The sequence below is a fragment of the Vibrio breoganii genome (assembly GCF_024346795.1).
Lineage (GTDB): Bacteria > Pseudomonadota > Gammaproteobacteria > Enterobacterales > Vibrionaceae > Vibrio > Vibrio breoganii.
In genome coordinates this window covers 519,041-576,711 of sequence record NZ_AP024864.1, presented here as the reverse complement: position 1 = coordinate 576,711, position 57,671 = coordinate 519,041, and the positions used below count along the sequence as shown (strand labels likewise).

General features: G+C 46.2%; 44 protein-coding genes (1 of these 44 cut by a window edge). 25 read left to right on the top strand and 19 right to left on the bottom strand.

The features are described from left to right. The 8 genes from OCU35_RS02765 to OCU35_RS02730 form a co-directional block, all read left to right on the top strand. On the top strand, positions 1–2,357 hold the 3' portion of the coding sequence (locus OCU35_RS02765; protein ID WP_261825611.1) for a hybrid sensor histidine kinase/response regulator. Its footprint begins 1,042 nt before the window's first position; the window shows 2,357 of its 3,399 coding nt (coding positions 1,043–3,399); its start codon lies beyond the left edge, outside the window; its stop codon occupies positions 2,355–2,357. A 597-nt stretch (positions 2,358–2,954) separates the two neighbouring features. Beyond that, a complete protein-coding gene (locus OCU35_RS02760) occupies positions 2,955–4,628 on the top strand; it encodes an ABC transporter substrate-binding protein (RefSeq protein WP_017242574.1) in 1,674 nt (557 codons plus the stop codon). A gap of 147 nt (positions 4,629–4,775) precedes the next feature. Further along, positions 4,776–5,762, top strand: a complete 987-nt coding sequence (locus tag OCU35_RS02755; protein ID WP_017028376.1) for an ABC transporter permease — start codon at positions 4,776–4,778, stop codon at positions 5,760–5,762. A 1-nt stretch (position 5,763) separates the two neighbouring features. Next, a complete protein-coding gene (locus OCU35_RS02750) occupies positions 5,764–6,792 on the top strand; it encodes an ABC transporter permease (RefSeq protein WP_017028377.1) in 1,029 nt (342 codons plus the stop codon). A 2-nt stretch (positions 6,793–6,794) separates the two neighbouring features. Then, positions 6,795–7,781 (top strand): ABC transporter ATP-binding protein, encoded by a 987-nt coding sequence (locus OCU35_RS02745; RefSeq protein WP_017028378.1) that lies wholly within the window; start codon positions 6,795–6,797, stop codon positions 7,779–7,781. Between the two features lie 18 nt (positions 7,782–7,799). Beyond that, positions 7,800–8,795 (top strand): ABC transporter ATP-binding protein, encoded by a 996-nt coding sequence (locus OCU35_RS02740; protein ID WP_017028379.1) that lies wholly within the window; start codon positions 7,800–7,802, stop codon positions 8,793–8,795. Positions 8,796–8,856: 61 nt separating this feature from the next. Further along, on the top strand, positions 8,857–10,587 hold the full coding sequence (locus OCU35_RS02735; RefSeq protein WP_261825610.1) for a glycoside hydrolase family 9 protein: 1,731 nt from the start codon (positions 8,857–8,859) through the stop codon (positions 10,585–10,587). Then, positions 10,584–12,464, top strand: coding sequence for a beta-N-acetylhexosaminidase (locus OCU35_RS02730; protein ID WP_261825609.1), 1,881 nt, complete (start codon positions 10,584–10,586; stop codon positions 12,462–12,464). The genes OCU35_RS02735 and OCU35_RS02730 overlap by 4 nt, the downstream gene beginning before the upstream one ends. On the opposite strand, the gene OCU35_RS02725 is transcribed toward OCU35_RS02730, so the two are convergent. From OCU35_RS02725 to OCU35_RS02700, 6 genes are all read right to left on the bottom strand, one after another. Continuing rightward, a complete protein-coding gene (locus tag OCU35_RS02725; protein WP_017028382.1) occupies positions 12,461–13,486 on the bottom strand; it encodes an ABC transporter ATP-binding protein in 1,026 nt (341 codons plus the stop codon). The genes OCU35_RS02730 and OCU35_RS02725 overlap by 4 nt on opposite strands. Next, positions 13,486–15,111: an ABC transporter permease gene (locus OCU35_RS02720; RefSeq protein ID WP_102477505.1), complete on the bottom strand. Its 1,626-nt coding sequence runs from the start codon at positions 15,109–15,111 to the stop codon at positions 13,486–13,488. Before OCU35_RS02720 ends, OCU35_RS02725 begins: the two co-directional genes overlap by 1 nt. A 79-nt stretch (positions 15,112–15,190) precedes the next feature. Further along, entirely contained in the window at positions 15,191–16,204 is a 1,014-nt protein-coding gene (locus OCU35_RS02715) for a Fe(3+) ABC transporter substrate-binding protein (RefSeq protein WP_261825608.1), read from the bottom strand. 284 nt (positions 16,205–16,488) lie between these two features. Then, a complete protein-coding gene (locus OCU35_RS02710; protein WP_017032754.1) occupies positions 16,489–17,721 on the bottom strand; it encodes an ammonium transporter in 1,233 nt (410 codons plus the stop codon). Between the two features lie 24 nt (positions 17,722–17,745). Further along, positions 17,746–18,084 carry a P-II family nitrogen regulator gene (gene glnK, locus OCU35_RS02705; RefSeq protein ID WP_017028386.1) on the bottom strand — a complete coding sequence of 113 codons (339 nt, stop codon included), beginning with the start codon at positions 18,082–18,084 and terminating at the stop codon, positions 17,746–17,748. Positions 18,085–18,290: 206 nt separating this feature from the next. Continuing rightward, on the bottom strand, positions 18,291–18,659 hold the full coding sequence (locus OCU35_RS02700; RefSeq protein WP_261825607.1) for a YacL family protein: 369 nt from the start codon (positions 18,657–18,659) through the stop codon (positions 18,291–18,293). 147 nt (positions 18,660–18,806) lie between these two features. On the opposite strand from OCU35_RS02700, the gene OCU35_RS02695 reads away from it, so the two are divergent. The 3 genes from OCU35_RS02695 to OCU35_RS02685 all read left to right on the top strand — a co-directional run bounded on the left by OCU35_RS02695 (position 18,807) and on the right by OCU35_RS02685 (position 22,505). Next, positions 18,807–19,958, top strand: a complete 1,152-nt coding sequence (locus OCU35_RS02695) for a sugar diacid recognition domain-containing protein (RefSeq protein WP_261825606.1) — start codon at positions 18,807–18,809, stop codon at positions 19,956–19,958. A 131-nt stretch (positions 19,959–20,089) separates the two neighbouring features. After that, the gene (locus tag OCU35_RS02690) at positions 20,090–21,355 is read left to right on the top strand and encodes a GntP family permease (protein WP_017032757.1); all 1,266 of its coding nucleotides are present in this window, start codon (positions 20,090–20,092) and stop codon (positions 21,353–21,355) included. A gap of 16 nt (positions 21,356–21,371) precedes the next feature. Beyond that, on the top strand, positions 21,372–22,505 hold the full coding sequence (locus tag OCU35_RS02685; RefSeq protein ID WP_102328535.1) for a glycerate kinase: 1,134 nt from the start codon (positions 21,372–21,374) through the stop codon (positions 22,503–22,505). Between the two features lie 77 nt (positions 22,506–22,582). Here the strand turns inward: OCU35_RS02685 and acnB are convergent, their stop codons facing one another. The 4 genes from acnB to hrpB form a co-directional block, all read right to left on the bottom strand. Then, positions 22,583–25,171 (bottom strand): bifunctional aconitate hydratase 2/2-methylisocitrate dehydratase, encoded by a 2,589-nt coding sequence (gene acnB, locus OCU35_RS02680; RefSeq protein ID WP_017032759.1) that lies wholly within the window; start codon positions 25,169–25,171, stop codon positions 22,583–22,585. 240 nt (positions 25,172–25,411) lie between these two features. Beyond that, positions 25,412–27,721, bottom strand: a complete 2,310-nt coding sequence (locus OCU35_RS02675) for a patatin-like phospholipase family protein (protein WP_261825605.1) — start codon at positions 27,719–27,721, stop codon at positions 25,412–25,414. Positions 27,722–27,791: 70 nt separating this feature from the next. Next, positions 27,792–30,179, bottom strand: coding sequence for a penicillin-binding protein 1B (gene mrcB, locus OCU35_RS02670; RefSeq protein ID WP_102328536.1), 2,388 nt, complete (start codon positions 30,177–30,179; stop codon positions 27,792–27,794). 60 nt (positions 30,180–30,239) lie between these two features. Continuing rightward, complete coding sequence (gene hrpB, locus OCU35_RS02665) at positions 30,240–32,714, bottom strand: ATP-dependent helicase HrpB (protein WP_261825604.1); 2,475 nt, start codon at positions 32,712–32,714, stop codon at positions 30,240–30,242. Positions 32,715–32,770: 56 nt separating this feature from the next. Between hrpB and sfsA the strand changes: the two genes are divergently transcribed. From sfsA to panC, 7 genes are all read left to right on the top strand, one after another. Continuing rightward, the gene (sfsA, locus tag OCU35_RS02660) at positions 32,771–33,484 is read left to right on the top strand and encodes a DNA/RNA nuclease SfsA (RefSeq protein WP_102322169.1); all 714 of its coding nucleotides are present in this window, start codon (positions 32,771–32,773) and stop codon (positions 33,482–33,484) included. A gap of 140 nt (positions 33,485–33,624) precedes the next feature. Continuing rightward, positions 33,625–34,071: an RNA polymerase-binding protein DksA gene (gene dksA / locus OCU35_RS02655; protein WP_017028396.1), complete on the top strand. Its 447-nt coding sequence runs from the start codon at positions 33,625–33,627 to the stop codon at positions 34,069–34,071. Between the two features lie 66 nt (positions 34,072–34,137). Then, entirely contained in the window at positions 34,138–35,025 is an 888-nt protein-coding gene (gene gluQRS, locus OCU35_RS02650) for a tRNA glutamyl-Q(34) synthetase GluQRS (RefSeq protein ID WP_261825603.1), read from the top strand. 105 nt (positions 35,026–35,130) lie between these two features. Continuing rightward, positions 35,131–36,480, top strand: coding sequence for a polynucleotide adenylyltransferase PcnB (pcnB, locus tag OCU35_RS02645; protein WP_017028398.1), 1,350 nt, complete (start codon positions 35,131–35,133; stop codon positions 36,478–36,480). Beyond that, positions 36,477–36,965, top strand: coding sequence for a 2-amino-4-hydroxy-6-hydroxymethyldihydropteridine diphosphokinase (gene folK, locus OCU35_RS02640; protein WP_017028399.1), 489 nt, complete (start codon positions 36,477–36,479; stop codon positions 36,963–36,965). The genes pcnB and folK overlap by 4 nt, the downstream gene beginning before the upstream one ends. Before the next feature lie 27 nt (positions 36,966–36,992). Then, positions 36,993–37,787 carry a 3-methyl-2-oxobutanoate hydroxymethyltransferase gene (gene panB / locus OCU35_RS02635; protein ID WP_065210198.1) on the top strand — a complete coding sequence of 265 codons (795 nt, stop codon included), beginning with the start codon at positions 36,993–36,995 and terminating at the stop codon, positions 37,785–37,787. Between the two features lie 8 nt (positions 37,788–37,795). Beyond that, positions 37,796–38,647 (top strand): pantoate--beta-alanine ligase, encoded by an 852-nt coding sequence (panC, locus tag OCU35_RS02630; protein WP_261825602.1) that lies wholly within the window; start codon positions 37,796–37,798, stop codon positions 38,645–38,647. Between the two features lie 50 nt (positions 38,648–38,697). On the opposite strand, the gene OCU35_RS02625 is transcribed toward panC, so the two are convergent. The 3 genes from OCU35_RS02625 to OCU35_RS02615 all read right to left on the bottom strand — a co-directional run bounded on the left by OCU35_RS02625 (position 38,698) and on the right by OCU35_RS02615 (position 42,229). Beyond that, positions 38,698–39,468, bottom strand: a complete 771-nt coding sequence (locus OCU35_RS02625; RefSeq protein ID WP_017028402.1) for an ABC transporter permease — start codon at positions 39,466–39,468, stop codon at positions 38,698–38,700. After that, positions 39,468–40,391 carry an ABC transporter ATP-binding protein gene (locus OCU35_RS02620; RefSeq protein ID WP_102380742.1) on the bottom strand — a complete coding sequence of 308 codons (924 nt, stop codon included), beginning with the start codon at positions 40,389–40,391 and terminating at the stop codon, positions 39,468–39,470. The genes OCU35_RS02625 and OCU35_RS02620 overlap by 1 nt, the downstream gene beginning before the upstream one ends. A 188-nt stretch (positions 40,392–40,579) precedes the next feature. After that, positions 40,580–42,229, bottom strand: coding sequence for a SulP family inorganic anion transporter (locus OCU35_RS02615; RefSeq protein ID WP_261825601.1), 1,650 nt, complete (start codon positions 42,227–42,229; stop codon positions 40,580–40,582). Positions 42,230–42,460: 231 nt separating this feature from the next. Here OCU35_RS02615 and can point away from each other — a divergent pair, with 231 nt between their 5' ends. After that, positions 42,461–43,111 (top strand): carbonate dehydratase, encoded by a 651-nt coding sequence (can, locus tag OCU35_RS02610; RefSeq protein WP_261825600.1) that lies wholly within the window; start codon positions 42,461–42,463, stop codon positions 43,109–43,111. Positions 43,112–43,175: 64 nt separating this feature from the next. Here the strand turns inward: can and hpt are convergent, their stop codons facing one another. From hpt to ampD, 6 genes are all read right to left on the bottom strand, one after another. Beyond that, positions 43,176–43,703: a hypoxanthine phosphoribosyltransferase gene (gene hpt / locus OCU35_RS02605; protein ID WP_017028405.1), complete on the bottom strand. Its 528-nt coding sequence runs from the start codon at positions 43,701–43,703 to the stop codon at positions 43,176–43,178. A gap of 208 nt (positions 43,704–43,911) precedes the next feature. After that, on the bottom strand, positions 43,912–45,336 hold the full coding sequence (lpdA, locus tag OCU35_RS02600; protein ID WP_017028406.1) for a dihydrolipoyl dehydrogenase: 1,425 nt from the start codon (positions 45,334–45,336) through the stop codon (positions 43,912–43,914). A 201-nt stretch (positions 45,337–45,537) separates the two neighbouring features. After that, positions 45,538–47,406: a pyruvate dehydrogenase complex dihydrolipoyllysine-residue acetyltransferase gene (gene aceF / locus OCU35_RS02595; protein WP_261825599.1), complete on the bottom strand. Its 1,869-nt coding sequence runs from the start codon at positions 47,404–47,406 to the stop codon at positions 45,538–45,540. A gap of 28 nt (positions 47,407–47,434) precedes the next feature. After that, positions 47,435–50,098: a pyruvate dehydrogenase (acetyl-transferring), homodimeric type gene (gene aceE / locus OCU35_RS02590; protein ID WP_065210201.1), complete on the bottom strand. Its 2,664-nt coding sequence runs from the start codon at positions 50,096–50,098 to the stop codon at positions 47,435–47,437. 63 nt (positions 50,099–50,161) lie between these two features. Continuing rightward, a complete protein-coding gene (gene pdhR, locus OCU35_RS02585) occupies positions 50,162–50,935 on the bottom strand; it encodes a pyruvate dehydrogenase complex transcriptional repressor PdhR (RefSeq protein ID WP_065599681.1) in 774 nt (257 codons plus the stop codon). A 239-nt stretch (positions 50,936–51,174) separates the two neighbouring features. After that, on the bottom strand, positions 51,175–51,717 hold the full coding sequence (ampD, locus tag OCU35_RS02580; RefSeq protein WP_261825598.1) for a 1,6-anhydro-N-acetylmuramyl-L-alanine amidase AmpD: 543 nt from the start codon (positions 51,715–51,717) through the stop codon (positions 51,175–51,177). Positions 51,718–51,814: 97 nt separating this feature from the next. Here ampD and nadC point away from each other — a divergent pair, with 97 nt between their 5' ends. From nadC to coaE, 6 genes are all read left to right on the top strand, one after another. Further along, positions 51,815–52,702, top strand: coding sequence for a carboxylating nicotinate-nucleotide diphosphorylase (gene nadC / locus OCU35_RS02575; RefSeq protein ID WP_261825597.1), 888 nt, complete (start codon positions 51,815–51,817; stop codon positions 52,700–52,702). Between the two features lie 257 nt (positions 52,703–52,959). After that, entirely contained in the window at positions 52,960–53,364 is a 405-nt protein-coding gene (locus OCU35_RS02570) for a pilin (protein ID WP_261825596.1), read from the top strand. Continuing rightward, positions 53,361–54,908: a GspE/PulE family protein gene (locus tag OCU35_RS02565; protein ID WP_261825595.1), complete on the top strand. Its 1,548-nt coding sequence runs from the start codon at positions 53,361–53,363 to the stop codon at positions 54,906–54,908. The genes OCU35_RS02570 and OCU35_RS02565 overlap by 4 nt, the downstream gene beginning before the upstream one ends. Then, positions 54,901–56,109 (top strand): type II secretion system F family protein, encoded by a 1,209-nt coding sequence (locus OCU35_RS02560; protein WP_261825594.1) that lies wholly within the window; start codon positions 54,901–54,903, stop codon positions 56,107–56,109. Before OCU35_RS02565 ends, OCU35_RS02560 begins: the two co-directional genes overlap by 8 nt. 79 nt (positions 56,110–56,188) lie before the next feature. Beyond that, a complete protein-coding gene (locus OCU35_RS02555; RefSeq protein WP_261825593.1) occupies positions 56,189–57,067 on the top strand; it encodes a prepilin peptidase in 879 nt (292 codons plus the stop codon). Continuing rightward, complete coding sequence (gene coaE / locus OCU35_RS02550; RefSeq protein WP_065598405.1) at positions 57,067–57,666, top strand: dephospho-CoA kinase; 600 nt, start codon at positions 57,067–57,069, stop codon at positions 57,664–57,666. The genes OCU35_RS02555 and coaE overlap by 1 nt, the downstream gene beginning before the upstream one ends. Positions 57,667–57,671 lie beyond the last annotated feature (5 nt).

Here is a 57,671-nt window from a genome sequence, read left to right as displayed (position 1 = left end):
AAATCGCATTTGAGCGAGTAAATCAGCTATTTAAGCTGTTTTTTATCATTGTATTAAGCGCTGCTGTTATCGTAGTGATCACCTCTCACTACCTATCGAACTTCATAACCCACCCTCTGCTTAAGCTTACCTGGGCCGCAGAGCGAATCTCGGCTGGCGACCTTAAAGAAAATGTAGAGGGCACTGAGCGCAAGGATGAGATAGGACGACTTGCAGTCAGCTTTGAGAGGATGCAACGTTCAATTCGAGAAAAGATTGAGTTGATCAAAGAGCAGAACAAAGAACTCGAGTTCAACCTAGATACCATCGCTACACAAAATGGTGAATTGCAGCTAGCGGATAAACTAAAAGATGAGTTCTTGGCCACCACCTCTCATGAGCTAAGAACCCCGCTACACGGTATGATTGGCGTCGCCCAAGCTATGCTCAGTGAAGCCCATGGAAGCGTGCCACCATCTCAAAGATATCAACTAGAGATCATCATCAATAGTGGACACAGATTGTCCAACCTAGTGGATGACCTTTTGGATTATCATAAGATGCAATATGGCCATTTGCAGCTTGAACCTACTGCGGTTTCACTGTCGTCGGCCTCTCAATTGGTTGTGGAATTATCAAAACACTTGGTCGATAAAAAGCCCGTTCGCATCATCAATCAAATAGACAGCAGCTTGCCTATGGTCAGCGCCGATCCACAAAGACTTGAGCAAGTGCTGTACAACCTTGTAGGCAACGCAATCAAGTTCACCTCAGAAGGTAAGGTGATCTTAAATGCAGAGCAGCAAGGCGAACAGCTCAGAATACAGGTCATAGATACCGGACATGGCATCCCTAAAGAAGACCTAGACAATATCTTCGAGCCACTGACTCAAAGCAATTCTTCTGGCTACCATCAAGGTACTGGCCTTGGGTTATCTATCAGTAAGCGCTTGATTGAAATCATGCGCGGTGAACTGACTGTGACTAGCCAACCTATGCTCGGCACTACCTTTACCATGACCCTGCCACTTGCAAGCAAACAAGAGCTTGAAACCTTTAGTAGTGAGTCAGACACTGAGCACTACTCTCGTGAGGAGTTTCATCAAACCGAGTTTGATGAAGAGTCTGTTTCTTTGCCCAATAATCCAGATGGCAAGCTCGTCATGATTGCGGATGACGAACCCGTTAACCTCAAGATACTGGAGAGCTTCTTGCGAGTAGAAGGGTATAGGGTGGTGAGCGCACATAATGGCCGAGAGGTGCTCGACCTCATTGGCGAAGAAAAGCCCGATATTCTGCTGCTGGATATCATGATGCCAGAATTGAGCGGATTCCAAGTTTGTGAGTACTTACGTAATCAGTACAACTACAACGAGCTGCCAATCATCATGCTCACCGCCTTGAATCAAACAGAGGACAAAGTGAAGGGCTTTGACTGTGGCGCTAATGATTACCTAGTTAAGCCCTTTAATAAGCAAGAGCTATCAGCACGAATTCAGGTGCACATAAATGCCAGTCTCTCGGAAAGGCGCAAGCAGGAAAACGACTCATTGAGCGCTGAGCTAACCCAACGTGAAAGGGTTGAGTCTTTACTTTTGGAAACGCAAACCAAGCTTCTTGAACAGCTAGAGAGCACTCCAGAGGCGATTGTTTGTATCAATGAGAACCACAAGATCACCTTTGCCAATAAGTCTGCGACTGAGCTTCTAAAGCGTTCTATTGAGCAAATTAAGCGCTCACAAATTGAAGAGTTTATCGCGCCTAAGTACCTACAGTTTGATCAGCCTCACCGAAGCATGGATATCGATGTCTTCGTAGGTGAAACCAAGCAGGTCATTGCCAGCGATATCTTTACCTTGCCGTTGGAAACGGGCCTGCGAGGCATGATTATCTTCAATTCAGACCCAGATGATGCTAACCAACGCATCAACAACCTTGAAGTGGCGTTAGATGCCTTAGCCAGTTACGCGTTTGCTGGAGATAAATCCCAACTGGAAGAGCTCAAAGAGCTTGGCGATGAGTTTGCAGACTTGGTTGGACAGTTGGATAACAGCAAGGACAGCAAACAGCAGAATATGCGACAGCTTCTTGTAGACTGTATGTCATCCGCACTTGAATACTGGGAAAGCCATGACGGTAACACTAAATTCAATTTTGCTGAGCAAAGTGGCCTGTGGCGTGTTTATCTTGATAGAAGCACCCTGCAGACAAGAACGCTAGACAAATACCTAAGGGTAGAAACCCTGCCTAAAACGCCTCGCTGGCGTACCGTTCTCAATTCCTTAGACTTTATTCTTGCGCACTCTAATCACGATGATGCGCAGCGCGCACAGCTGCTTGAATTAAGGGAGCAGTTACAGAACTTAGTCGCACAATAATTCTCTCTTAAAGAGCTTATTACACACTGTAATGAGCTCTTTTTTTATTTCCGCCTCTTATTTTCCCTTTCTAAATAAGCCCTAAGAAAGGCAATGCACCCCGCTATAAAAAGCTCAATACAGGGCTCTCAGGTGCTGATTTATTCAAAATTGCGAGCAGAATCACAACAAACCCATAGTCATATTTTTAACTTGCGAATAAAGTAATAAATCTTTGTTTAACCAAGATCACTGAGTTATAGCAACACATTGCAATCAATGCAGTCAAAAGGACAAAGAGTAAGTAAGCACTAACAATGTACGTACTTAGCATTATTCTTTGTATAAAAAAAGAACTTAAGTGGCGCTCAATAACGACACAACATTAACGATTTTGACATCAAAACTATCTTGTTTAACGTTTTTGACGGGAATGTAAATTGACGATTTTGACTGGAGAGACAATTCTACTCTCAACCAATGGTTATCAGAGTCATACAGATGATCCGCCACAGTTAAGCAGTCACGTCGTTGGGTGGCACTGTTTAAGCAATAGGCTCAGGCAATCAAGCTTGGTTACTTACTAATAAAGAAGCAAACACAGACTAAGGATAAACTATGCTTGCTAACATAAAAAAAACAGTTCTTGCTACAGCGGTAATCGCAACTGCAGCTACTGCAATCTCAGCTCCAGCAGCAGCAAGATCGGAACTTACTATCGTACCTGATTTCTACCCTACAATGGTTCGCAACTTTAACCCCTACTTAGCAACGAACCTGCGTACTACTAGTGATTTTATCTATGAGCCACTGGTTGTTTTCAATGAGATGCACGGTAATACGCCTGTGATGCGTCTTGCTGAAAACTTCACAATGGCTGCTGACCTTAAGAGCGTTACCTTTGATATTCGCAAGGGCGTAAAATGGTCTGATGGTGAAGCCTTTAGCGCTGATGATGTGGTTTTCTCGTTCAACCTCGTGGCGTCACACGCGGCACTAGATCAAACTGGCATCAACAAATGGGTAAGCAAAGTAGAAAAGGTTAATGACCACCAGGTTCGCTTCCTTCTAACAGAAGGCAACTCAAACGTGCCTTATGAAATTGCCAAAGTCCCTGTTGTTCCAGAACATATTTGGTCAAAGGTTGAAGATCCAACGTCTTTCACCAATGAAAACCCAGTGGGTTCAGGTCCATTTACTGAAATTGATACCTTTACACCTCAGTTGTACATTCAGTGTGAAAACCCTAACTACTGGGATGCAGACAACCTAGATGTTGACTGCCTTCGTGTTCCCCAGATTGCCAACAACGATCAGCTTCTAAGTAAGATTGTGAACTCTGAGCTGGATTGGACATCGTCTTTCATTCCAGACATTGACCGCACCTACAAAGCCGCTAACCCTAATCACGGTTACTGGTACCCACCAGCAGGCACGCAAGCTCTGGTCGTTAACTTTAAGAACCCAGATCCAGCGAAAAACGAAGCACTTACTAATGTAGACTTCCGCCGCGCTATGGGTATGGCCATTGACCGTGAAACCATCATTGATATCGCGTTCTATGGCGCAGGTACTGTGAATGACTTTGGTTCAGGTCTTGGCTATGCATTCGAGGCTTGGTCTGATGAAGGCACTCACAGTCAGTTCCAGAAATTCAACTCATACCACCCAGAAGATGCACAAAAGCTACTGAAAGAAGCTGGGTTTAAGGACACTAATGGCGATGGTTTTGTTGAAACTCCATCAGGTAAGTCTTTTGAGCTGTTAATCCAATCTCCAAACGGTTGGACAGACTTTAACAACACCGTTCAACTGGCTGTAGAGCAGTTAAACGAAGTGGGTATCAAGGCGCGCGCTCGTACTCCTGAGTTTGCGGTATACAACCAAGCCATGCTTGAGGGTACTTACGATGTGGCTTACACCAACTACTTCCACGGTGCAGATCCTCACCTATATTGGAACAGCGCATACAACTCTGCTCTGCAAGAAGGCAGCGGTATGCCTCGCTTCGCAATGCACTTCTACAAAAATGAAGAGCTAGACAACCTATTGAACAGTTTCTACAAAACTGCAGATAAAGGTAAACAAATGGAGATTGCCCATGGTATTCAGCGCATCATTGCTGAACATCAGGTCACCATCCCAATCATGTCTGGTGCAAGTAACTACCAGTACAACACCACTCGATTCACAGGTTGGTGGACTGAAGACAACGCTAAGGGCCGTCCAAATGTATGGGCTGGTATTCCTGAGCGCCTACTTCACGTGCTGGATCTAAAACCTGTCGAGTAATCGACGCTCAAAGGCGCACCAAATGGTGCGCCGTTAATTCCCCTCAAAGTCAATAACAACTATGGCGCGAAAACGTCAGGGGATTCTTCGCTCAAAAAGCGAAATTTATCCGATATAAGGAATAAATCGGATACTTAAGGTGTAGGTATGGGATATTTTCTAAGACGTTTATCGTTCTATTTTATCGCGTTGCTGGTAGCAGCGACGATTAACTTCATTATACCGCGAGCAATGCCTGGTGACCCCGTTACCATGATGTTTGCGAACGCGACAGCCCAAGTGACTCCAGAGCGCATCGAGGCAATGAAACAACTGTTGGGTTTCGTTGATGGTCCTCTATGGATGCAATACATCACTTATATCAAGAGTATTCTTAGCTGGGAGCTAGGTACTTCGATCAAATTCTACCCATTGAGCGTTAATGAATTACTGGGCGGCGCCTTTGGTTGGTCTTTATTTCTAGCTGGAACCGCAGTAGTACTTTCATTCTCTATTGGCTCAATACTGGGGATCTTCGCCGCTTGGAAGCGTGGCAGTAAGTACGACACCTTTATCACCCCAGGCATGCTAGTTATTCAAGCCGTACCTCAGGTCGTTATCGCTATGTTGGCGATGTTCATCTTTGCCATTGGTCTTAAATGGTTCCCTACCGGTTACGCCTATACCGCAGGTATTACACCAGACTGGACAAGTTGGGAGTTCGTAAAGAACGTTGCCTATCATGCCGTACTGCCTTTGGTTTGTGCCTCAATCGTGCAAATTGGTGGCTTCCTCGTGAATATGCGTAACAACATGATCAACTTGCTCGCCGAAGATTACATCACCATGGCAAAGGGGAAGGGGCTTAGCGAAAACCGCGTTGTGTTTAACTACGCGGCGCGAAATGCCTTACTACCAAGTGTCACCGCCCTTTCTATGTCACTCGGGATGGCGATTGGTGGACAGTTAATTATCGAAATCATCTTCAACTACCCAGGCCTTGGCACTGTGCTGTTTAATGCCATTACTGCTCGCGATTACCAAGTGCTGCAAGGGCAACTGTTGATCATGACCCTATTCATGCTGTTCTTTAACTTGCTAGCCGACATGCTGTATGTGCTGCTAGATCCTCGCCTACGCAAGGGAGGCAAGTAACATGAAAGACATACTAAAACTGGTTCGAGGCAATACGGTGGCCATGATAGGTGTGGCGATCCTAAGTACATTTTTATTTATCGCTATTGCTGCCCCATTGATCACTCAACACGCTCCGGACAAACGTACCGGTAAGCCCCATGAGTATCCAGGCTTGATAGTGAAAGCCGCTCAAGCAAACCCGGAGGGGTGGGTTGCACAAAATCTGGCAACGGATAGCCGCACTCTACGAATGTCTAAGAAGGCAGAGCACACCTTAGGCACAACGCGTATGGGACGAGATGTCTGGGCACAGGTCGCCTATGGCGCTCGCGTATCTTTGGCTGTTGGCTTTGGTGCTGGCTTAACCGTGTGTTTTCTTGCCACCATTATCGGTGTTTCCGCTGGTTACTTTGGTGGCAAGGTTGATGAATTTCTGACGGCCGCCATGAACATCATGCTGGTTATCCCTCAATATCCATTGCTGTTTGTTGTTGCCGCATTTATTGGCGAGGCAGGACCACTAACCATAGCGCTAATTATCGGTCTCACCTCTTGGGCGTGGGGTGCTCGCGTTGTCCGAGCCCAGACCCTCGCATTGCGCGAAAAAGAGTTTGTTAAGGCGGCTGAAGTATTGGGTGAGTCCTCATTTAGAATCATCTTTGTCGAGATACTGCCAAACCTTATCTCTATCGTAGGGGCTAGTTTCATTGGCTCCGTGATGTACGCCATCATGATGGAGGCCACCATCTCCTTCTTAGGAATGGGCGACCCTAACACCATCAGCTGGGGCATTATGCTTTACAACGTACAAACCTCCTCTTCTATGCTGATTGGCGCTTGGTGGGAGTTATTGGCTCCTTGTATGGCACTGACACTATTGGTCACAGGCCTAGCTCTGCTTAACTTTGCAGTTGATGAAATTGCTAACCCACAACTTCGTTCTCACAAGGGTATGCGTCGCTGGAAGAAAATGGCCAAGTTAGACAAGAAAGAACGTAAGCCTGAACCGGTTAAGGTTCCAACCCACCCTATCATGCGCGGAGACTGATCATGACTGAACCACTAATTTCTGTGCGCAATCTTTGTGTGGATTACATTACCGATGCTGGCGATGTACGAGCGTGCAATAACGTAAGCTTTGATATCGCTCCTGGTGAAGTATTTGGCCTAGCGGGTGAATCTGGCTGTGGTAAATCCACCGTCGCCTTCTCTCTTATGCGCCTGCATAAGCCACCTGCTTTTATCTCAGGTGGAGAGGTGATCTTTAACGGCGAAGACATTCTTCAATACAGTGATGATCGTATGCAGGCGTTTCGCTGGAGTGAGATGTCTATGGTATTTCAAAGTGCCATGAACGCCCTTAACCCAGTATTGCCAATGGAAGAGCAGTTCTGTGACGTCATCATGCGACACACTAGCATGACTCGAGAGCAAGCCATTAAACGCGCAGAGGGGCTACTGGAGATCGTTGATATCCACCCTAGCCGACTCAGCGACTATCCTCACCAGTTCTCAGGCGGTATGCGTCAAAGATTGGTGATTGCGATTGCTTTGGCCTTGAACCCTAAGATGATCATTATGGATGAGCCCACTACAGCACTTGATGTAGTGGTGCAGCGAGAGATCTTGCAGAAGATCTACGCGCTAAAGGAAGAGTTTGGTTTCTCTATCTTGTTTATCACACACGACCTTTCACTGATGGTGGAGTTTTCTGATCGCATTGGCATCATGTACTCAGGTGAGCTGATTGAAGTGGCTCCTGCCAAGCAAATTCTTGAACAGCCGTTCCACCCTTATACTCGCGGCTTAGGCAGTTCTTTCCCTCCGTTGACGGGCCCTAAAACCAAATTAACGGGTATTCCTGGTAACCCATTGAACCTACTAGAAATCCCTGAAGGTTGTCGCTTTCAGGCACGTTGCTCTCAGGTTACTGAGCGATGCAAAACAGTGCCCACACAATTGCGTCAAATAGAGCATCAGCGCTTTTCAAACTGTCACCTGTTTGGTGAACCTATCGCACAACAAGAAGTCAGCTAAGGCCAATGGAGAAGTAACATGAGCAAAGCAACAGGCGAACTACTCATTGAAGGCAAGAACTTAGTTAAAGACTTTCCAGTGAGCAGCAACGCACTAAAAAACCCGATGATGCGCGCGATCAATGACGTGTCATTTAAGATGTATAAGAGCCGTGGATTATCGGTAGTCGGCGAGTCTGGATCAGGTAAATCCACCACCGCCAAGATGATTGCCAAGATGTATGCACCCAGTGGCGGCAACATCGAATATCGTGGTCGTGATATCCAAACCATCACTAAAAAGTCAGATCTCATGCGCTATCGCGAAGGCGTGCAAATGGTATGGCAAGACCCGTTTGGCTCTCTCAATCCAACCCACAACATCTTTCACCATATCGCGAGACCCCTTCTGATCCATAAGAAGGTGGCATCAGGAAATAAGAAAGAACTGCAAGAGCGCGTGTATGATCTTCTTGAGCAGGTGGGCCTCATCCCGCCGAAAGAAACAGCAGAGAAATTCCCGCATCAACTCTCTGGCGGTCAACGCCAAAGGGTAAACCTTGCGCGAAACATTGCCGTTGGTGCAGAAGTAGTGCTTGCTGATGAACCCACCTCAATGCTGGATGTGTCTATACGTGCAGGCGTGCTAAACCTGATGGAAGAGATGAAGTTTGAAAAGCAGATGTCCCTTTTGTACATCACCCACGACATTGCCACCGCACGCTACATTGCCGAAGACATCGCCGTTATGTATGTGGGTCACATGGTGGAATGGGGTGATACCGATGAAGTGATTGCCCACCCGCAACACCCGTATACGCAATTATTAGTCTCTGCAGTGCCCGATCCTGCCAAATCAATTCATGAAAAATTGGCAGGAAATAAAGGTGAGATACCGCTGTGGACCCCAGAGTCTGCTGGCTGTCCTTTTGCTGGACGCTGCCTACACGCTACCGATAAATGTAAAGATAAACTCCCTGAAGTCACTCAACTGTCCGATAACCACTTTGTTCGCTGTTACTTGCACGAGGGTTAAGGGTGGCTTCTGTTTTGGCCCCCATTATTGGGGGCTATTTTTCTATAAGGAATAACGACTTATGAAGTTGTTAATCAATCAAATCGGCTACTCCACTACTGCCGATAAACAGGGTGTCCTGCTCTCGCCTCACCCTCTACCTCTTCAAACCGTCGACAATGCCGATATCATCATTGTTGATACAAAGACTCTCCAAGAGGTAGCCCGTGTACCACTTCAGCCCGGCGCTCAGGTGGATCAATGGAATATAGGCTGGTGCTACACTTTTGACTTTAGCAAGATCAACAAGAGCGGCACCTATCTGGCTCGCTTTGAAGGCTGTGCATCGCACTCTTTTGAGATTCAACCTCAGCTATTGTTCAAGCGCACCTTCTCTGATCTTTTGCATTATTTCAAATCGCAGCGCTGTAGCGGCATCTACGAACAAGCGGATCAACAAGCCACACTATTGGGCTCAGAGCGAACTATTGATGTCTCTGGCGGTTGGTATGATGCCTCAGGAGATTTAAGTAAGTACCTAAGCCACCTATCCTACGCCAACTACCTGAACCCACAGCAAATTCCTATGCTGGTTTGGAATCTACTCTCTAGCCTAGACAAGCTAAAAACTGAGCCAAGCTGCCACCCGTTTACTCAAACCCGTCTGATGGACGAGGCGCTATTCGGCGCTGATTTTCTAGTGCGAATGCAAGATGCAGAAGGTTTCTTCTACATGACAGTGTTCGACCAATGGAGCAAAGACCCTGCCCAGCGAGACATCTGCGCCTATAAGACCCAAGCCGGTATTAAGCTTGAGAATTATCACGCAGGCTTTCGCCAAGGCGCAGGGGTTGCCATTGCAGCCCTTGCCTCTGCCGCTAGACTTGAACACTGCGGTGAGTTCAACAGCGAAATCTATTTAGAAAAAGCACAGCTTGGTTATTGGCATCTAACAGAGCATAACCAAGACTACCTAGACGACGGCACTGAGAACATTATTGATGAGTATTGCGCGCTCCTTGCTAGCGTCGAGCTGTATAAAACAACCCATGATTCTCGCTATTTAGATGAGGCTCGCCAATGGACTCAGAAGCTAAATGCACGTCAGTCTAGTGATGATTACTGTCACAACTTTTGGTCCGCCAATAGGGATGGTACTCGCCCTTATTTCCACGCAGCAGAAGCTGGGTTGCCCGTAATCACGCTATGCTGTTTTCTTGATATCGAGACAAATACAGCAATAAGAAGTCAGGTAATCGACACCATCAACGCCTCAATGCTGTTTGAGCTGAGCATCACCCAGAGAGTGGCTAATCCTTTTGGCTATCCAAGGCAGTACGTCAAGGATGTGAGCGGCGAGAAGCGTGATGCCTTCTTTATTGCTCAAGACAATGAATCAGGCTATTGGTGGCAAGGAGAAAATGCTCGTCTCGCTTCCCTTACTGCAATGGCTCATTTTGCGCTTCCTTATCTACCTCCGCACTTGATCCCTCAGGTAAAAAACTACGCACAGCAGCCCCTTAACTGGATTCTAGGCCTCAATCCCTATGATATGTGCATGCTCGATGGGCATGGGCACAACAATCCTGACTACCTCCCTGAGTTGGGTTTTTTCAATGCGAAGGGTGGGATTTGTAATGGCATTACCGCAGCCTTTGATAACCCGTTAGGCATTGGGTTCAAACCCGAAGAATACGCCGATAACTTAGAGCAAAACTGGCGCTGGGGAGAACAGTGGCTACCCCACGCGGCATGGTATCTATTAGCAATCGCCCATCAAACCAGTGATGAATTATCAGGAGACTCTCAATGAGCCTATTTCGTCTCGACCTAAAGGTCATTAATCAAACCGAGCAGCGCACACGATTTTCAATGACCCTTAGCAACCACTCTTCACAGACACTCGAAGATTGGACTCTCTACTTCTCTATTACCCGCTTTTTAGACTCGAACAGCAACACTCAAGGTAATCTCTCTCAACTCGGTAGCTTTTGCACTTTACAGTCACTGCCAACGCTACAAGCTGATGGTCAATTTACCACTGAGTTTGAGATGCCAACACCACCGTTGCAGCTACAATGTGATGGTATTTTAGAGGCGTTTATTACCGCGCCAGAACAATACGCTGTGGATGTGACGCCCCTGCAGCTCATTGAGCCAAAGTCGAACCCACAACCTATAGAAACCGTAAGCAAGGCGAGCGTGGGCATTATCCCTAAACCTCAAGAGATACAAATTGACTCTGGTGCCTTTGAATTTGCCCATAATGAGGTGATATTCACTGACTGTGACCAAGCAAAAGAAGCCGCTTTATGGTTGATTGAAGCAAAGCCTGAACTTGACTTATCCCTAAGTGAAGAAGCAAACAGAGTCGAGTTTAAGTTGCTTAAAAGCTTACCTCACCAGTCATACCAATTAGAGGTATCTAGTAACTCAGTCACTCTATTTGCCAGTGATTCTCCAGGGTTCAGCCATGGCGTTGCTTCCCTATTGCAACTGCTTGGCAATGGCATCAAAGCCACTTGCATTCAGATATCAGATAGCCCTATTTATGACTATCGAGGAATGATGCTGGATTGTTCAAGGCACTTCCATCAACTAGACCAAGTGAAATTGATCATCGATCAACTCGCCCGCTATAAGTACAACCACTTTCATTGGCATCTCACCGATGATGAAGGCTGGCGCATTGAGATCAAAGCCTTCCCTGAGCTGACCGATATTGGCGCGTGGCGAGGCAAAGATCTGCCCCTTACGGCTCAGTTCAAACACATCGATTCCAAATATGGCGGCTTCTATTCTCAGGAGCAGATTAAAGAAGTCATCACTTACGCCAAGCGTCGTGGGATCACTGTGATCCCCGAAATCGACATACCGGGCCACTGCCGAGCAGCGATCAAGGCCCTGCCCCATCTTTTGCTCGATAGGGATGACAAGTCCATCTACCGCAGTGTGCAGCACTACACCGACAACGTGCTCTCACCCGCGCTAGAGGGAACGTATGAGTTCCTCGATAAGGTGCTCAAAGAGGTGGCAGAATTGTTCCCTGCCCCTTATGTGCATATCGGCGCTGATGAAGTGCCTGAAGGGGTTTGGACAGATAGCGAAAAATGCCAGGCCGTAATGACTGAGCACGGTTATTCTGATGCCAAAGAACTGCAAGGACATCTTCTACGCTACGTAGAAAACAAACTCAGCAGCTTAGGTAAGCGAATGCTTGGCTGGGAAGAGGCGCAGTATGGCGACAAGGTTAGCCAGCAAACGGTGATCTATTCATGGCAGAGCGAAGAAGCCGCCATAAAATGTGCCCGTAAAGGCTTTGATGTGGTACTTCAGCCTGGTCAATATACCTATCTCGATATGGCCCAAGAATTTGATGCCACTGAGTCAGGGTTCTATTGGGCGAACATTACTCCGCTAAAACACGCTTATCACTATCGCCCTTTGAGTGAGATAGACGCCAATGACCCAATCCAACAAAAGGTATGGGGGATCCAAGCGGGATTATGGTGCGAACTCATTGATAGTGCCGAGCGACTGCAGTATATGGTGCACCCTAGATTGCAAGCCATCGCAGAGGTGGCGTGGACTAAAGAAACCAACAAAGACTGGAATGATTTCTTATCTCGTTTACAGCTTGATCTGGAAGGATTACAGGGCCGCGGTATTCACTACCGCAACCCTTTTTAGAAGGCCAGAAGTTGAGTTGGTGTTAAGGTAACGTCAACTCGGCTACCAATATCTAGTTGCTCTATGGAGCTAGACAGTAGCTTGTGCCCATCCACATCAATAACGTAGCGGAAGTGATCACCCATGAACTGCTGCTCTAATACCTTGGTCAGTCCCTCAGGGTTTGCGGTCAGTTGCAGATGTTGAGGCCTAAACAATATATGAGCCTGCTCATCGGTACTTTGCTGCTTGGATAGCGCTTTAACCACACCAAGGGCAGTTTGATACAGCCCTTGCTCTACTCTAAGCCCCGGTAAATAACTGCCACCACCAAGAAAATCTGCAACAAATCGACTTGAGGGGTTGTGATACAAATCACTCGCAGTGCCAAATTGCTCAATCACACCCTTGTTCATCACTGCCATTTTATCGGCAAAGGCAAAGGCCTCTTCTCGGCTATGGGTAACAAAAATAGCGGTTACGCCTGCTTGCTTGAAGATAGCGCGGATCTGAGCAATCAATTTATGACGTACTTGGGTATCGATATTTGAGAAGGGTTCATCGAGCAATAATAGATCAGGTTTATAAGCAAGAGAGCGCGCAATAGCCACACGCTGCTGCTGACCACCAGATAGCTGATGCGGATAGCGATCGCCAAGCTCCTGCAAATGAACCATCTCAAGCATTTGCAGAACACGCTCTTTTTGCACTTCTTTTGCCAGTTCTTGAATGCCAAAACAGATATTCTCGGCCACCGTTAGGTGCGGAAATAGCGCATAGTCTTGGAAGATCATCCCGATATTACGCTGCTCTGGTGCAACCCAATGCTTACCATCATCAATAACGTTACCGTTAAGTTCGATATAGCCTTTAGTGAGAGGCAATAAGCCTGATATCGCCTTAAGCAGCGTGGTTTTACCACAACCACTGGCACCCAACAAACAGACGATTTCTCCCTGTTTAACCTTCAAAGACAAAGACTCTAAAACAGTCTGATTGTCATACTTACAGGTGAGGTCTTTAATGGCTAAGGTACGGCTCATTAGTGTGGTTGCTCCAAAGAACGGTTGACGATAATTAACGGAATCAATCCAACGAGCACAAGCAGGACTGCAGGCATCGCCGCGATTTCCAGTTGCTCGTCAGAGGCAAAGTTGTATACGTAGGTGGCGAGTGTTTCAAAGTTAAATGGACGCAATAGCAATGCCGCATTCAACTCCTTCATCGACTCGATAAACACCAATAAAAAGGCGATCAGTGCTCCACGTTTCATTAGCGGAATATGCACGCGCTGTAGCATTTGCGTACTGTTACAGCCCATAGTGCGTGCGGCCATATCCAATGAGGGTGATACCTTGTTCATACTGCTCTCAATAGTGCCAATGGCGACCGCAGAGAAACGCACAACAAAAGCAAATACAATGGCAAACATAGAGCCTGAGAAGATAAGTCCAGGTCTTCCCCAATCCATCGCCTTGGCAATATCATTAATAAAATGGTCAGCCGTTAGTACCGGCACCATCACACCAATCGCAAGCACAGTTCCAGGAACAGCGTAGCCTAGAGAGGCTAAACGCACGAACACATTGCTACTGGTTGTCGCAGATAAGCGATTATAGAAGTTCAGTACCACTGCGATAATCAAGGCTATTAATGCCGCCAGCACTGACACCTGCAGACTGTTCATCGCATATTGATAAAACTGAGTCGTCCAGCTTTCTGAAAAGTAGCGATAGGCGTACTGGCAAAGCTGAAGTAACGGGAAGATAAAAGCGACAGCGACAATGGACCAACACCAGGTCACCGCTGCCCACTTTTTCCAGCCTTTCAGCTCATAACGGAAATTTTCATGGCTATTAAATTGATTTTGGAACAATTTCTGCTTACGACGACTGTATCGCTCAGCACTGATCAGCAGAATAATCACGAGCAGCATTATGGCTGAAATCTTAGCGGCTGCGCCTAGATTAGAGTAACCAAGCCAAGTATCAAATACCGCAGTGGTGAGCGTATTCACTGCAAAGTAACTGACAGTACCAAAATCACCAATGGCCTCCATTGCTACAAGGGATAGACCAACGGCAATAGAAGGACGAATAATCGGTAGCGATATACGCCAAAAGCTCTGCCATGGAGAGCACTTGAGCAATCTAGCCGATTGCAGAATGCTCACGCTCTGCTCCATGAATGCCGCGCGACACAGCAGATAAATATACGGATAGAGAACTAAAGACAACACCCAGATGGCGCCACCTAAAGTACGCATATCAGGGAACCAGTAGTCTCCTGGCCCCCAACCAGTGATGTCTCGCAAGAAAACCTGTAAAGGACCGGCAAAATCAAACCAATCCGTAAACACGTAACCGACGATATAACCAGGCATAGCCAGAGGCAGTACCATTGCCCACTGCAACACTTTTTCTGATGGAAGGCGACACATGGCCATTAGCCAAGCGCTTGGAATACCAATTAGCAGAGACAGCAACATCACTCCAAATACCAACCAGAAGGTATTTGAGACGTAGGTAGGCAACACCGTATCAAAAAGGTGGGTGAACAAGTCGTTATCACCACCGATACTGGTGTAAAAAATGGCTAAAATTGGCAAAACCAGTAGTACAGCTAAGAGTGCACTACTGGTTCGAAATACGGGATACTTTTCTTTCATCAAATAACTTGAAAAGGCGTCCTAAAGACGCCTTAATTCTAAACCTTAAAGTTTATAGGTGTTTAACCCATGCAGTGTATTACAGGTCAAACTTAGTTTCATCCAATAGCTTCACAGCAATCGCATGATTTTCAGCAATTTTCTCAAGTGCTAGTGTATCTGCTTTGAAATCACCCCATGAAGCTACTAGCTCAGAACGCTTCACGCCTTCTTTCACTGGGTACTCATAGTTAATTTCTGCGTACATTTGCTGAGCTTTGTCGCCCGTTAAGAACTCCATCAGCTTCAGAGCATTGTCACGGTTTGGAGAGTGCTTAGCCATCGCCATACCACTCACGTTTACGTGTGTGCCGTTAGATTCTTGACCAGGGAAGTTAATGTAAACGGATTCAGCCCACGCAACTTGCTTAGGATCGTTAACCATCTTGCCTAGGTAGTAGCTGTTACCTAGTGCTAGGTCACACAAGCCTTCTTTAATCGCTTTAACTTGTGCGCGGTCGTTACCTTGAGGTTTACGAGCTAGGTTTGCTTTAACGCCTTCAAGCCAAGTTTTTGCTTCCGCTTCACCGTAGTGCGCCACCATAGAAGCCACTAGAGAAACGTTGTATGGGTGCTTACCGCTACGAGTACAGATCTTGCCTTTGTACTCTGGGTTAGCTAAGTCTGTGTAATCAAAATCAGAGCCAAGTTTGCCAACGCGATCACGAGAAGAGTATACGTTACGTGCACGTAGAGTCAGTGCAAACCACTCGCCTTCAGTGTCACGGTATTGAGCAGGGACATTTTCATCAATCACCTTGCTATTAACACTCTGTACAACGTCTTTATTGCTTAGTTCAACCAAACGACTGATGTCTGTAGTCAATACTACGTCAGCTGGGCTGTACTCACCCTCTTGAACTAGTTTCTCAGCGATACCTGTATTAGAGAACTTAACGTTTACCGTGATACCCGTTTGTTTAGTAAATTCATCAAACATTGGTTCAACCAAAAATGGCTGGCGGTAAGAGTATACGTTCACTTCTTCTGAAGCTGATGCGATTGGCGCAAATACACCGCTAATAGCAGCAGTCAACACAAGTAATTTTTTCATTCTAGTTCCCTTAATTGAAAGTGAGAATAGTTATCAATGCGTTTATTATATTCAAGAACTCGTTTCAAACAATGATAAAAAACAACTAAATTGCGATTTATTTAACTTTGTTATCAATTTCTGTGATTCAGTCAGGCAAAACAAGTCTTTAACGATGGAGTGTGCTCCTCAAAACGTTCAACTTAGTAGATAAGTTCCACTAAATTACTCGAACTCACGTATTTCACACACAAAAAAAGGCCTACTCGAAAGTAGGCCTTTTGTTAAATAATTGATTTATCGAATTATTGTTTCACTGTCATGAACTCTGGGTAAGCACCGATACCACAATCGTGAACATCCATGCCTTCCATCTCTTCTTCTTCTGTTACTCGTATACCCATAGTTGCTTTCAGTACAGCCCACACAACCATGCTTGCACCGAATACCCAACCGAAGATTACTGCAGCACCTAGAAGCTGAGCAGCAAATGTTGCATCACCATTGCTTAGAGGCACAACCATCAGGCCGAAGAAACCACACACACCGTGAACAGAGATAGCACCTACTGGATCATCAATCTTGATTTTATCGAAGCCTACGATGCTGAATACTACGATTGCGCCGGCTACTGCACCAATACTCACTGCTGCAAGTGGTGATGGTGATAGAGGGTCAGCAGTAATCGCAACTAGACCTGCCAATGCACCGTTAAGAATCATAGTAAGGTCAGCCTTACCCCAAGTAGTCTTACACACTAGAAGCGCTGCGATTGCACCCGCTGCTGCAGCTGCGTTAGTGTTTAGGAAGATTTGACCTACTGCAGTTGCGTTCTCAAAGTCAGAAACCATTAGCTGAGAACCGCCATTGAAGCCGAACCAACCAAACCAAAGGATAAACGTACCTAGTGTCGCTAGAGGCATGTTTGAGCCAGGGATAGGGTGAACTGAACCGTTTTTAGCGTATTTACCCTTACGAGCACCAAGTAGAATTACACCCGATAGAGCTGCTGCTGCACCTGCCATGTGTACGATACCAGAGCCTGCAAAGTCACTAAAGCCAGCTTCTGATAGGAAACCACCGCCCCAAGTCCAGTAGCCTTCCATTGGGTAGATAAAGCCAGTAAGAACCACTGTGAATGCAAGGAAAGCCCAAAGCTTCATACGTTCAGCTACAGCACCAGAAACAACTGACATTGCCGTTGCTACGAACACTACTTGGAAGAAGAAATCAGACTCTAAAGAGTGATCTGCGCCTTCGGCTTGTGTTCCAATTAGGCTGCCAAATGATGGTAGGTAACCGCCACCGCTATTGTCTACGTACATGATGTTGTAACCCACCAGCAAGAACATAGTACAAGCGATTGCGTACAACACGATGTTTTTAGTTAAGATTTCAGTGGTATTTTTAGAGCGTACTAAGCCTGCTTCTAGCATGGCAAAGCCTGCTGCCATCCACATAACTAACGCACCTGAAATAAGAAAGAAAAAAGTGTCTAGTGCGTAACGAAGTTCCGTTACTGTAGCTGTAAGTTCCATAATAAATTCTCTTGTCCGTTATTCTTAAAGGGCTTCTGTATCCATTTCGCCTGTACGAATACGTACAGCCTGAGATAGGTCGTAGACAAAAATCTTGCCGTCACCAATCTTGCCTGTGTGTGCGGCTTTACTCACAGCCTCAACAACACGGTCAACGTTCTCAGCCTGTGTTGCGATTTCTAGCTTAACCTTTGGCAAAAAATCTACTTGATACTCTGCACCACGGTACAACTCAGTGTGACCTTTCTGACGACCAAATCCCTTGACCTCAGAAACAGTCATACCTTCAATTCCCACATCCGATAGAGCTTCACGGACATCGTCCAGTTTGAAGGGTTTTATAATTGCATTGATAAGTTTCATCGCTTTCCCTCTGCATAATTAGTTTCATCAACACTTTTATATATACAAAGGGCGTGCCAAGTTTTTAAGGCTATGAATTTAAAGGATTTAAGGAATAAACAGGAAAAGGAGAGAATTTAATTGCACCATATGAGTGCACTGCACTCACCAAAAGTGCACAAGATGTTAAAAAATGTCACAAGATTGTGCAATTAAGGGGAAAGGGCCTATCGACCCGTAATTAAGAAGCGCTGCCACTGGTGAATAAGGGTCGAGAAGTCCTCTAGGCCGCACATACCAGAGCTTTCGCTGTCATAAAAGTCCATATCTGGCTCAAACTCTTGTTCATATTGCTGCAGTAATACATTTTCTTGCACGGTCACTTCACCCGCTTCAATAATGATGCTGATCTCCGTACCGGGAAGATTAAACACGTCTGCTAGATTATTGTTCGCCTGCTCTATCAAACTAAAAACTTGGCTGATCTTTTCCCTATCATTACCAATCTCTTCATTCAGCCAACGGCCTATAATCTCATGCCCCATGCTGCATTGAACGGAGTACTTTCCAAATACGCGTCTAAATTCAAACTCCATAACTCAACCTATACTGCAATAATAACCAAGCGCTAAATGCTCGGCAGTATACCATTATCTTTTTAGAAACGAGCATCTTGACGCGTTTGCCGTTACTATCCTGCCGCCAATACCAGAAACAAATGCCTTTAAAGATGAGAGCCTGTTATGCAACTGAATGAAATGATCGCCAGACAAATTGTTGAACGAACAATGAAGATCATTCCCTACTCCATCAATGTCATGGATGATAATGGACGTATTATTGGTTCCAGCGATGCTACTCGTTTGCACCAAAAGCATGAAGGAGCCGTGCTGGCCATCACCGAGTCTCGCGTTGTAAACATCGATGAAGCGACTGCAGAGCATCTGAAAGGTGTCAAACCAGGCATTAACCTACCCATCTTCTTTCAAAACCACGTTATTGGAGCAATCGGTATTTCAGGAACACTGCAACAAGTGCATCATTTTGGTGAACTTGTGAAAATGACCGCAGAGCTTATTGTCGAACAAGCCGCACTCATGTCACAGGTCGAATGGAACAAAAGGCACCGAGAAGAATTAGTACTTCAATTGATCCGTGGCAGTACCCTAAATGACATGCAACTGCAGGCTATTGCCCAGCGTTTGGATCTCGACCTTGAACAACCTCGAATTGCCGCCGTCGTAAAGGTATTACCTATAGACAACAAAGCCCCTTCATTAGAGAACCTGCAGCAATTGGTGCACCTATTGGAATACCCAGAGCGGGACAATCTAGTTGGGATCTTATCCGTTTCACAAAATGAAGTGGTGGTATTAAAGCCTATTACACTAACAGCAAGTGGTTGGTCTAAAGAGGCTGAAACCAAGCGAGTGAACCTACTTCTTAAACGAATAAAGAAAGAAGCTAAGTTTCAAATCAAGATTGCTCTAGGGGATTACTTTCCAGGACTGGCCGGGCTCGCGCGCTCCTACGATACAGCCGAACTGACCATGCACAGCGTAGGCAATCGCTCTGGAGAGGTGTTCTTTTATCAAGACCATCGGCTTCCTGCCATCATGAGTAGCCTATTAGAAGACCCTTGGATTCGCGAACAACTGGAGCAGTCTTACCTGCAGTTGCAAAAGCACGACGGCAAAGGGCTACTTATTAAAACCCTTAAGACATATTTGAAGCAGAATTGTGATTCAGCTCTCACCTGTAATGAGCTACACATTCACCGTAACACCTTGCGTTATCGAATAGAGAAGATCAACCAAATAACTTCATTAAATATCAACAACATAGACGACCTATTTCAACTGTATATCGCTATCAATTTGTTCCATTGGAAATAGCCTTATTTGTGCAAATGCACAATTAACTGTACCCAAAACCCTCGCTTATTTGTGGCAAGCGCTAAAGACTTGTCACTCCTCCCTCTCTATATTTGCCGAAAAATTACAAATTGTTACTTGGGAAATATCACATGATTGAAGTTTCAACCCTCGGCGCACTTGCAGCACTTATTGTCGCTATCGCGCTGATCCTGAAGAAAGTTCCACCCGCCTACGGCATGATTATTGGTGCCTTAATTGGCGGTATTGTGGGTGGTGTATCACTAACAGATACCGTTGGCCTAATGATCGGTGGCGCTCAAGGCATAGTGACTGCGGTTCTGCGTATATTGGCTGCTGGTGTGTTAGCGGGTGTACTCATCGAGTCTGGCGCTGCCACCTCTATCGCCGAAACCATAGTTAAAAAAGTAGGTGAAACGCGAGCTCTACTGGCGCTAGCGGTAGCCACCATGATTTTGACGGCTGTTGGCGTATTCGTTGATGTGGCGGTGATTACTGTATCTCCAATTGCCCTAGCGATTGCTCATCGTGCAAACATCTCCAAGACAGCAATCTTGCTGGCAATGGTGGGTGGCGGTAAAGCAGGTAACGTTATGTCGCCAAACCCCAATGCAATTGCCGCCTCTGATGCGTTCAACGTTCCACTGACCTCTGTAATGGCAGCCGGCGTTATTCCTGGCCTATGTGGCATGCTATTGGCGTACTTTATCGCTAAGCGCTTAGTCAACAAGGGCAGCAAAGTTTCAGCATCTGAGATCGTCGCCGTTGATCATAGCAAGCTACCGTCATTTGGCGCTGCGATTGTTGCGCCTCTTGTCGCTATTGCTCTACTGGCACTTCGCCCTATTGCAGGCATTAACGTTGACCCTCTTATTGCACTACCTCTTGGCGGCCTTCTTGGTGCAGTGGTTATGGGGCGCTTCAAAGACTCTAACCAATTTGCGGTTGCGGGACTAAACCGCATGGCTCCAGTAGCGGTAATGCTTCTGGGTACAGGTACCCTAGCGGGCATCGTAGCTAACTCAGCATTAAAAGGTGGGCTTATCGATATCTTGACGGCGTCTGGTTTGCCTTCATACCTACTCGCGCCAATCTCTGGTGCCATGATGTCTCTTGCTACCGCTTCAACCACAGCCGGTACAGCCGTTGCGGCGAGCGTATTTAGCCACACTATTTTAGAGCTAGGTGTTCCCGCTCTTGCCGGTGCTGCAATGATTCACTCTGGTGCGACCGTTCTTGATCACATGCCACACGGCAGCTTCTTCCATGCTACCGGCGGTGCTGTGCATATGGGTATTCGTGAACGTCTAAAACTGATTCCTTACGAGTCTGCAGTAGGTCTGATGATCGCGTTTGTTTCTGTGATGATGTTCGGCGTATTTGGTCTGTTTGTTTAAGTTAAAGGGTTTCAAAATGAAAATTGTAATTGCTCCTGATTCATACAAAGAAAGCCTATCTGCAATGGGCGTAGCTCAAGCGATTGAAAACGGCTTCAAGCAAGTAATGCCAGACGCTGAATACATTAAACTACCGATGGCAGATGGCGGTGAAGGCACAGTTCAATCACTGGTTGATGCAACAAGTGGCTCTATCACTAAGCATCCTGTGATTGGCCCGCTAGGTGAGATCGTTGAAGGCTTTTACGGCATGCTAGGTGATGGCAAGACTGCGATCATCGAAATGGCAGCGGCCTCTGGTCTTGATTTAGTTGCTCCAGAGAAGCGCAATCCCTTAAAAACCACCACCTACGGTACCGGTGAGCTAATCAAGGCGGTATTAGATAAAGGTGTTGAGCATATTATTATTGGTATTGGTGGCAGCGCGACCAATGATGGTGGCCTAGGAATGGCTCAAGCTCTTGGCATCCGCATGCTAGATACTGAAGGCAACGAGCTTGGTTTTGGTGGTGGTGAGCTGTCAAAACTGGCAACCATAGATCTAAACGACCTAGATTCACGCCTACAAGACGTTCGCCTTGAGATTGCTTGTGACGTTGACAACCCATTGTGTGGCCCTAAAGGTGCCTCACATGTATTCGGGCCACAAAAAGGCGCAACACCAGAAATGGTTGAACAGTTAGACGCCAACCTTGCCCACTACGCAAGCATCATGAAAGAGCAACTAGGGGCAGACGTCATCAACCTACCTGGTGCGGGTGCTGCTGGTGGACTTGGCGCGGCGCTAGTGGGGCTACTCAATGCTGAACTTCGTCCTGGCATCAACATTGTCATGGATGCGGTTAATCTAGATAGCGTGGTTGCGGATGCAGACCTTGTGATTACCGGTGAAGGCCGTATTGATAGCCAAACCATTCACGGTAAAACGCCGATTGGTGTTGCTCGCACCGCCAAAAAACATAACCTACCCGTCATCGGCATTGCCGGCTGTCTCGCTGCAGATTGTGGTGTGGTTCATGGGCACGGTATCGACGCAGTGTTTTCGGTTGTGAATCGCGCGGTAGACCTGCCAACTGCATTGGCAGAAGCGGCTGAGAATATTGAACTCACCGCTCGCAATGTTGCCGCTCTGTATGCGATGAAACGCTAAGCGTATTCGTACTAGATAGAAGCAAAAAATAAGGCCGCTTGATAGCGGCCTTATTCATATCTGCTGTAAATCAGACGTTATGCTGGTTCTTGGAAAATCACCGTGTCTGCTTTTTCAGTGTACTGTCCCATACGATGGAAGTTCAGGTATCGATAGGTATCCGCTGCCGTCGCATCAATCTGCGATGAGTACTCTAGGTATTCTTCTTTGGTCGGAATACGACCTAAGATTGCACCGACTGCCGCAAGTTCTGCTGAAGCCAAGTAAACGTTCGCACCAGTACCTAAACGGTTCGGGAAGTTACGAGTAGACGTAGACATTACCGTTGCTTTGTCCGCAACGCGCGCCTGGTTACCCATACACAGTGAACAACCAGGAGTTTCGATACGAACCCCTGCACGTCCAAAGATGCCGTAGTAGCCTTCTTCTGTCAGTTGGTCACGGTCCATCTTAGTCGGTGGTGCTACCCAAAGACGGGTATCTAGCTGGCCGTTGAATTTCTCCAATAGCTTACCTGCAGCACGGAAGTGCCCAATATTGGTCATACATGAACCAATGAATACCTCATCGATATCAGTACCTTGTACTTCTGATAGTGGACGTGCATCATCAGGATCATTGGGTGCACACAAGATTGGCTCATCGATCTCAGCCAGATCAATCTCAATCACATGCTTATACTCAGCGTCTTTATCCGCTTCCATAAGCTCTGGATTATCTACCCACTCTTGCATAGCGGTAATGCGACGCTCAATAGTACGGCGGTCACCGTAACCTTCAGCGATCATCCACTTAAGCATAACGATGTTAGAGTTCAAGTACTCTTCGATAGACTCTTGAGAGAGCTTAACCGTACAACCGGCAGCGCTTCGCTCCGCAGACGCATCAGATAGCTCAAATGCCTGCTCTACGCTTAGATGTTCAACGCCCTCAATCTCAAGAACGCGACCAGAGAATTCATTGATCTTGCCTGCTTTCTCAACCGTGAGTAGACCTTGCTTGATGCCGTAATAAGGGATGGCATGAACCAGATCACGTAGCGTGATACCTGGCTTCATTTCGCCTTTAAAGCGCACCAAGATAGATTCAGGCATATCCAGTGGCATAACGCCCGTTGCTGCAGCAAAGGCCACAAGACCAGAACCTGCAGGGAAAGAGATACCTAGAGGGAAACGAGTATGTGAATCACCGCCCGTACCGACAGTATCAGGAAGCAACATACGGTTTAGCCATGAGTGGATAACACCATCACCAGGGCGAAGCGATACACCACCACGGTTCATGATGAAATCAGGTAGCGTATGATGAGTATTTACATCAACAGGTTTTGGATACGCTGATGTGTGACAGAAAGACTGCATCACAAGGTCAGCAGAGAAGCCCAAACATGCTAGGTCTTTTAGCTCATCACGCGTCATAGGGCCGGTTGTATCTTGAGAGCCCACTGTGGTCATTTTAGGTTCGCAGTATTGTCCTGCACGTACACCTTCTACGCCACAGGCTTTACCCACCATTTTCTGCGCTAGCGTGTAGCCTTTACTCGATGCCAATGGGTCAACAGGTTTAGCAAACAAATCAGTTTCTTCTAAGCCTAGAGATGTACGAGCACGGCTAGTCAAGCCACGACCCACAATCAGAGGGATACGCCCGCCTGCACGAACTTCATCAAGGAGTACTTTGCCTAGTTCAAACGTAGAGATTACCTCGCCGTTCTTATGCACTACACCTTCATATGGGAAGATATCAATGACATCTCCCATATTCATGCTTTGCACGTCCAGTTCAATTGGCAATGCACCTGAGTCTTCCATAGTGTTATAGAAAATAGGTGCGATCTTTCCACCTAAACAGATACCGCCAGTACGCTTGTTTGGCACGTTCGGAATATCGTCACCCATAAACCACAGCACAGAGTTTGTCGCTGATTTACGAGAAGAGCCTGTTCCAACAACATCACCAACGTAAGCTAATGGAATGCCATCTTTTTGCAGCTCTTCTATTTGGCGAATAGGGCCTACATTACCTTGCTCATCTGGATGGATGCCTTCGCGCTCCATCTTAAGCATGGCTTTTGCGTGCACAGGGATATCAGGACGTGACCATGCATCTGGTGCGGGAGACAAATCATCAGTGTTCGTCTCACCGGTCACCTTGAATACTTTAACGGTGATTTTCTCAGCAACTTTATCTTTTGAGGTAAACCACTCGGCATCCGCCCACGATTGAACCACTTGCTTAGCGAATTCATTACCCGCTTTTGCTTTCTCTTCTACATCGTAGAAGGCATCGAACATAAGCAGTGTATGAGAGAGTGCTTTTGTTGCGATAGGGGCCAGTTCAGAATCGTCTAACAAGCTAACGAGCGGTTCAATGTTGTAACCACCTTGCATTGTGCCAAGTAGCTCAGCCGCCTTTTGCTTGCTCACTAGCGGTGATTCAACCTCACCCTTAGTGATAGCTGTTAGAAAGCCCGCTTTAACGTAAGCGGCTTCATCTACGCCCGGTGGAATACGGTTTTCTAGAAGGTCTAAGATGAAGGTTTCTTCACCTTGAGGTGGGTTCTTAAGTAATTCAACAAGTGCAGCCACTTGTTCTGCGTCTAGGGGCTTTGGAACCACTCCCTGTTCAGCACGCTCAGCTACGTGTTTGCGATAAGCTTCAAGCACAACATCATTCCTCTGGTTGTGGTCTGTGAGCTGAAAAAGCTACAGACATCCTTTGATCAGACACCTTGTCCTATTGTCGTAATATTTCTGCAACACTTATGCATCGCAGTGAACAAGGGCCAAAATGGTGTACCGAGAATATCAAAATTAACCTTAAATTAAAATCTCGCCATTTTGACCAACATAGCAACTTAGGATGAAATTTTTTACAAATTGTGTCTGAAAATGCCTCCAGAGGCGTTATTTAAAGGCGGTGCCCATAATCAAATACACCGCAGCCATACCATCTTCAGTTTGACCATAGCCAAGAATAATCGGCCCGACAGGTGAATCTATTCCAGCAAATAATGAGCCTGCAACGAACATAGGCGCATCGCCAATATCTTTCTCAGGACCCGTCCACACACCACCATATTCAACCGAACCGCCTAAATAAACGGGAGATTGGAACATACCGAAGTCATTCTCAAACCACTGATAGCGATAAACCAACTTAGTAAAGGCCTTGTTTTGTCCTATCAAGCTGTTTCGTGGAATACCCGAAAGATTTTGAAAGCCCCCTAAATCATAAGGATCAATGGGTACGGCTCCTGAATTGTTTGCATCAAACAAACCGAGCTCTGCCGTTGCCACCAAAGAGTGCTTTTCGAAAAAGGTGGCAGCCCCCACTAAATCAACCTTATATTCATCCACCCTTTCATCTTCTTCTGTGGTTGCCCCCTGATCTTCTACAGAGTCAAATGAGCTAATGTACTCTAGATACACAAACGAACCTCGCGTTGGAAAAGATAAGCTATCTAACGTATCGTGCAGATACCTTGCATATAGAGCCTTTCTTTCAAATTTAGAGTTACCCACCGATGGCAGCGTAGACAGTTCTGCCTCACCGTTGGTGTATCGAAAACCAACCTTAATCTCATTCCACAATGCAGGCTGCAAACCAATACCTAAATCCGCCACAAACTGCCTATAACTTACAGGGATATAGTCCGTTGTTTTTGACAGATCATCGATATCTCCAGTAATGGATGCTAAAGCAACATTACGACCTTCATCAGTGTATTTGACCGTTAATGTGTTAAATAACAGTTGGTTAGCAAAAAATGGCGCATAGAGATCCGCAGAGACTAGCTTGTCAGTACCTAATTCAACGTTGGTTCTCAGCTCTGCACCTTGCCGACTGATGTCAGTAAAGTTGATAGACGCACCCAGTCCGTATTGACTCTCTGTTGTAAAATCATCTTCAAGATAGAATCTAAAATTCAGATAATTAGGGCCCCAATCCTTTTCATCAACACTGACTACTATGGCATTTTCGTGCTCTCTTTGTTCTACGCGGTAGGTGATTTTCTCGAAGCGATCCAAGGCATAGAGACGAGTGATCCCCTCTTCAATCTCTTCTGGGGTAGGCTGTTCATCAGTGGAAAGGTCTAGACGATGGCTCAAAATCTCAGGGTTGTAATGACTCTGATTTTGCACTTCAATCGCTTCAATAGGAATCTCATCTCCCATGATCAAAAGGTCAGCCTTAAGATCTTTGCTTCTGGTATACGCTGCGTACTCTTCCTCGGTAAGCGAGTAGCGCTGTAGCTTTTCGCGATTGGCCATCGCAGCTTCATACCCCAACTCATAAGCCTCGGGCATAGCGCTAAAATCAGTCGTACCTATTTCACCTACCTTTGGTTTCAAATAGGTATCATCTGCTGTCAGTAATTCGGCTTTTTCTAACGTGCCGCGTTGCACTAAGTAGTTAGAAAGCTGCCCACCCACATCCAAAAAGCTTCTCAGCTCTTCTTTGCTTTTGTAATTACTCGAGATATCGACGGCTATAACGTAGTCCGCTCCCATATCCTTAGCGAGATCGACAGGCATGTTATTCACTACGCCACCATCGACCAACATTCTCCCGTTGACTTCATAGGGAGGCAGTGCGCCCGGCACAGACATAGACGCCATCATGGCATCCACCAGATAGCCTTTATCAATGACCACTTCTTCAAGCTCGACGATATCGGTTGCCACCGCGCGGTAGCGTATCGCCATATTATCAAAGGAATCCATTGCAGGAGGGTTGCGAGACGTTTCACGCAAGATACGCAGCATGCCCTGCCCTTGCACAACGCCTTTTGGGGTTTTGATGGTGCCCATACCAACACCTAGGTCGGTATTAATCTGGTAGCGATCTTCGTATTCTTTGTCGCGTAGGCGACGATCCGAGCGGTTTACTTGGTCGCGATAACCCGAGTTCCAGTCAACTGTCGTTAGGTAACCTTTGATTTGATCGGCACTTTGCCCGGTAGCATAGAGCCCGCCAACGTACGAACCCATACTAGTGCCGGTGATGATATCAACAGGAATTCGCATCTCTTCAAGGGCTTTAAGCACCCCTATGTGAGCAGCACCTTTTGCCCCGCCACCAGCGAGCACTACGCCAATGGTAGGTCTGGAATTTGATTTAACTTGTTTAGACTCTGCTGTGGATGCAGATTGCGCCTGTACAGTAAAAGCAAAAACTGCACATATGCCGACAAGGAATGTGTTACGAAGCAATTGATATTCCTATAAATCCGTTTACTAGAATACCTTTAAATCTAACACACTTTGTGACAAATCATTGGCCCTACCAAGGTAATATTTTTTTAAACCAAGGCTTTGCGTTAGATTCACACTCCTCGAGCGCCAAACCACTCTCATCCCAAACAGGGAGTTTGAAGTCGCTGCTGCAATCTACTGCTAGGCTACCATCGTCCAATTTACGGTATCCCAGTGTACGAATGCCTTTTGGCCAAGGCAGACTAAGCACCTCAGGCTCTCGATGTTTTAGGTAGTCGGCATACACTCGCAAAGCGCCCGAAGAGCCCGTCAAATACGCTTGTTGGTTATCATCACGTCCAACCCAAAGAGTCACCACTTCTCTGCCATCCACGCCAACAAACCAACTGTCACGCCCATCATTACTGGTGCCGGTTTTACCCGCGAGCGCATAGCGAGAATAATTAGCAGAGAGATAGCGCCCCGATCCCTCAGTTACTACCTTCTTCATCGCAAAGGTGGTAAGCCAAGCGGCTTGCTCAGGCACTACCTGCTGAGCACGAGGAAAGGATTGATAAAGAACCTCATCATCTTGATTCTTCACCACTCGCAGAGCGCTCAATGGCACTTTTCGCCCAGAATTAGTTAATGATTGATACATCTGCGCCACTTGATAAGGCGTTAACGAAAATGCCCCAAGGAACATCGAAGGCAGAGGACGAACCTCATCTTCACCTACCCCGAGTTTTTCAATGGTTTGTTGCACGTTTCTAATACCCAGCGTCATACCCAGTTGCACTGTGGGTACATTCAAGGACTGAGCCAGTGAGCGATAGAGCGGTACGTTACCTCGAAACTTTCTATCAAAGTTTCTTGGTGTCCAGTTACTTCCCTTATTTCCTTTGAGTGAGATAGGCTCATCCACTAAAGTGCTCGCCAATCGATACTTATCCGGCTGCATCAACGCATCTAAATAAACCGCAGGCTTAACCAAAGAGCCGATCTGACGAGAAGCATTCAATGCACGGTTAAATCCATCATAGCCAGTGCGCCTGCCGCCGACCATGGCGCGAATTTCACCCGTTTGTCTGTCCACGGCAATGGCTGCTGCTTCTAGTTGTTCTGGCTTGCCTTTCTCCAGCCTTGGCAGGGTTTCTGTCACGGCTTTTTCCAGCATTGACTGAGACACAGGGTCTAAGGTGGTAAATAAGCGCAGCCCTGCATGTTGCTGAAAGTCTTCACCAACATACTCATTTAGCTCGTTCTTAAGCTGTTGGAAATAAGCGGGCTGCCTGCTGGCAATCTGTGGTGTCTTTTGCAGATCCAGATCTCTGCTGACCGCTTGTTGGTACTGATCGGAATCAAGCGTCCCTTGTTCAAACAAGAGTTTAAGGATCAAATCTCTGCGATCTTTGGCGCGCTCTGGATTACGAATAGGGTTGTAATACGATGGTCCCTTTACCAATCCAACCAGCATGGCCATTTGGTCAATGCGCAGCTCTTGGATAGGTTGCCCAAAGTAGAAACGAGCCGCTAAGCCAAAGCCGTGTATTGCCTCACCGGCACTTTGTCCAAGATAGACCTCATTCAGGTACGCTTCTAGGATTCGGTCTTTGTCATAGCGATGGTCGATAATGAGAGCGATTAAGGCCTCGCGCACCTTACGTACTAGGGTCTTTTCTCTGGTCAAAAATAGATTCTTGCTTAGCTGCTGCGTCAAAGTACTGCCACCTTGCACCGCACGCCCAGCTTTAAGGTTTACCACAAAAGCGCGTGCGATTGCGGTAAGTGAGACACCATCATGCTGATAAAAGTCGCGATCTTCCGTGGTTAACAGGGCGTCAATCAAAAACTCTGGATAGTCCTGTCGTTTTACAAACAGTCGCTGCTCCGTGACATCTTTTTCCAGCATACCGAGCATCTTCGGCTCAAGGCGTAAAAAGCCCAACTGTGCTTTCTTCTCTACCGATTCAATCTTGGTAACGCTTGAGCTATCAAAATGGAGCATGACATGACGCTCAGCCTCTGGGCCATCCTGAAACTCAAACGGGCGACGAATGAGCTCTATCTTAGTGCTAGAGGCGGAATACTCCCCAGGGAATTTAGGATTGCGTACCTTACGATAATGTAAAACATCCAACTCTTTTAGCATCTGAGAGTGGGTGATCTCGGTACCTGGAGCGAGGTTTAATATACGCGCATAGACGACGGTAGGCAGGTCGAACAGCTGCCCATCAAAGCGGCGCTCTACTATCGTATTCAGATAGATCATTACAAAGGCAAGCACTGCAAACCCGGTAAGCCCAAGCTTCCAGGTAATGCCCCAAAGCTTCTTTAGCCAGGAGCGAGGAGCCTTTTTATTGGCTTTGCTGTTCTTTGAAGCAGGCTTTCTCGGGGCTGCTTTTTTTGCCGGTGTCTTTTTGGCTTGTGGCTTCTTCACCTGACGACTTTTTGGCGGAGTCCGTTTCTCTGGCACGCTATGATTCCATTTATTATTTAATGACTCAGCATTGAGGTTTATGGCCCCTATCTGAGGTTACTTAAGATGACGTTTCGTTTTACTGGTGGCTTGGTGTGAGGCAGGGTCATCTGGCCACGGGTGCTTAGGATAGCGACCCTTCATCTCTTTTTGCACCTCTTTATAGGCTCCATTCCAGAAACCGGCGAGGTCTTGAGTGACCTGCAATGGCCTTTGCGCAGGAGAGAGTAATTCAAGTGTCACCTTAACTCTACCTTGCGCCACCGTTGGCGACTGAGGCTCACCAAACATTTCTTGAAGCTTGACCGATAGCTTAGGGTTTTGCCCCTCACTGTAGTGAATCGCTTTTGTCGAACCAGAAGGCACCTTTAAAGCCTTAGGCAGTAAGGTATTAATTTCTTGGTTTAAAGGCCAGCCTAATTCAGCATTAAGAATATCCAGCATATTCAAGCGTTGTAGGGCTTTTACCGAGCGAACATTATCAAGGTAGGGTAATAACCAGCTCTCTAAGTTATTTAATAGCCCTTGCTCGCTCCAATCTGGCCACTCTTTCTCAGGAAGCCAAGCCATTGCGCAGTTAACGCGACTTCGTAGCGCCTCAGAATCCTTGCTCCAAGGCAGTATCTGCAAGCCCTTTTTAACAATGTAATTCAGTAGCCCTTTCGCCAACACCTGAGGCGATATCTCAGAGGGTGAAATAGGTTTACGCTTGATCACCAACTGACCGATTCGAGTTTGATGCTCGGCAAGCATAGCCTGCTTTTCATTACTCCATTGCACCACGTCCTCTTCTTCAAGACGATGGTAAGTCTCAAGCTCAGACAAGCTAATGCTTGCGGCGGCTAATATGCGACTGGCCGACTGACGCCCCTTTTGCAGGTTGGCAACCGCTAAGTACTCATCGCTAGATAAGCGGCTATTCTCATCCACAAACGCGCCATGACCGGAGGCAAGTTGGTACTGATTACCGCTTAAAGAGCGTCGCTGCCCGAGACGATCAGGATAAGCAAAACTTAGGCACACGCCTACCTGGTCTGTCTGTATCGAGGCAACTGAAAACTTACGATGACACCTTGATGCTAAACTCTCTACTCTTCTTTTTAGCACGCCTTGCTTAGGGTGCTTCCTCTGTGCAAACAGGGCAACTTGAAATGCGATATCATCACTATTTCTCAGCGGCTCTTCCAATACTGCTGAGGTCACCAAGGCGGTATCAAAAAGCGCATCAGGCGCGCGTGAAAGCATGGCGCCCAAACGAGGTTCTACACCTAATTGTAGAGTTCGTCTCCCTTGCTGAGTCAGGGTTAAGTCAGAAGTAAGTAAGGTTAGGCGTTGCAATAAATCACTAGCAGCATTTATCGCAGCGGGTGACGGTTGGTCAACACATTGCAGCACCGTAAGGTCGCTACTTCCCCACAGCACCGCTTCAAGCATCAGAGGTGCTAAATCAGAGCGTAATATCTCTGGCGTGGTGTGCGATGGATTTTGATTGAATTGAGATTCAGAAAAAAGCCTTACGCAAACCCCAGGCTCTGTTCGCCCTGCACGTCCTGCACGTTGGATGGCAGATGATTGTGATATCCATTTTTGTTCAAGGCGAGTAATACCACTACTCAAGTCAAAGCTCGCGCGGTTCTCAAGACCTGAATCAATAACGATCCTTACTCCCTCAATAGTCAGCGAGGTTTCTGCAATATTGGTGGTTAATACCACCTTTCTTTCGCCCTTACTGCACGGCTGTATGGCCTGCTGTTGAGCGGCAAAATCCAAGCCACCATGCAAGGGAAGTACCTTGAGTCCGTTAACCTGTGATAGCTCATTGCTCAGGGATTCCAAGCAAGCATTGATGAGGCCAACACTGGGTAAGAAAACAAGAATCGAGCCTGCCTCTTCGTTTATCGCTTTGATGCTTTGCTGACAAATATGCGCGATGAGATTTTGATTTGGCTTAAGCGGGGCGTATCGCTGTTCAATAGGGTAGCCTCGTCCTTGTGAGGTGTGAATCGCCGCATCAGGCATAATGGAGTGCAGACCAGCTTGATCGAGCGTCGCCGACATCACAATGATCTTAAGCTGTTCATTGAATACTTGCTGCACCTCAAGTGCCAAGGCTAAGCCGAGATCAGCATGGATACTCCTTTCGTGAAACTCATCAAATAGCAGAAGTTCAACGTCACTCAGCTCTGGATCAGATTGAATCATGCGAGTAAGGACGCCCTCAGTGACTATTTCAAGCCGAGTAGAAGCACTGGTTTTGCTCTCACCACGGATTCGATAACCCACTCGCTGACCGACTGGCTCGCCAAGCTGTTTTGCAATAAAAGTGGCAATACTCTTCGCCGCGAGTCTTCTTGGCTCAAGCATAATTATCTTGCCCTGCCATTGTGGGTCCAGGAGCAACTGCAATGGCAAAAAGGTCGATTTGCCTGCGCCAGGGGGCGCTTGAATAATCAGCTGAGAGTTGAGCTTAAGAGAGGCGGTAATATCCTCTAAAATTGCGCCGATAGGCAGATTGGATAGTGCTTGAGTCAAGAGAAGGGCCTATGCCATGATGTGTCCTTGGTCAATTCTACCCAAATGATTTAGAAATGGAATTTTCTCCTGCTTTACAAAGTGGCACTTTAATCAAGCGTTATAAGCGCTTTCTTGCCGACCTTTCATTAGATGACGGTTCTGAGCTCACTATCCATTGTGCTAATACTGGGGCAATGACAGGATGCGCCGAGCCGGGCAATAGGGTGTGGTTCTCTACCTCTGATAACCCTAAACGTAAATATCCCAATAGTTGGGAGTTAACAGAGACACTAGCGGGACATCGTATATGCGTTAATACCCTACGCGCCAATGCACTGGCTATTGAAGGCATAAAAGAAGGCGCTATCAAGGAACTGTCTGGCTATGAAGAGCTCAAAACCGAACAGAAATATGGCTCAGAGAATAGTCGTATTGATGTTTTATTACGCTCAACGGATAAAGCCGACTGCTATATTGAAGTAAAGAGCGTCACCTTACTTTCTAATGATGAAGGCTTGGGACAATTTCCAGATGCAGTAACGACTCGAGGACAAAAACACCTTAGAGAGTTGATCGAGATAACAGAATCAGGGCAAAGAGCCGTACTTTTGTTTATTGTTTTACATTCGGGTATTGAAAAGGTGTCCCCTGCAACCCATATTGATGAGCATTATTCAACTTTACTTAAACAAGCGCAAAAAGCCGGTGTTGAAGTACTTTGTTACAATGCAGTTCTATCGGTTGATCAGATGAAGATCTCTCACAAGTTGCCATTTTACGGGCTGTAAAATGACGAATTGTTCACAGTTATTCGTACATCTAGAAATGTAATTAACAGACTCGTTGCTAAAACAAGGACTTTTTGCTATAGATACCCGCCTTAAATTAAGCCACTTAGTGGTTTAATAAGGTTATTAGGAGATGCGGTATGCCAGAATCTAAGAAAAAAGCGCTAGGTATTCTAGCCATAGCAGGTGTTGAGCCGTACCAAGAAAAAGCTGGTGAAGAATACATGTCACCAGAGCAGATGGCTCACTTTACAAAAATTTTAGGAGCTTGGCGCGACCAATTGCGTGAAGAAGTAGAACGTACAGTTGTACACATGCAAGACGAAGCGGCAAACTTCCCAGACCCTGTAGACCGTGCGTCTCAGGAAGAAGAGTTCAGCTTAGAGTTACGTAACCGTGACCGAGAGCGTCGCTTGATCAAAAAGATCGAGAAAACTCTAAACAAGATCGAAGAAGACGAATTCGGCTTCTGTGACTCTTGTGGTGTTGAAATTGGCATTCGCCGTCTAGAAGCTCGCCCAACAGCAGACCTTTGCATTGATTGCAAAACGCTAGCTGAGCTTAAAGAAAAGCAGATGCAAGGCTAACGCCAACAAAGCAATAGTTTAAACTAAAGGGAGCCTAGGCTCCCTTTTTCAGTCATAAGTGTTTGTATGGATTACGTTGGACGTTTCGCCCCCTCCCCTTCTGGCCCTTTGCATTTCGGCTCACTAGTCGCCGCACTGGGTAGCTATTTCCAAGCTAAAAGCCAACACGGAACCTGGTTAGTCCGTATGGAAGACCTTGATCCACCAAGAGAAATGCCAGGTGCCGCTGATCTTATTCTAAAAACCCTAGAAGCCTATCATCTCTTCTGGGATGGCGAGGTCGTGTATCAAAGCCAACGACATCCCATTTATCAATCACAGATAGAAGAGTGGCTCACGCAGCAAGAAGCCTACTATTGCCAATGCACTCGCAAGCAGATAAAAGCCGATGGCGGGTATTATCTTGGTCACTGTAGAGATAAGCACCTTCAAGCTGAAGGCTGCGCGGTTCGTATTAAGGTTGATACCCCAATCACAGAATTTTACGACCTCAAGCATGGGCGAATTGCTATACCTCAAGCCATTGCCGAAGAAGACTTTATCATTAAGCGTCGTGACGGCTTATACGCGTATAACCTTGCTGTGGTGATTGACGATATTGAACAAGGTGTGACTGAAATAGTGCGTGGCGCCGATCTCATCGAACCCACGGGGCGACAAATTGGTTTGTATAACACCCTTGGAAAAACACCCATACAGTATTTGCACTTACCACTAGCGGTCACTGAAAATGGCGCCAAGCTCTCTAAGCAAAACCATGCCGAGGGTATTAGCCTAGATAACCCTATTCCGACCTTGCTTGAGGCAATGCAATTTTTAGGTTTTTCTCTGCCTGAAGGTATGGATAGCGCCAAAATTGATGAAATCATCGCCTGGGGAATTGAGCATTGGCACTTAACTCAGCTTCCAGAAGCGACTCAAATCACAACCTTGTTCTCAAATCGCGTCAGCTAGGCTATTATATGCGCGGATTTGAAGCTGATTCAGACCAAACCTTTATTGAGTGCAACACTAGTTATTGCGCTCTCGTTCCTACTAAAAAAGAAACCGACATACTCGATGACATCTGATTTCGATACCAATAACTCAGTTGGGAAAATAGACCTTACTATCTACCCAAGAGACAAACACAATATCTCAAGAGAGCATATCAGTGAGAATGCACTCAAGGTATTGTATCGATTACAAAAAGCTGGATACGATGCGTTTTTAGTAGGCGGTGGCGTTCGCGACCTTCTTTTAGATAAATCGCCCAAAGACTTTGATATCGCCACCAATGCGACCCCAGAGCAAATCAAACAACTGTTTCGTAACTGCCGCTTGATTGGCCGCCGCTTTAGACTGGCACACATCATATTTGGCCGAGACATTATTGAAGTGGCAACTTTTCGTGGCCATCATCAAGAGCCTGAGAAACAAACTGCGGTTCAATCTGATGAAGGCATGCTGCTGCGTGATAACGTTTACGGCAGCATAGACGAAGATGCTGAGCGTCGCGATTTCACTATCAACGCAATGTATTACAACATTGCCGATTACTCTATCCATGACTATGCCAATGGCATGCAGGACTTAAACGAAGGTATGGTTCGCCTTATCGGTGATGCAGAGGTTCGCTATCGCGAAGACCCTGTGCGTATGCTTCGTGCGATTCGTTTTGCGTCTAAGTTAGACATGGATATCAGCTTTGAAACTGCCAATCCAATCAACTATCTTGCGCCTTTGCTTCAGGGTATTCCTGCGGCACGTCTGTATGAAGAATCTCTCAAGTTACTTCAATCCGGCCACGGTTTAGATACCTATGACCTGCTGCGTGAGTTTGGTTTGTTTGAGCACTTGTTCCCACAAGTGGCAGAGCTATTTACCGAAGAAGAAAATTCAAAGGCTGAGCTCATGATTGAGCTGGTACTGGAATCAACAGACCAACGCATTGCTGAAGGCAAGCGGGTCAATCCAGCCTTCATGTTTGCGGCTATGTTGTGGTACCCGCTAGAAGCCTATGCTGCGCGCCTTATGGCAGAGCAAGGCATGAGCGAATACGATGCCATGATGGTTGCTGGCAACCATATTCTTGATGAACAAGTTCGCAGCACGGCAATCCCACGTCGCCATACCGCAACCATTAGAGAAGTATGGCAACTGCAGTCTCGCCTAGAGCGCCGCTCGGGTAAGAGAGCCTTCCGCCTGCTTGAGTTGAACAAATTCCGCGCCGGATTCGACTTCCTTGAGATGCGTGGCGAAGTTGAACAAGGCGATACGCAAAAACTCGCTCAGTGGTGGCATACCTTCCAGCACTCTGGTCGAAACATGCGCCAAGCTATGGTGAATGATCTTGCGAGTGGTGGTAAATCAGGTAGCGCACGTCGCCGTCGCCCTGCAAAGAAAAAGCCGAAGAAAACTAATTCATGATTAATGCGTATATTGCAGTAGGAAGCAATCTTGGTGATCCTGTCGCTCAAGCAAAACAAGCGATAGAAAGCCTTAGAGATCTTCCTCGCAGCCGTGTTATTCAGGCGTCATCGCTGTATAGCAGCACGCCTATGGGTCCTCAAAATCAGCCCGATTACATTAACGCTGTCGTTAAAATAGAAACTGAACTACAGCCTCTAGAGCTTCTCGATAACACTCAGAAGATAGAGAATGAGCAGGGGCGCGTGCGCAAAGAGGAGCGCTGGGGACCTCGAACTCTTGACCTCGATATTATCCTTTACGGCGATGAGACCATCGACCAGCCACGCTTAGTGGTACCTCACTACGGTATGCGAGAACGAGAGTTTGTGCTTTATCCTCTTCTAGAAATTGAACCTAATTTAATACTTCCCGACGGAAGTGCACTGAGCCAACTGATTGAGTCTGTAGACAGAAATGGGTTGCAAGTGTGGGACCGAAACTAAGTCCAGCTTCCCGTAAAAGGCCTAGAAATGAAAAAAGTAACCATCAATACGCTAATGAAGCTTAAAGAAGAGGGTCGTAAATTCGCCTCTTCAACCGCTTATGACGCAAGCTTTGCTCAACTATTCGAACAACAAGAGATGCCAGTCCTATTGGTCGGCGACTCTTTAGGAATGGTGCTTCAGGGCAAACCGGATACACTTCCTGTTACCGTTGAAGAGGTAGCCTATCACACGCGCTGCGTTAGAGCGGGTAGCCCAAACTGTCTACTTATGGCGGATATGCCATTCATGAGTTACGCAACGCCTCAGCAAGCCTGCTTAGAAGCGGCAAAACTGATGCAAGCGGGTGCCAACATGGTCAAACTGGAAGGCGGCTCTTGGCTAGCTGAAACAGTGCGCATGTTGACAGAACGTGCAGTACCAGTATGTGCTCACTTAGGATTAACGCCACAATCAGTGAATATCTTTGGTGGCTTCAAGGTTCAAGGTCGTGAGCAAGAGCAAGCTGACCAGATGGTGAAAGATGCACTAGAGCTTCAAGCCGCAGGTGCACAAATTATCTTATTAGAATGTATCCCGGCAGAGCTTGCAGAGCGTATCACTAACGCCTTGAACGTTCCTGTTATTGGTATTGGTACTGGTAATGTAACGGATGGCCAAATTCTCGTTATGCACGATATGTTCGGTATTTCGGCTAACTACATGCCTAAGTTCTCAAAGAACTTCCTAGCTGAAACCGGTGACATGCGCAGCGCGGTAGCAAAATACATCTCAGATGTTGAAAGCGGTGCATTCCCAGGCCCAGACCACACCATCGCCTAGGAGTTAACATGCTTACGATTGAAAACACGACTCAGCTTCGCGAGCAGATTCGTAGCTATAAGCGTGACGGCAAAACCATTGGCTTTGTGCCTACGATGGGCAACCTTCATCAAGGGCACCTCACTCTGGTTCGTAAAGCACAACAGATTGCCGATGTTGTTGTGGTCAGCATTTTTGTTAACCCAATGCAGTTTGGCAATCCTGATGACTTGCAAAACTACCCAAGAACGATGGAGCAAGACCTTGCTTTTCTGAAAGAGCTAGGTACTGACTTAGTCTTTACTCCAACGCCTGAGATCATGTATCCAAAGGGATTGGACAAGCAGACCTTTGTCGAAGTACCTCTATTATCAAGCATGCTCGAAGGCGCTTCGCGTCCAGGTCACTTTCGCGGTGTCGCCACTATCGTGACTAAGCTATTCAACCTAGTAAGCCCTGACGTTGCGTGTTTTGGAGAAAAAGACTTTCAGCAAGTGGCGGTAATTCGTCAAATGGTTGAAGACCTAGCAATGGATATCAATATTGTTCCTGTATCTACGGTACGTGAGCAAGATGGCCTTGCTATGAGTTCGCGCAATAACCGATTAACCACAGACGAGCGCAAGGTCGCGCCAGCTCTGGCGAAAATCATGCTTGAAATGGCTGATAGGATTTTACTGGATCCTACGGATGCAAAAGCTGTTATCGCATTTGGTGAGCAAGCCATTACTGAGGCTGGAATGAAGCCAGATGAGTTGTTTATTCGTGATGCTCATACACTCGAAGAGGTCACCTCCTCGACCGAAGAAGCCGTTGTACTCGTTGCAGCCTTTCTTGGCGCGGTAAGACTTATCGACAACAAGCTTGTTGAACTGAGTTAATTCAGCCCAGTCACTAAAAAGGGAGCCTAATTGGCTCCCTTTTTGTTTTGCTAGCTTCTTAATCCAATGCCTTTATCGACAAGTCGATAAGCCACAGCAAACAAGATAACCACAAATAGCGTTAGGACAGTGAACGAGCTGACGATATCCACATCAGACACACCCAAGAAACCATAACGGAATGCATTCACCATGTAGACGATTGGGTTGATCTTAGACACGCCCTGCCAGAATTCAGGCAATAAGCTGATGGAATAAAACACACCACCGAGGTAGGTCAAAGGTGTCAAGATGAAGGTAGGGATGATCGAGATATCATCAAAGGTACCGGCAAACACCGCATTGATCAGGCCACCAAGAGCAAAGACTACAGAAGTCATAAACACAGTCGCGATGATAACGCCCCAATGCTGAACCTGCAGATCAACAAAGAACAGGGATACAAAGGTCACGATGGTGCCCACTAGGAGCCCGCGAACCACGCCACCCATAACATATCCTGAGATAATCACATAGGTAGGCACCGGAGCCACTAACAACTCCTCAATGTTCTTCTGAAACTTAGAGCTAAAAAATGATGAAGCTACATTGGAGTAGGAGTTGGTAATTACGCTCATCATGATTAGGCCAGGGACAATGTATTCCATGTAGCTAAAGCCATTCATCTGTCCGATGCGAGAACCAATCAAGTTGCCGAAGATAATGAAATACAGTGTCATGGTAATCGCAGGTGGCACAAGGGTTTGTACCCAAATACGCATAAAGCGATTAATTTCTTTGCCTAGTAGACTCTTAAAAGCCGTCCAATATACGCCATACATTACTGCTGTTCCTCGGTTTGATCTCTCACGATAGTGACAAATAGCTCTTCAAGACGGTTGGCCTTATTGCGCATAGAAAGTACCTTCACGCCTGCATCCGTTAGCTGTGAAAAAACATGGTTCAGCCCCTGCTCTTTCTTTAATTCAATCTCAAGGGAGCCGTTCACTAGGTGCTGGCTCACTACATCATTCAGCGGCTGAGGCTGTACCCCTTCCTCAAGATCTAGAATAAAGGTTTCCACCTGCAATTTATTGAGCAGGCTCTTCATACTGGTGTCTTCGATCAACTCACCGCGATTAATGATGCCGATATTACGGCACAACATCTCAGCTTCTTCGAGGTAGTGAGTGGTTAGGATAATAGTGATGCCTTCTTTATTGATCTTCTGCAAGAACTCCCACATAGAGCGCCTTAACTCGATATCAACACCCGCAGTAGGCTCATCAAGAATAAGTAACTTAGGCTCATGCATCAGAGCGCGAGCTATCATTAAGCGACGCTTCATGCCCCCTGATAATGTTCTCGCTCTGTCACTGCGCTTATCCCACAATTCAAGCTGAGAGAGGTACTTCTTCGCTCTCTCTTTTGCATCGGCGCGCGATACGCCGTAGTAGCCTGCTTGCTGCAGTACAATTTGCTCAACCGTCTCGAACATGTTGAAGTTGAATTCTTGAGGTACTAAACCCAAATTCTGTTTTGCGAGTTCAAGGTCTTTGTCGATATCATGACCGAACACAGTAACCGAACCAGAGGTTTTATTGACCAAAGATGAGATAACACCAATGGTCGTGGACTTCCCTGCCCCGTTAGGGCCTAGTAGAGCATAAAAGTCGCCCTTTTTGACTTGCAGAGAAACTCCCTTTAAGGCTTCAAAGCCCCCTTTATACGTTTTACGTAAATCTTTTATATCTAATGCGAGCATGCTCTCTACCGAGTGGGTTATGTATACGCAGATGCTACTATAGATGATGCTCAAGTCATTAAATTTCAAGGTCCGGCTTGAATCTAGTTATTGTGCAGATTGCATTTAATAGATAAGTCGATGAAAAACGACTACGAATGGAAACGCGAGAATGGCAAGTGCTTACTCGCGTTTCACTATCAGTGAAATTATTGAACTGTTGCTTGATAAGCAGCTTCTAACGCATCTTCCCTGTGACTATATATGTTGCCCTCCAACACCAAATCAATCACATGAAATTTATCAAGTTGCTGTCGAGTCTGTTGGTTAGGACAAAGCAAATATACAAGGCAATTCGCTTCTTTTGCATCTTTGATTGCGTTCTCTAAAGCTAGCCCTACGGTAACATCTATCATGGGCACATCGGTAAGATCTAAGATCATAGCTTCATAATCGGAGATGCTACTGTGTTGTCGAGATATCGCCTTAGATACACTAAATATCATCGGCCCGGACAAATAGAAAAACAAAACCTTACCTTGCGCTTTTTCTAGCAAACCTCTTTGTTCATTAGTCAGTGGTACATCGTCATCATCAGCATCACTGATCGCTTTAACTTGTCTTGCTTGTTCGCGGCTCAACCGTTCAATAATGATGATATTAGAGATAAAGACTCCTAAGCCTACTGCTGCAATTAGGTCCACAAATACAGTTAGGAGCATCACTCCATACATTATCGCCATGCCTGGCAAACTGACTTTATGAGCCCGTTGAATAAAACTCCAATCAAGGATGTTAAATCCAACATAAACCGCGATTCCCGCTAATACCGCCATCGGTATAGGTTCAGTGAGATCACTGGCAACTAAAACCACGAGAGCAAGCACCAAAGCACGAACAACGCCGGATAGGGGTGAGCGAGCGCCAACCTGAATATTTGTTACTGTACCCATAGTTGCTCCGGCACCCGGTAAAGCACCAAATAAACCTGCGATTAAGTTAGCTAACCCTTGGCCTCGAAGTTCTTTATCCGAGTCATGCTCTTTACGGGTTAGTGAATCTCCAATCACAGCGGTAAGCAAAGTATCAATACAACCTAGAGTTCCTAATACCAAAGCATCAATCACCATGGTAGTAATGATGTCAGCATTGAAATGAGGTAGCACAATACTGGGCAACCCGGCAGGAATTTCACCAATACGACGAATAGACTCGCTATCAAAAATCAAGATAGACAAAATCGTGACGGCCACTAAAGCTATCAATTGAGGGGGTACATGTTGTCTGTATTTTTTGGGCAGGAAAAAGAGTATTGCCAACGTTAAGAGGCCTAAGAACAGTTCCTTGAAATCTACTTGAGCTATTAACCCAGGCAATGATTTGATTGTTCCTAAGACACCACCCATAGGAGCCGCTTGCCCTAAAATTGGCCCAAGCTGCAATATAATGAGAATAACCCCAATTCCAGACATAAACCCTGAAACCACACTATAAGGCATCAAAGTAACGTACTTACCTAACTTCAGCGTTCCTAGCAGTATTTGAAAAGCGCCAGCCATCATAACAACGGTGAAGGTCATGGCTAACCCTGTATCGGGGTACTTTGCCATCATTCCAGTCAAGACGGCGGTCATAATTACAGTCATTGGCCCAGTTGGCTCTGATATCAATGTCGATGAACCACCAAATAAAGAGGCAAATAACCCCACCATTATGGCGCCCCAAAGACCGGCTTCAGCTCCAGCACCTGACGCGACACCAAATGCTAACGCCAATGGCAGCGAAATGATCGCCGTAGTCACACCACCAAAAACATCTCCTTTGAGATGAACATCCTTAAACCGTTCAAACAACTGCATAATCATCCATAAAAGCAACCATGAAGAAACCGTATACTAACAAATGAACGAAAATAATTAACAGCTTTATTGAGCACTTGTTTGTATAACATATGATGGATTCAGTTCATTGCTATAAGTCATTGATTAATGGCGATCAATACACATCAGATGAGTGAAACGTACAGTAATTTTTGCAGATCCTACCGGTTGCACGGTGTATAGTATGTCGATGTAATAAAGGGGATTTAAATGCCAGAAATTAAACAGTTATTTGAGAATAATTCCAGATGGTCTCAATCTCGTAAAGCTGATGAGCCTGAGTACTTTACTGAATTAGCACAAGGACAGAACCCTGACTTTCTATGGATAGGATGCTCAGATAGCCGAGTTCCAGCCGAGCGTCTAACTGGGCTTTATTCTGGAGAACTATTTGTTCACCGAAATGTAGCAAACCAAGTAATACATACCGACTTAAATTGCCTATCTGTGGTTCAATATGCTGTCGATGTATTACAAGTTAAGCATATTATTATTTGTGGTCACTACGGTTGTGGAGGTGTTGATGCCTCTATCGATAACCCTAAGCTAGGTCTTATCAATAACTGGTTGCTACATATCCGCGACCTCTACCTAAAACATCGCGAGTTTCTCGACCCTCTTTCAAAAGAAGAACGTTCAAATAAGCTTTGTGAAATCAACGTTGCAGGACAAGTATACAACCTAGGAAACTCGACCATCATGCAATCCGCATGGGAACGAGGCCAAGAAGTTGAGATACATGGCGTCGTATACGGTATCGGTGATGGCAAACTAGAAGACTTAGGCGTGCGTTGCTCAAGCAAAGAAACGCTAGAAGCAAACTTCCCCGTCGCTATGGCGAAGATCCTAAAGCAGGATTAATCACGAGCCCCAATTAAACAAATACCCGCTATATGCGGGTATTTTTCTATCTAGCTTGCGTTAATTATAACGGTACCACTTTGCCAATGTATGGCAGGTTACGATATTTTTGCGCGTAGTCGATGCCTACACCAACCACAAACTCATCAGGGATCTCAAAGCCAATCCACTTCACATCTACCTTAACTTCTCGGCGAGAAGGCTTATCAAGCAGAGTCGCGATTTGAATCGAGTTAGGCTCACGGATAGATAGGATTTCACATACCTTGCTTAGCGTGTTGCCCGTATCAATGATGTCTTCCACCAGCAACACATCTTTGCCTTTGATGTCATCATCAAGGTCTTTCAAGATACGTACGTCACGAGAGCTTTCCATGGTGTTGCCATAGCTAGACGCCGTCATGAAGTCAACGCTGTGGTTTACCGTAACTGCGCGAGATAAGTCAGCCATAAACACAAACGAGCCACGTAGAAGTCCTACCATAACTAACTCTTCACTGTCTTTATAGTGCTCATTGATCGATGCACCAAGCTGTTGTACTCGCTCTTGAACCTCTTGTTCAGAGATCATCACTTCTACGGTATGTTTCATACTGTTCTCTCGTTTACTGGACTCGCATCAACTATAGCCACCTGTTGCCATACTGTCGCAAAATTTTGCGTTTGAATGGCAAGACGTGCTCAAAAAGTCGTTGCGCTTAAAATGGGCGAGCATTGTAACAAACAATGTTTGAAACCGAAAAAAACCCAGCTAAAAAGCTGGGTTTTATTTTCAAACTAATTGTTCAGCAAATTAGAAATTACTTCTTCTTCACTGCTTTCTTGTTTGGAAGGTCAGTGATAGAGCCTTCAAAGACTTCAGCCGCAAGACCAACAGACTCGTGTAGTGTTGGGTGAGCATGGATAGTCAGTGCGATATCTTCCGCATCACAACCCATCTCGATAGCTAGACCGATTTCACCAAGAAGCTCACCACCGTTAGTACCCACAACAGCACCACCGATTACGCGATGAGTATCTTTGTCGAAGATCATCTTAGTCATGCCGTCAGCACAATCTGATGCGATTGCACGACCAGAAGCAGCCCAAGGGAACGTAGACACTTCGTAGTTAATGCCTTCAGCCTTCGCTTCTTTCTCAGTCTTACCAACCCACGCCACTTCTGGCTCAGTGTAAGCAATTGAAGGAATAACTTTAGGGTCAAAGTAGTGCTTCTTACCAGAGATAACCTCTGCCGCTACGTGACCTTCATGCACACCTTTGTGCGCAAGCATTGGTTGGCCAACAACGTCACCGATAGCGTGAATGTGTGGCACATTAGTACGCATCTGCTTATCAACATTGATGAAGCCGCGCTCATCAACCTCGATACCCGCTTTTTCAGCGTCGATTAGTGCACCATTTGGCACACGACCGATAGCAACAAGAACGGCATCATAGCGCTCAGCTTCTGCTGGTGCTTTTTTACCTTCCATTGATACGTAGATACCGTCTTCTTTCGCTTCAACAGCGGTCACTTTAGTTTCAAGCATTAGCTTGAATTTGTCTTTGATACGCTTAGTGAAGACTTTAACGATGTCTTTATCTGCTGCTGGGATCACTTGATCAAACATCTCAACAACGTCAACTTTAGAACCTAGAGAGTGGTATACCGTACCCATCTCAAGACCGATGATACCACCACCCATGATAAGCAGTTTTTCTGGTACTTCATTCAGTTCTAGTGCATCCGTAGAATCCCAAATACGTGGGTCTTCATGCGGGATGAACGGCAGTTTGATTGGGCGAGAACCCGCTGCAATGATTGCGTTGTCGAAGCTAACTGTTGTTGATTCTTCGCCTTCCACTTGGATAGTGTTAGGACCAGTGAATTTACCAAAACCGTTCACAACTGTTACTTTACGCATCTTAGCCATGCCGTTAAGGCCGCCAGTCAGTTGGTCTACAACCTTCTCTTTCCAGATACGGATTTTGCTAATGTCTGTAGTTGGCTCACCAAATACAACACCGTGCTCAGCCATTGCTTTTGCTTCTTCGATAACTTTAGAAACGTGAAGAAGTGCTTTCGATGGGATACAACCCACGTTCAGACAAACACCACCTAGAGTGCTGTAGCGTTCAACAAGTACAGTTTCAAGACCTAAGTCTGCGCAGCGGAAAGCGGCAGAGTATCCAGCAGGACCTGAACCCAGTACCACAACTTGGGCTTTAATTTCTTTGCTCATTTTGACCTCTTGTAGTCATTATCCCTAACAGGCTAATTGGGTATTTGCGTCACCCCAGTTTACAAACTTGTAAACTAAGAGAAAACTAATTCCATTTAGGCTGTGAGCTATACAACAATTCGGCGCTACTTTATCTCAAGTCGCGCCCAATTTTGTTAAATATTTGCGACAAAAAGCAGCTCTTGCGAGCTGCTCTATTTTTTACATTACCAGACGACGGATATCGCTTAGGCATTGGTTTAAGAAGGTAATGAATCGTGCACCTTCTGCACCATCGATAACACGGTGGTCATAAGACAGTGATAATGGAAGCATTAGGCGAGGAGTAAACTCACTGCCGTTCCATACTGGCTTCATCTCAGACTTAGATACACCAAGGATACCCACTTCTGGTGCATTCACGATTGGCGTGAATGCTGTACCGCCGATGCCACCTAGGCTTGAGATAGTGAAACAGCCACCCTGCATATCTGCAGCTGTTAGCTTACCAGAACGTGCCTTCTTAGAGATAGCCGCTAGTTCAGCAGACAACTCGTAGATGCCTTTCTTGTTTACGTCCTTAAATACAGGAACAACAAGACCGTTTGGCGTATCTACTGCTATACCAACGTTCACGTACTTCTTAAGAATGATGCTTTCGCCATCTTCAGATAGAGACGAGTTGAATGAAGGGAACTCTTCAAGCGCTTTCGCTACAGCCTTCAAGATAAACACAAGTGGAGTGATCTTGATACCAGAGTCTTTCTTCGCTTCAAATGCGTTTTGCTCTTTACGGAACTTCTCAAGCTCAGTGATATCTGCGTTATCCCACTGTGTAACGTGCGGGATCATTACCCAGTTACGATGCAGGTTAGCGCCAGAGATCTTCTTGATCTTAGACAGTTTCTGAACTTCAGTGTCACCAAACTTGCTGAAGTCCACTTTTGGCCATGGTAGTAGGCCAAGTGCACTCCCGTCACCTTTGCCTGATGCGCCAGCACCAGATTCAAGGCGCTTAAGTGCGTCTTTAACAAAGTTCTGAACATCATCTTTTAGGATGCGGTTCTTACGGCCTGTGCCTTTAACCTTAGAAAGGTTAACGCCAAACTCACGAGCAAGACGACGAACAACAGGAGATGCGTGTGCATACTCGTGGTTCTCTTGGAAGTCGCCTTTAGTTGCTGGTGCTTGAGCTGGTGCTGCTGCTGCCGCTACTGGTGCAGGTGCCGCCGCCGCTGGAGCCGCTGCTCCGCCGCCAACTGTCTCAAATACCATGATTAGAGAACCAGTGGTTACTGAATCGCCTTCAGTAATCTTGATTTCTTTAACCGTACCCGCAAATGGTGCTGGTACTTCCATAGAAGCCTTATCGCCTTCTACAGTAATGAGTGACTGTTCTTCTTCAACGCTATCACCAACAGAAACCATGATTTCAGTCACTTCGACTTCATCACCACCGATGTCAGGTACGTTAACTTCTTGTACTGCTGCAACTGCTGGAGCCGCGGGTGCTGCTGGAGCTGCTGGAGCTGCCGCAGCTGCAGGCGCTGCGCCAGACCCGGCCGTCTCGAATACCATGATTAGAGAGCCAGTAGAAACAGAGTCACCTGAAGCTACTTTGATTTCTTTAACTGTACCTGCAAATGGTGCTGGTACTTCCATAGATGCTTTGTCGCCTTCCACAGTAAGAAGAGATTGCTCTTCTTCAACTGTATCGCCAACTGCAACCATGATTTCGGTAACTTCTACTTCGTCACCACCGATGTCTGGCACGTTAACTTCTTTTAGCTCAGAAGCACCGCCCACAGGAGCAGCTACTGGAGCTGCTTCAACTGCTGGAGCAGCAGGTGCTGCAGCACCTTCCGCTTCAAAGATCATGATTAGAGAACCAGTGGTAACTGAATCGCCTTCAGATACTTTGATTTCTTTAACGATACCCGCTTGAGACGCAGGTACTTCCATTGAAGCTTTGTCGCCTTCAACAGTGATCAGTGACTGTTCTTCTTCAACCTTGTCGCCAACGTTAACCAGAATCTCAGTTACTTCAACCTCATCAGCACCGATATCAGGTACATTAATTTCGATTGTCATTGTTTATTTCCCTTAATAAATGGAAGTCTTATGCGTATTGCGGGTTAATTTTGTCTGCGTCGATGCCGAATTTAGCAATTGCTTCTGCAACTACTGACTTCTCAACATCGCCACGTTTCGCCAGTTCAGTAAGCGCAGCAACGACTACGTAGCCAGCGTTAACTTCGAAGTGACGACGTAAGTTTTCACGGCTGTCTGAACGACCGAAGCCATCAGTACCAAGAACCTTGTAAGACTCAGAAGGCATGAATGCACGTACTTGCTCAGCGTAGTTCTTCATGTAGTCAGTGACTGCAATTGCAGGCTCGCTACCAAGAACCGTTGTGATGTACGGTACTTTCTCTTCCGCTTCTGGGTGAAGCATGTTGTCACGTTCTACTGCTTGACCGTCACGAGTTAGTTCGTTAAACGATGTTACAGAGAAGATGTCAGAGGCTACGCCGTACTCTTCGCTTAGGATCTGAGCGGCTTTACGCGCTTCGTTCATGATAGTACCAGAGCTCATTAGCTGAACTTTAGACTTGTCACCTGCGTAAGACTCAAGCTTGTAGATACCTTTACGGATGCCTTCTTCAGCGCCTTCTGGCATTGCTGGCATTGCGTAGTTCTCGTTCATTACTGTTAGGTAGTAGTAAACGTTCTCTTGCTCAGGACCGTACATGCGACGGATACCGTCTTGCATGATTACCGCTAGCTCGTAAGCAAACGTTGGGTCATAAGAGATACAGTTAGGCACAGTGTTCGCCATGATGTGCGAGTGACCATCTTCGTGCTGTAGACCTTCACCGTTTAGCGTTGTACGACCTGCTGTAGCACCTAGTAGGAAGCCACGAGCTTGTTGATCACCTGCTAGCCATGCCATGTCGCCAATACGTTGGAAACCGAACATTGAGTAGTAGATGTAGAACGGGATCATTGGTAGATCGTTGGTGCTGTATGACGTTGCTGCAGCAACCCAAGACGCCATTGAACCTAGTTCGTTGATACCTTCTTGAAGAACCTGACCAGAAGTCGCTTCTTTGTAGTAAGAAACAATGCCTTTATCTTCAGGCGTGTAGTCTTGACCGTGCGGGTTGTAGATACCAATTTGACGGAATAGACCTTCCATACCAAAGGTACGTGCTTCGTCACAGATGATAGGAACGATGTTCTTACCAACGCTCTTGTTCTTCAACAAGATGTTCAGTGTACGAACGTAAGCCATAGTGGTAGAGATTTCACGCTTCTGAGCACCCAGTAGAGGAGCGAACTCTTCTAGTTCTGGTACTTGGAATTCTTGAGTGAACTTAGGCAGACGCGCTGGAGTGTAACCGTGTAGAGCGTTACGACGAGCATGCATGTATTCGTATTCAGGAGTGCCAGCTTCAAGCTTCAGGTAAGGAAGTTCAGCTAGTTTGTCATCTGAAAGGATGTCTTCTAGGCCTAGACGGTCACGCAGGTGTTGAACATGAGTCATGTCCATTTTCTTCACGCCGTGTGCAATGTTCTTGCCTTCTGCTGCATCACCCATGCCGTAACCTTTAACGGTTTTAGCTAGGATAACCGTTGGCTTGCCGCCAGTTTCTTTCGCATTGTTGAATGCTGCGAATAGCTTAGATGAATCATGACCACCACGCTTAAGAGCGAAGATTTCGTCATCAGTCATATCGGCAACAAGTGCTGCAGTCTCAGGGTATTTACCAAAGAAGTGCTCACGTACGTACGCGCCATCTTTAGATTTGAATGTTTGGTAGTCACCGTCGATAGTTTCGTTCATTAGCTGAAGAAGCTTACCTGTGGTGTCTTTTGCAAGTAGTGAATCCCAGTTGCTACCCCAAATAACTTTAACAACGTTCCAACCAGCGCCTTTAAATAGGCCTTCTAGTTCTTGAATGATGCTGCCGTTACCCATTACAGGGCCATCTAGACGCTGTAGGTTACAGTTGATTAGGAAACATAGGTTGTCCAGTTTTTCACGGGCAGCAAAAGAGATTGCGCCGCGTGATTCTGGCTCATCCATCTCACCATCACCTAGGAATGCGTAAACGCGCTGAGCTGAAGTATCTTTTAGACCACGGCCTTCAAGGTACTTCAAAAAGCGAGCTTGGTAGATAGCAGAGATCGGGCCTAGACCCATAGATACTGTTGGGAACTGCCAGAATTCAGGCATCAACTTAGGGTGTGGGTAAGAAGGGATACCCTTGCCATCAACTTCTTGACGGAAGTTGTCTAGCTGCTCTTCAGTTAGACGACCCTCAACGAATGCACGAGAGTAGATACCTGGAGAGATATGACCTTGGTAGTAAACCAAATCGCCACCGTCCGTCTCATTTGGAGCGCGGAAGAAGTGGTTGAAGCAAACTTCGTAGAATGCAGCGGCTGACTGATAAGAAGCCATGTGACCACCAAGGTCTAGGTCTTTCTTAGAAGCACGCAATACAATCATGATTGCGTTCCAGCGGATGATTGAGCGAATACGACGCTCAAGCGTTACATCACCAGGGTAAGCTGGTTCTTGTGCGGCCGGAATGGTATTGATGTAGTTAGTGTTAATGCCTGTAGGCATATCAACACCGTCTAAGCGAGCCTTATCTAGAACTTGTTCTAGTAGGAACTGCGCGCGTTCTACACCTTCTTCACGTACTACTGACTCAAGCGCTTCTAACCAATCTTGAGTTTCCAGAGCATCTACGTCATGCTTCATATCAGACATGGCGAACTATCCTTTTTTATTAAGTTAGGTCAACTACTAGGGTGGTATACCCTAAGCAAAAGCTTACTGTTTGTTCTGTTGAATTCGACGCAATGAACGAGCTCTTCTGCCCTGTTCTTCGGTCAAGTCCGACAATGTTTCATCGATAAACGCTAAATGAGTTTCAGACATTTCACGGGCTCGTTGTGGCTCTCTCGATGTAATCGCCTTAACGATGTCCGCTCTGTGCTCATTTAATTTTTGAATTACGTCTTCACGGCTGTGCAGAAGCATCAAGTTTTGTGACACATTCTTTTGCAACAGTGGAGATAAACTACGAACAATGTGCAATAGCACGACGTTATGTGAAGCCTCTGCAATAGCAATCAGGAAATCCATAATGGCTTCAGATTCTTGCTCAACATCATCGCTATCCACCGTAACGCTCATTGCCTTTTGGCACTGAGTAATACGCTGGAAGTCCTCTGTTGTTCCTCTTAAAGCAGCAAAATAAGCAGAAATACCTTCGAGTGCATGTCGCGTCTCTAGTAAGTCTCTTTGCGTATCAGCATGATTTGAAAGAAGGTTCAAAAGAGGATCGGTTAGATTAGAAGACAGGCTTTCACAAACAAAAGTTCCCCCACCTTGGCGACGAGTTAACAACCCTTTGGCTTCTAGCCTTTGAATTGCTTCGCGTACCGACGGTCTAGAAACATCAAACTGCTTGGCAAGCTCTCTCTCAGGCGGCAATTGCTGGCCCGGAGACAATATCCCATCCAAAATCAATGTTTCCAACTCACGCTCTATCACATCAGATAGCTTAGGTTGGCGAATACTTTGAAAGGAAACTTTTTGCATCTAAATCTCTGCGTCCTGCTCGATGTTAATTGGTATTACCAATTTCAACTTGACGCGAAACTTAACATATCAATTTCTCATCTGTCTAGAAAAAATTGATTTAAATCATAAAACGGCGAGCGTGATAACAAAATAATGCCAAAGAAATAGGGGGCTGTGATGCATTTGTTAAAAAATGTGTATTCACGCGAACTATATGTTCACTTATGCTCTTGTATGACAAATGTATCAATCAGGCACTAACCTGCGATCATTTTGCGAAATCTAGACCAGTTAAAGGATAAGCCTGGGTCGGTTTTTCGCAGTGGCGCTACATACTGATGGCCAGTAATTCTAGATGGACTGAGCTTAGGATAGGCGTCGAGTAGAAACTGAGTCAGCATGGCTAGGGATTGATATTGATCCTGTGTATAAGACACATAATCCGTTCCCTCTAGCTCAATACCAATTGAATAGTCATTGCACTTATCACGACCGGCAAAAGAAGAAAGGCCTGCATGCCACGCGCGTTTTTCAAATGGGACAAACTGTACTATTTCACCATCCCTTTTAATTAAGCAATGCGCCGAAACTCGCATGCCACTAATACGTTCAAAAAACGGGTGCACAGAGGCATCCAGTTTCCCTTGAAAAAAGGCTTCAATATTACCGTTATTAAATTCAGCGGGTGGAAGAGAAATATTGTGTACTACCAGTAAAGAGATGTCCTTGGGATCAGGTCTCTCATCACAATGCGGAGATGGGATGGCTTTGGCGTGCGGATACCATAAATTAACGGACATTTTTCTTCCCTGAGAGCAATTGTTGCTGAATTATAATTCAAGCAAGAGTATCATTCAGCACAAATCAGTATTCGACAACATAGTGAAAGTTTTGGTTATGAAAAATACCCACGACAGTGACGCTCGTTTAGCGTACCTAAAACAACAACTGCCTCATGAAGTATCTCGCGCAGTAGAAGAGACACTTAAAGAAGATCTTGGGGGCTCTGTTGACGCTTCTGTGGACATCACTGCAAATCTCATCGCAGAAGAGACTCAAGGTATCGCAACCATCATTACTCGCGAGCACGGCGTGTTCTGCGGGCAGATGTGGGCTGACGAAGTCTTCAAGCAACTTGGCGGACAAGTGACGGTTGAATGGCACGTTACCGATGGTGACACGGTAGAATCTAACCAAACGCTATGCACTCTTACCGGTCCTGCGCGCACGCTATTAACGGGCGAGCGTAACGCAATGAACTTCATTCAAACACTCTCTGGCTGCGCTACCCTTGTTGCCGAGTATGTAAGCAAGATTGAAGGTACTGGATGTAAGCTACTCGATACTCGTAAAACCATCCCAGGTTTACGCAGTGCATTAAAATACGCGGTTGCCTGTGGTGGCGGCTTCAATCACCGTATTGGTGTCTTTGATGCTTACCTTATCAAGGAAAACCACATCATTGCCTGTGGTGGTATTGAGCAAGCCATCTCTACAGCCAAAGAGCTAAACCCAGGAAAGCCTGTTGAGGTGGAAACAGAAAGCCTTGATGAGCTTAAACAAGCCATTAATGCTGGCGCGGATATCATCATGCTCGATAACTTCACTTTAGACATGATGCGTGAGGCTGTGGCAATCAACCAAGGTCGCGCTGTACTTGAGAACTCAGGTAACGTAACCCTAGAGACTATCCGCCCTATGGCTGAAACCGGTGTTGATTTCATCTCAGTTGGCGCTCTGACTAAGCATTTGAAGGCAATGGACCTATCCATGCGATTCAAATAGCCACCAGTTCAACACGCTATACAGAAAGGTCAGCATTGCTGGCCTTTTTTGTATCTCAAAGTTTTAGAAATAGTTCACTCTATTGCGACAGGCTCTTCCTTTATTACTGCTTCTACACACATCTGTTACTCCATTCACTGCGAGGCACTTAGCAAGGGCTTGCTCCCTTTCTTTTACCACAGCTCATAGCTTCTAGTTTTATTGCCACCAGCAAACCTTGAGTTACCCAAGGAGAAAGCAATAATGAGGAAAGAGCAATGAGCAGAAAACAAACCGGCTTCACCTTAATCGAACTGATGATTGTCGTCGCTATCATAGGCGTGCTGTCGGCTATCGGCATTCCCATGTACAAAGACTATGTAAAAAAGTCTGAACTGGCTTCAGCAACCGCGACCTTACGCGGATTACTAACCAAAACTGAACTCTATTATTTAGACCAAGGTTCTTTTCCTACCGATCTGACGGATATCAATACGGTATCGAGTGCCGGCGGCAGTATTGGGGAGGTGGGGATTAGTGGCAATCAGCTGCAATTCACCTTTAGCTCAACGGGCAGTTCATTAGATGGGTCTTCGGTTTCCTTTGCTCGTGACGATACCTCGGGTTGGAGTTGTAGCGTCAGTGGCGCTGTGGGTATTGATAAGCCAAAGGGCTGCCAATGACCCACCCTATTGTTGCTTCACTCAGCCCTGCAATACTCAATAAAGCTGACGTGGAGCAACTGTCGCTAAGGACCATAGCCTCGACTGCTGATGCACTCTATCAAGTATCGCAAGTCAGCCAGCATTCATTAGCACAGCTAGGGCAGATGCTGGCCAATCATCACCAGCTTGCTTTCAATCCGAGCCCTAATCGAAGCGTTAAACTTGAAGCTATAATAACCATCATCAAAGAGCTTCATCTTGAGTCGATTGTTGTTCAGTATCCTATTATCCCAATATCACTGAATGACGGAGTGTTGCACCTGCTCTCCTTTGACCCTCTTCTTAAGTCTCTATTAGCCGAGCTGCAATTTCACCACCGCCTTAATACCCAGCTAATTCTCACTGATATCGAGCAATTCCAGTATCTGTATACTCAGGTAAAGCGCCAGCTAAGCTCTTCGCATAATCAAGACAGTGGCGACCTGAATCTTCTTCCCAAAATAATGGAGCAAGGCCAACAGAGGGATGCCTCAGATATCCATATCGAGCCGGATAAACAACAGGCTCGAGTGCGAATACGCTGTGATGGGTTACTCGTGACCATCATGCAGTTCCCAATAGATAAAATGATGGCGCTTGTCAGTCAGATAAAAATCTATGCCGAGCTGGATATCACCGAGCAGCGATTGCCACAAGATGGGCGCATGAGCTATGCCCTTTCTGAAAAAGAAGAAATAGAAGTTCGCGTCTCCACCCTCCCTACCCTATGGGGTGAAAAGCTAGTGATGAGAATTGCAAGGGAGAGAGAAAGCCTGCCCAAGCTTGATCAGCTAGGACTCAAGCAAGAACAGCGCCACGCATTAAAGCAGGCACTTAAACAACCTCAAGGGCTCATATTAGTGACTGGGCCAACCGGCAGTGGCAAGACCATCACGCTCTACTCTTGCCTCAGCGCCATCGCTAACGCCAGTATCAATATCTGCACAGTAGAAGATCCCGTAGAGATCCACTTTGAAGGGTTCAATCAAGTCCAAACCAATGTCCATATTGGCCTTAACTTTGCTAGGTGCCTTCGCTCCTTACTACGTCAAGATCCTGATGTGATCATGCTAGGTGAGATACGTGATGCTGAAACCGCAGAGATCGCCATTCACGCAGCACAAACCGGTCATCTGGTGCTCTCGACCCTACACACCAATTCAGCCTTTAGCGCTTTAGAGCGCCTATATCAGCTTGGCATTAATCAAGCAGACCTTATCGACAGTCTGCAGTTAGTTATAGCCCAGCGCCTGCTACGCAAGTCGTGCCCGAACTGCGTTCAAAACATCTCCAGCGATATTTGCCATCACTGTAATGAAGGCTACAAAGGTCGAACTGGTGTATTCGAACTGTTACCCATCACTCGCCTACTACTGTGCAATATTACGCAACTACAAGATGGCAAAGAAGAGATAAACGATTATCTCATTGGTGAGCAAGGTCTACATAATGTCGCCAAAGAGCTTTGCTTGAAACGAGTTACTACCCATCAAGAGATCGAGCGAGTGCTGGGGCATGAGTAGCTTACAGCTGTTTATTTGGCTCGGCGCTGGCGACTCTAAACCTAGGATTACCGGCCACCTTTTAGCCTATTCAGCTCTCCAACTAAAAAGGATATTAAGGAGTAAAGGCATTGAGCTTCGTAAATTCATAGCAAAGCCGGTTCCCTTTACCTCAGCTTACAAGCATGAGGTGAAATATGGTGATGTCACCACTTTTACCCATCAGTTATCCTTAATGCTTGAGGCTGGACTGCCACTATCTCTGGCTTTGAATGAACTGCAACACTCCAGCCAACGACAAGGCGTGCGGGCCTTGTTAGAAGAGCTGCATTTTCAGATTCAGCAAGGTCAAAGGCTTTCTGTAGCAATGCAGATGTTTAGCTTTCTCGATTCTATTTACCTTCAGTTTGTACGAATCGGTGAGGAGAACGGTGACCTTTCCACAGCACTGGGGTATTGCACCCAGCACAGAGAGAAAAATCAGCAATTACTCAAGCAGGTAAAGTCAGCGCTCATCTATCCCGCTTCCGTCATCATAACGGCGTGTGTGGTATTTGCTGTAATGATGGTATTTGTCATCCCGCAGTTCTCGAGCTTGTTCCATAGTTTTGGCGCCGAATTGCCAACACTCACTCAGTTCACCGTAGAGCTCTCAACTTGGCTTCAGCGGTATTTTGGGGCACTACTATTGTGCCTATCGGTAATCACTAGCCTTATCTATCTGTGTTATCGGAAAAGTCAGGCTTTTCGTCATAGCATTGCTAAACACAGCTTAAGCATCCCGATACTGGGTCACTGCATTCTTGTGAGTGAGTTAGCTCGTTTCAATTTGCTATTGTGCAATGGAATACAAGCGGGTCTTCCGCTCGTCACTTGTCTGAACAACGCCTCGTTTGGCGTGCGCAATGACTTTATACGTCAGGCACTAAGTAGTGCAAATGATAGTATCAAGGAAGGCAAAAGCCTTTATTACTCCCTAGAAGCCCTCACTTTCCTCCCATCAATCATGCTAAAGATGATTAAAATTGGCGAAATAAGCGGAACCCTAGCGGTGATTACCGGGAGATTGGCTACACTTTTTGAACAGCAACTAAAGGAAGCAACGGACAAGTTAGGCCAATTAATAGAGCCCTTAGTCATTGTTTTTCTTGGTACTCTTGTGGGAGGACTGGTGTTAAGTATGTATTTACCTATTTTCAGCCTTATGAGTGCAGTTGGGTAGGCTTATCTCTGAGATAGGTGTAAACAAGCACTTAAAGTTGCGATAACATACCCACAGACTTTCTCAATATTGGCTCAAGATGCTCGATTTTTATTTTTTGCACTACCCTTTGCTATTTCCGATACTCGCCACCATTCTTGGCTTGATCATTGGTAGCTTTCTCAATGTAGTGATCCATCGCCTTCCGATCATCATGGAAAGAGAATGGCAGAAAGAATTTGCGGAAGCCTACCCAGAGCTAAAACTAAAAGTACCTGAAGGAGTCTTTAACATCAGCCTCCCCCGCTCACGTTGCCCTAAATGTGAAGCGCCAATTAAAGCGATACATAACATTCCGGTTATCGGTTGGCTAAGCCTTAAAGGGCGCTGTCGTGCCTGTGGCGATAAAATCAGCCCTAGATACCCACTAATAGAGCTTCTTTCGGGTGCTCTTAGTCTCACCATCGCTCTCCTATTCGAACCAAGCTTTTACGCTGTCGCAGTACTTGGATTTACCTGGGTGCTGCTTTGCGCCACCTTCATCGATTTAGACACTATGTTACTGCCAGATAGCTTGACCCTACCTCTAATGTGGGCAGGTTTGGCTTTATCGGTATTTGGGATCAGCCCATTATCACTGCAAGATGCGGTTATCGGTGCGATGGCAGGTTATCTTTCTTTGTGGAGCGTCTACTGGTTATTCAAGTTGCTCACTGGCAAAGAAGGCATGGGCTATGGTGACTTCAAACTATTGGCGGCGCTGGGTGCGTGGTTAGGTTGGCAGTCGTTACCACTTATCATCTTACTTTCTTCTTTAGTTGGCCTAATATTTGGCATTATCCAGCTTAGACTCAAGCAACAAGGCGTTGAAAAAGCCTTCCCCTTCGGTCCATACCTAGCCATAGCAGGTTGGGTCTACTTGATAGTTGGTGATGATATTGTGACTTGGTATCTCAGTCGCTACATTGGAGGGTACTAATGTCCAAGATAATCGGTTTGACGGGGGGGATAGGAAGTGGAAAAACTACCGTAGCCAATCATTTCCATGACAATTACCATATCGATATCGTTGATGCTGACATTGTTGCTAGAGAGGTGGTAGAGCCAGGTAGTCAGGGCTTAACGGCGATTGAACATCACTTTGGTCGTTCAATTCTAAATGAAGATGGCACCCTAAATCGCGCTCAATTGCGTGAACGGGTATTTGCCGATCCAAGCAATAAACAATGGATCGACAATCTGCTACACCCAATGATCCGCCAGCGAATGCAACAACAGCTAGAAATGGCCACCTCACCCTACTGCCTACTGGTCATCCCATTGATGGTAGAGAATGGCTTGCAAAGCATGGCTGATCGCGTTTTAGTTGTGGATGTTTCTCCTGATACACAAATAGATCGAACTTTAGCGAGAGATGGCGTATCTAAACAGCAAGTGCTGTCAATATTAAAGGCACAAGCAACACGAGAGCAAAGACTGGCCATCGCCGACGATATCATCAACAACGATAGCGACAATGGACATTTAGCAGAAAAAATTGCTGAGTTGCATCGTAAATATCTAGCCTTGTGTCACTGATTTCT

Coding starts and splice junctions, on each gene's coding strand:
- folK (WP_017028399.1), top strand. CDS start 36,477: ATGATTAATGCGTATATTGCAGTAGGAAGCAATCTTGGTGATCCTGTC.
- nadC (WP_261825597.1), top strand. CDS start 51,815: ATGAAAAATACCCACGACAGTGACGCTCGTTTAGCGTACCTAAAACAA.
- can (WP_261825600.1), top strand. CDS start 42,461: ATGCCAGAAATTAAACAGTTATTTGAGAATAATTCCAGATGGTCTCAA.
- OCU35_RS02695 (WP_261825606.1), top strand. CDS start 18,807: ATGCAACTGAATGAAATGATCGCCAGACAAATTGTTGAACGAACAATG.
- OCU35_RS02620 (WP_102380742.1), bottom strand. CDS start 40,391: ATGCTCGCATTAGATATAAAAGATTTACGTAAAACGTATAAAGGGGGC.
- pcnB (WP_017028398.1), top strand. CDS start 35,131: ATGACATCTGATTTCGATACCAATAACTCAGTTGGGAAAATAGACCTT.
- OCU35_RS02730 (WP_261825609.1), top strand. CDS start 10,584: ATGAGCCTATTTCGTCTCGACCTAAAGGTCATTAATCAAACCGAGCAG.
- OCU35_RS02760 (WP_017242574.1), top strand. CDS start 2,955: ATGCTTGCTAACATAAAAAAAACAGTTCTTGCTACAGCGGTAATCGCA.
- OCU35_RS02715 (WP_261825608.1), bottom strand. CDS start 16,204: ATGAAAAAATTACTTGTGTTGACTGCTGCTATTAGCGGTGTATTTGCG.
- OCU35_RS02735 (WP_261825610.1), top strand. CDS start 8,857: ATGAAGTTGTTAATCAATCAAATCGGCTACTCCACTACTGCCGATAAA.
- glnK (WP_017028386.1), bottom strand. CDS start 18,084: ATGAAACTTATCAATGCAATTATAAAACCCTTCAAACTGGACGATGTC.
- OCU35_RS02625 (WP_017028402.1), bottom strand. CDS start 39,468: ATGTATGGCGTATATTGGACGGCTTTTAAGAGTCTACTAGGCAAAGAA.
- dksA (WP_017028396.1), top strand. CDS start 33,625: ATGCCAGAATCTAAGAAAAAAGCGCTAGGTATTCTAGCCATAGCAGGT.
- lpdA (WP_017028406.1), bottom strand. CDS start 45,336: ATGAGCAAAGAAATTAAAGCCCAAGTTGTGGTACTGGGTTCAGGTCCT.
- OCU35_RS02750 (WP_017028377.1), top strand. CDS start 5,764: ATGAAAGACATACTAAAACTGGTTCGAGGCAATACGGTGGCCATGATA.
- ampD (WP_261825598.1), bottom strand. CDS start 51,717: ATGTCCGTTAATTTATGGTATCCGCACGCCAAAGCCATCCCATCTCCG.
- hpt (WP_017028405.1), bottom strand. CDS start 43,703: ATGAAACATACCGTAGAAGTGATGATCTCTGAACAAGAGGTTCAAGAG.
- OCU35_RS02720 (WP_102477505.1), bottom strand. CDS start 15,111: ATGAAAGAAAAGTATCCCGTATTTCGAACCAGTAGTGCACTCTTAGCT.
- aceF (WP_261825599.1), bottom strand. CDS start 47,406: ATGACAATCGAAATTAATGTACCTGATATCGGTGCTGATGAGGTTGAA.
- OCU35_RS02560 (WP_261825594.1), top strand. CDS start 54,901: ATGAGTAGCTTACAGCTGTTTATTTGGCTCGGCGCTGGCGACTCTAAA.
- OCU35_RS02570 (WP_261825596.1), top strand. CDS start 52,960: ATGAGCAGAAAACAAACCGGCTTCACCTTAATCGAACTGATGATTGTC.
- OCU35_RS02755 (WP_017028376.1), top strand. CDS start 4,776: ATGGGATATTTTCTAAGACGTTTATCGTTCTATTTTATCGCGTTGCTG.
- aceE (WP_065210201.1), bottom strand. CDS start 50,098: ATGTCTGATATGAAGCATGACGTAGATGCTCTGGAAACTCAAGATTGG.
- pdhR (WP_065599681.1), bottom strand. CDS start 50,935: ATGCAAAAAGTTTCCTTTCAAAGTATTCGCCAACCTAAGCTATCTGAT.
- gluQRS (WP_261825603.1), top strand. CDS start 34,138: ATGGATTACGTTGGACGTTTCGCCCCCTCCCCTTCTGGCCCTTTGCAT.
- OCU35_RS02710 (WP_017032754.1), bottom strand. CDS start 17,721: ATGGAACTTACAGCTACAGTAACGGAACTTCGTTACGCACTAGACACT.
- OCU35_RS02725 (WP_017028382.1), bottom strand. CDS start 13,486: ATGAGCCGTACCTTAGCCATTAAAGACCTCACCTGTAAGTATGACAAT.
- OCU35_RS02700 (WP_261825607.1), bottom strand. CDS start 18,659: ATGGAGTTTGAATTTAGACGCGTATTTGGAAAGTACTCCGTTCAATGC.
- OCU35_RS02685 (WP_102328535.1), top strand. CDS start 21,372: ATGAAAATTGTAATTGCTCCTGATTCATACAAAGAAAGCCTATCTGCA.
- OCU35_RS02555 (WP_261825593.1), top strand. CDS start 56,189: ATGCTCGATTTTTATTTTTTGCACTACCCTTTGCTATTTCCGATACTC.
- panB (WP_065210198.1), top strand. CDS start 36,993: ATGAAAAAAGTAACCATCAATACGCTAATGAAGCTTAAAGAAGAGGGT.
- OCU35_RS02565 (WP_261825595.1), top strand. CDS start 53,361: ATGACCCACCCTATTGTTGCTTCACTCAGCCCTGCAATACTCAATAAA.
- OCU35_RS02690 (WP_017032757.1), top strand. CDS start 20,090: ATGATTGAAGTTTCAACCCTCGGCGCACTTGCAGCACTTATTGTCGCT.
- panC (WP_261825602.1), top strand. CDS start 37,796: ATGCTTACGATTGAAAACACGACTCAGCTTCGCGAGCAGATTCGTAGC.
- OCU35_RS02745 (WP_017028378.1), top strand. CDS start 6,795: ATGACTGAACCACTAATTTCTGTGCGCAATCTTTGTGTGGATTACATT.
- OCU35_RS02740 (WP_017028379.1), top strand. CDS start 7,800: ATGAGCAAAGCAACAGGCGAACTACTCATTGAAGGCAAGAACTTAGTT.
- OCU35_RS02615 (WP_261825601.1), bottom strand. CDS start 42,229: ATGCAGTTGTTTGAACGGTTTAAGGATGTTCATCTCAAAGGAGATGTT.
- coaE (WP_065598405.1), top strand. CDS start 57,067: ATGTCCAAGATAATCGGTTTGACGGGGGGGATAGGAAGTGGAAAAACT.
- sfsA (WP_102322169.1), top strand. CDS start 32,771: ATGGAATTTTCTCCTGCTTTACAAAGTGGCACTTTAATCAAGCGTTAT.